Annotated in this window: 50 protein-coding genes and 5 tRNA genes (2 of these 55 only partly in view); 43 read left to right on the top strand and 12 right to left on the bottom strand. The window is 63.8% G+C overall.

The annotated features are described in order from the left end of the window. The 3 genes from kdsA to G513_RS0103115 all read left to right on the top strand — a co-directional run. A protein-coding gene (gene kdsA, locus G513_RS0103105) for a 3-deoxy-8-phosphooctulonate synthase (RefSeq protein WP_022975369.1) crosses the window boundary here: on the top strand, positions 1–497 show its 3' portion. Its footprint begins 340 nt before the window's first position; the window shows 497 of its 837 coding nt (coding positions 341–837); its start codon lies beyond the left edge, outside the window; the stop codon is at positions 495–497. Positions 498–671: 174 nt separating this feature from the next. Further along, the gene (gene eno / locus G513_RS0103110) at positions 672–1,961 is read left to right on the top strand and encodes a phosphopyruvate hydratase (protein WP_022975370.1); all 1,290 of its coding nucleotides are present in this window, start codon (positions 672–674) and stop codon (positions 1,959–1,961) included. Further along, positions 1,958–2,260 (top strand): septum formation initiator family protein, encoded by a 303-nt coding sequence (locus G513_RS0103115; RefSeq protein WP_022975371.1) that lies wholly within the window; start codon positions 1,958–1,960, stop codon positions 2,258–2,260. Before eno ends, G513_RS0103115 begins: the two co-directional genes overlap by 4 nt. A 23-nt stretch (positions 2,261–2,283) precedes the next feature. On the opposite strand, the gene G513_RS0103120 is transcribed toward G513_RS0103115, so the two are convergent. From G513_RS0103120 to G513_RS0103140, 5 genes are all read right to left on the bottom strand, one after another. Next, on the bottom strand, positions 2,284–2,685 hold the full coding sequence (locus G513_RS0103120; RefSeq protein WP_028475075.1) for a hypothetical protein: 402 nt from the start codon (positions 2,683–2,685) through the stop codon (positions 2,284–2,286). Continuing rightward, positions 2,682–3,335 (bottom strand): pentapeptide repeat-containing protein, encoded by a 654-nt coding sequence (locus G513_RS0103125; RefSeq protein ID WP_022975373.1) that lies wholly within the window; start codon positions 3,333–3,335, stop codon positions 2,682–2,684. The genes G513_RS0103120 and G513_RS0103125 overlap by 4 nt, the downstream gene beginning before the upstream one ends. A gap of 154 nt (positions 3,336–3,489) precedes the next feature. Continuing rightward, complete coding sequence (locus tag G513_RS0103130) at positions 3,490–5,388, bottom strand: methanol/ethanol family PQQ-dependent dehydrogenase (protein ID WP_022975374.1); 1,899 nt, start codon at positions 5,386–5,388, stop codon at positions 3,490–3,492. Between the two features lie 111 nt (positions 5,389–5,499). Further along, entirely contained in the window at positions 5,500–6,243 is a 744-nt protein-coding gene (locus G513_RS0103135; protein WP_051144316.1) for a response regulator transcription factor, read from the bottom strand. Further along, on the bottom strand, positions 6,240–7,850 hold the full coding sequence (locus G513_RS0103140) for a sensor histidine kinase (RefSeq protein WP_084711318.1): 1,611 nt from the start codon (positions 7,848–7,850) through the stop codon (positions 6,240–6,242). Before G513_RS0103140 ends, G513_RS0103135 begins: the two co-directional genes overlap by 4 nt. A gap of 362 nt (positions 7,851–8,212) precedes the next feature. On the opposite strand from G513_RS0103140, the gene G513_RS0103145 reads away from it, so the two are divergent. The 8 genes from G513_RS0103145 to G513_RS0103180 all read left to right on the top strand — a co-directional run bounded on the left by G513_RS0103145 (position 8,213) and on the right by G513_RS0103180 (position 16,271). After that, the gene (locus tag G513_RS0103145; RefSeq protein ID WP_022975377.1) at positions 8,213–8,923 is read left to right on the top strand and encodes a hypothetical protein; all 711 of its coding nucleotides are present in this window, start codon (positions 8,213–8,215) and stop codon (positions 8,921–8,923) included. 35 nt (positions 8,924–8,958) lie between these two features. After that, positions 8,959–9,954 (top strand): tRNA (adenosine(37)-N6)-dimethylallyltransferase MiaA, encoded by a 996-nt coding sequence (gene miaA / locus G513_RS21115; protein WP_022975378.1) that lies wholly within the window; start codon positions 8,959–8,961, stop codon positions 9,952–9,954. Positions 9,955–10,067: 113 nt separating this feature from the next. Further along, positions 10,068–10,319, top strand: coding sequence for an RNA chaperone Hfq (gene hfq / locus G513_RS0103155; protein ID WP_022975379.1), 252 nt, complete (start codon positions 10,068–10,070; stop codon positions 10,317–10,319). 74 nt (positions 10,320–10,393) lie between these two features. Beyond that, positions 10,394–11,656, top strand: coding sequence for a ribosome rescue GTPase HflX (gene hflX / locus G513_RS0103160; RefSeq protein ID WP_028475077.1), 1,263 nt, complete (start codon positions 10,394–10,396; stop codon positions 11,654–11,656). Between the two features lie 94 nt (positions 11,657–11,750). Then, positions 11,751–12,902 carry an FtsH protease activity modulator HflK gene (hflK, locus tag G513_RS0103165; RefSeq protein WP_022975381.1) on the top strand — a complete coding sequence of 384 codons (1,152 nt, stop codon included), beginning with the start codon at positions 11,751–11,753 and terminating at the stop codon, positions 12,900–12,902. 22 nt (positions 12,903–12,924) lie between these two features. Next, on the top strand, positions 12,925–13,794 hold the full coding sequence (hflC, locus tag G513_RS0103170; protein ID WP_022975382.1) for a protease modulator HflC: 870 nt from the start codon (positions 12,925–12,927) through the stop codon (positions 13,792–13,794). Between the two features lie 120 nt (positions 13,795–13,914). After that, positions 13,915–14,889 carry an ATP phosphoribosyltransferase regulatory subunit gene (locus tag G513_RS21120; RefSeq protein ID WP_022975383.1) on the top strand — a complete coding sequence of 325 codons (975 nt, stop codon included), beginning with the start codon at positions 13,915–13,917 and terminating at the stop codon, positions 14,887–14,889. 89 nt (positions 14,890–14,978) lie between these two features. Next, complete coding sequence (locus tag G513_RS0103180; RefSeq protein WP_022975384.1) at positions 14,979–16,271, top strand: adenylosuccinate synthase; 1,293 nt, start codon at positions 14,979–14,981, stop codon at positions 16,269–16,271. 168 nt (positions 16,272–16,439) lie between these two features. Here the strand turns inward: G513_RS0103180 and G513_RS0103185 are convergent. After that, positions 16,440–16,524 (bottom strand) — tRNA-Leu (locus tag G513_RS0103185). 39 nt (positions 16,525–16,563) lie between these two features. Between G513_RS0103185 and rnr the strand changes: the two genes are divergently transcribed. The 10 genes from rnr to alr all read left to right on the top strand — a co-directional run bounded on the left by rnr (position 16,564) and on the right by alr (position 28,129). Further along, on the top strand, positions 16,564–19,041 hold the full coding sequence (rnr, locus tag G513_RS21125) for a ribonuclease R (RefSeq protein ID WP_022975385.1): 2,478 nt from the start codon (positions 16,564–16,566) through the stop codon (positions 19,039–19,041). Then, the gene (locus G513_RS0103195; protein WP_022975386.1) at positions 19,038–19,685 is read left to right on the top strand and encodes an OmpA family protein; all 648 of its coding nucleotides are present in this window, start codon (positions 19,038–19,040) and stop codon (positions 19,683–19,685) included. The genes rnr and G513_RS0103195 overlap by 4 nt, the downstream gene beginning before the upstream one ends. 19 nt (positions 19,686–19,704) lie before the next feature. Continuing rightward, a complete protein-coding gene (locus G513_RS21130; RefSeq protein ID WP_022975387.1) occupies positions 19,705–22,371 on the top strand; it encodes a DUF2339 domain-containing protein in 2,667 nt (888 codons plus the stop codon). 40 nt (positions 22,372–22,411) lie between these two features. Next, positions 22,412–23,176, top strand: coding sequence for a 23S rRNA (guanosine(2251)-2'-O)-methyltransferase RlmB (rlmB, locus tag G513_RS0103205; RefSeq protein WP_022975388.1), 765 nt, complete (start codon positions 22,412–22,414; stop codon positions 23,174–23,176). Next, positions 23,176–24,129: an SEL1-like repeat protein gene (locus G513_RS0103210; protein WP_022975389.1), complete on the top strand. Its 954-nt coding sequence runs from the start codon at positions 23,176–23,178 to the stop codon at positions 24,127–24,129. Before rlmB ends, G513_RS0103210 begins: the two co-directional genes overlap by 1 nt. A gap of 196 nt (positions 24,130–24,325) precedes the next feature. Continuing rightward, positions 24,326–24,745: a 30S ribosomal protein S6 gene (gene rpsF, locus G513_RS0103215; protein ID WP_028475078.1), complete on the top strand. Its 420-nt coding sequence runs from the start codon at positions 24,326–24,328 to the stop codon at positions 24,743–24,745. A gap of 3 nt (positions 24,746–24,748) precedes the next feature. Next, positions 24,749–24,976 (top strand): 30S ribosomal protein S18, encoded by a 228-nt coding sequence (gene rpsR, locus G513_RS0103220; RefSeq protein ID WP_022976074.1) that lies wholly within the window; start codon positions 24,749–24,751, stop codon positions 24,974–24,976. Between the two features lie 12 nt (positions 24,977–24,988). Beyond that, positions 24,989–25,441: a 50S ribosomal protein L9 gene (rplI, locus tag G513_RS0103225; RefSeq protein WP_022975390.1), complete on the top strand. Its 453-nt coding sequence runs from the start codon at positions 24,989–24,991 to the stop codon at positions 25,439–25,441. Between the two features lie 206 nt (positions 25,442–25,647). After that, positions 25,648–26,997: a replicative DNA helicase gene (dnaB, locus tag G513_RS0103230; RefSeq protein ID WP_028475079.1), complete on the top strand. Its 1,350-nt coding sequence runs from the start codon at positions 25,648–25,650 to the stop codon at positions 26,995–26,997. Between the two features lie 49 nt (positions 26,998–27,046). Further along, positions 27,047–28,129 carry an alanine racemase gene (gene alr / locus G513_RS0103235; protein ID WP_022975392.1) on the top strand — a complete coding sequence of 361 codons (1,083 nt, stop codon included), beginning with the start codon at positions 27,047–27,049 and terminating at the stop codon, positions 28,127–28,129. A gap of 21 nt (positions 28,130–28,150) precedes the next feature. Here the strand turns inward: alr and panE are convergent, their stop codons facing one another. Continuing rightward, positions 28,151–29,104 carry a 2-dehydropantoate 2-reductase gene (gene panE / locus G513_RS0103240; RefSeq protein ID WP_022975393.1) on the bottom strand — a complete coding sequence of 318 codons (954 nt, stop codon included), beginning with the start codon at positions 29,102–29,104 and terminating at the stop codon, positions 28,151–28,153. Between the two features lie 292 nt (positions 29,105–29,396). Between panE and imuA the strand changes: the two genes are divergently transcribed. The 5 genes from imuA (at position 29,397) to G513_RS0103265 (ending at position 35,703) form a co-directional block, all read left to right on the top strand. Further along, a complete protein-coding gene (imuA, locus tag G513_RS0103245) occupies positions 29,397–30,032 on the top strand; it encodes a translesion DNA synthesis-associated protein ImuA (protein ID WP_022975394.1) in 636 nt (211 codons plus the stop codon). Beyond that, positions 29,969–31,489 carry a Y-family DNA polymerase gene (locus tag G513_RS0103250; protein ID WP_022975395.1) on the top strand — a complete coding sequence of 507 codons (1,521 nt, stop codon included), beginning with the start codon at positions 29,969–29,971 and terminating at the stop codon, positions 31,487–31,489. Before imuA ends, G513_RS0103250 begins: the two co-directional genes overlap by 64 nt. Before the next feature lie 26 nt (positions 31,490–31,515). Then, positions 31,516–34,593 (top strand): error-prone DNA polymerase, encoded by a 3,078-nt coding sequence (locus G513_RS0103255; protein ID WP_022975396.1) that lies wholly within the window; start codon positions 31,516–31,518, stop codon positions 34,591–34,593. A gap of 181 nt (positions 34,594–34,774) precedes the next feature. Then, positions 34,775–35,398: a transcriptional repressor LexA gene (gene lexA, locus G513_RS0103260; RefSeq protein ID WP_028475081.1), complete on the top strand. Its 624-nt coding sequence runs from the start codon at positions 34,775–34,777 to the stop codon at positions 35,396–35,398. After that, entirely contained in the window at positions 35,395–35,703 is a 309-nt protein-coding gene (locus tag G513_RS0103265) for a hypothetical protein (protein WP_022975397.1), read from the top strand. Before lexA ends, G513_RS0103265 begins: the two co-directional genes overlap by 4 nt. A 256-nt stretch (positions 35,704–35,959) precedes the next feature. Here the strand turns inward: G513_RS0103265 and G513_RS0103270 are convergent, their stop codons facing one another. From G513_RS0103270 to G513_RS0103280, 3 genes are all read right to left on the bottom strand, one after another. After that, complete coding sequence (locus G513_RS0103270; RefSeq protein ID WP_028475082.1) at positions 35,960–37,531, bottom strand: long-chain-fatty-acid--CoA ligase; 1,572 nt, start codon at positions 37,529–37,531, stop codon at positions 35,960–35,962. A 293-nt stretch (positions 37,532–37,824) separates the two neighbouring features. Continuing rightward, positions 37,825–37,900, bottom strand: a tRNA-Glu gene (locus tag G513_RS0103275). A 32-nt stretch (positions 37,901–37,932) separates the two neighbouring features. After that, a tRNA-Ala gene (locus tag G513_RS0103280) sits at positions 37,933–38,008 on the bottom strand. A gap of 183 nt (positions 38,009–38,191) precedes the next feature. Here G513_RS0103280 and efp point away from each other — a divergent pair. From efp to G513_RS0103320, 8 genes are all read left to right on the top strand, one after another. Beyond that, entirely contained in the window at positions 38,192–38,761 is a 570-nt protein-coding gene (gene efp, locus G513_RS0103285; RefSeq protein ID WP_022975399.1) for an elongation factor P, read from the top strand. Between the two features lie 68 nt (positions 38,762–38,829). Further along, positions 38,830–39,846, top strand: coding sequence for a recombinase RecA (gene recA, locus G513_RS0103290; protein ID WP_022975400.1), 1,017 nt, complete (start codon positions 38,830–38,832; stop codon positions 39,844–39,846). A gap of 4 nt (positions 39,847–39,850) precedes the next feature. Further along, positions 39,851–40,348, top strand: coding sequence for a regulatory protein RecX (locus G513_RS0103295; RefSeq protein WP_028475083.1), 498 nt, complete (start codon positions 39,851–39,853; stop codon positions 40,346–40,348). A 124-nt stretch (positions 40,349–40,472) separates the two neighbouring features. Next, entirely contained in the window at positions 40,473–43,097 is a 2,625-nt protein-coding gene (gene alaS / locus G513_RS0103300; RefSeq protein WP_022975402.1) for an alanine--tRNA ligase, read from the top strand. A 104-nt stretch (positions 43,098–43,201) separates the two neighbouring features. After that, positions 43,202–44,434, top strand: coding sequence for an aspartate kinase (locus G513_RS0103305; RefSeq protein ID WP_022975403.1), 1,233 nt, complete (start codon positions 43,202–43,204; stop codon positions 44,432–44,434). 238 nt (positions 44,435–44,672) lie between these two features. Further along, complete coding sequence (csrA, locus tag G513_RS0103310) at positions 44,673–44,864, top strand: carbon storage regulator CsrA (protein WP_022975404.1); 192 nt, start codon at positions 44,673–44,675, stop codon at positions 44,862–44,864. 111 nt (positions 44,865–44,975) lie between these two features. Then, positions 44,976–45,070, top strand: a tRNA-Ser gene (locus tag G513_RS0103315). A gap of 26 nt (positions 45,071–45,096) precedes the next feature. Next, positions 45,097–45,173, top strand: a tRNA-Arg gene (locus G513_RS0103320). A gap of 142 nt (positions 45,174–45,315) precedes the next feature. Here G513_RS0103320 and ettA read toward each other — a convergent pair. After that, complete coding sequence (gene ettA, locus G513_RS0103325; protein ID WP_022975405.1) at positions 45,316–46,980, bottom strand: energy-dependent translational throttle protein EttA; 1,665 nt, start codon at positions 46,978–46,980, stop codon at positions 45,316–45,318. A 402-nt stretch (positions 46,981–47,382) separates the two neighbouring features. On the opposite strand from ettA, the gene G513_RS0103335 reads away from it, so the two are divergent. The 9 genes from G513_RS0103335 to G513_RS21150 all read left to right on the top strand — a co-directional run bounded on the left by G513_RS0103335 (position 47,383) and on the right by G513_RS21150 (position 57,447). After that, the gene (locus G513_RS0103335) at positions 47,383–48,627 is read left to right on the top strand and encodes a threonine ammonia-lyase (protein ID WP_022975407.1); all 1,245 of its coding nucleotides are present in this window, start codon (positions 47,383–47,385) and stop codon (positions 48,625–48,627) included. Between the two features lie 42 nt (positions 48,628–48,669). Then, positions 48,670–49,176: a DUF1993 domain-containing protein gene (locus G513_RS0103340; RefSeq protein WP_022975408.1), complete on the top strand. Its 507-nt coding sequence runs from the start codon at positions 48,670–48,672 to the stop codon at positions 49,174–49,176. A gap of 58 nt (positions 49,177–49,234) precedes the next feature. Beyond that, on the top strand, positions 49,235–50,554 hold the full coding sequence (locus G513_RS21135) for a lipopolysaccharide biosynthesis protein (protein ID WP_033417107.1): 1,320 nt from the start codon (positions 49,235–49,237) through the stop codon (positions 50,552–50,554). A gap of 101 nt (positions 50,555–50,655) precedes the next feature. Continuing rightward, positions 50,656–52,395: a fatty acyl-AMP ligase gene (locus tag G513_RS0103355; RefSeq protein ID WP_022975411.1), complete on the top strand. Its 1,740-nt coding sequence runs from the start codon at positions 50,656–50,658 to the stop codon at positions 52,393–52,395. After that, entirely contained in the window at positions 52,392–53,360 is a 969-nt protein-coding gene (locus G513_RS0103360) for an NAD-dependent epimerase/dehydratase family protein (RefSeq protein WP_022975412.1), read from the top strand. The genes G513_RS0103355 and G513_RS0103360 overlap by 4 nt, the downstream gene beginning before the upstream one ends. Before the next feature lie 178 nt (positions 53,361–53,538). Next, positions 53,539–53,778, top strand: a complete 240-nt coding sequence (locus G513_RS0103365; RefSeq protein ID WP_245563056.1) for an acyl carrier protein — start codon at positions 53,539–53,541, stop codon at positions 53,776–53,778. Positions 53,779–53,782: 4 nt separating this feature from the next. Further along, positions 53,783–55,072 carry a serine palmitoyltransferase gene (gene spt, locus G513_RS21140; protein ID WP_022975414.1) on the top strand — a complete coding sequence of 430 codons (1,290 nt, stop codon included), beginning with the start codon at positions 53,783–53,785 and terminating at the stop codon, positions 55,070–55,072. A 116-nt stretch (positions 55,073–55,188) separates the two neighbouring features. Beyond that, entirely contained in the window at positions 55,189–56,418 is a 1,230-nt protein-coding gene (locus tag G513_RS21145; protein ID WP_022975415.1) for a CDP-glycerol glycerophosphotransferase family protein, read from the top strand. 48 nt (positions 56,419–56,466) lie between these two features. Then, on the top strand, positions 56,467–57,447 hold the full coding sequence (locus tag G513_RS21150) for a fatty acid desaturase (RefSeq protein WP_022975416.1): 981 nt from the start codon (positions 56,467–56,469) through the stop codon (positions 57,445–57,447). Between the two features lie 4 nt (positions 57,448–57,451). Here G513_RS21150 and G513_RS0103385 read toward each other — a convergent pair whose 3' ends face one another. Then, positions 57,452–57,671: the end of a glycosyltransferase gene (locus G513_RS0103385; protein WP_022975417.1), read on the bottom strand. The gene runs 884 nt beyond the window's last position; 220 of the gene's 1,104 nt are visible here — the last part of the coding sequence; its start codon lies beyond the right edge, outside the window; it ends in the stop codon at positions 57,452–57,454.

Raw genomic sequence — 57,671 nt, forward strand, 5'->3', positions numbered from 1 at the left:
GCCGGCAGACCAATTTCATGCAGAACGCGGCGAAGACCGGCCGGCCGATCAACGTCAAGAAAGGCCAGTTCATGTCGCCCTGGGAAATGGGCAACGTCATCGACAAGATGACCGACGTGGCACCGCACCAGTTCCTGTTGTGCGAGCGCGGCTTCTCGTTCGGCTACAACAATCTGGTCGCCGACATGCGTGGCCTGTCGATCATGCGCAAGTTCGCGCCGGTGGTTTTCGATGCCACCCACACCGTGCAGTTGCCGGGCGGGCAGGGCACGGCTTCCGGCGGCATGCGCGAAATGATTCCGGTGCTGGCGCGCGCTGCAGTCGGCGCCGGTGTCTCCGGTGTGTTCATGGAAACCCATCCGAAGCCGGATGAAGCGCTGTGCGATGGCCCGAACTCGCTGCCGCTGTCGGAGATGGCCGATCTGCTGGAAACGCTGGTCGAGCTCGATCGTCTGGTCAAGCGCAAGCCGTTGCTGGAGTCACGCCTGAGCAGCTGAGCAGACTGGCCGAAGCAGACGAAAGCCGGGCTCGATGCCCGGCTTTTTGCTTTGTCCGGCCCAGTCTGTGACCGTTCTGTCGGTGGCTTGTCCCAATGATCGGCCCGTTCGTGGCGGTCCGCCGACGCGCGACGTAGAATTCGGCAAACCGCAACCACTCAAGAGGAATACTGGATGTCCGAGATTGTCCGCGTGCTGGCCCGGGAAATCATTGACTCACGCGGCAATCCGACGGTGGAGGCCGAGGTTTTTCTCGAGACCGGCTTCTCCGGACGTGCGGCATCCCCGAGTGGTGCTTCGACCGGCAGCCGCGAAGCCGTCGAACTTCGTGACGGTGACAAGAAGCGCTACTTCGGCAAGGGCGTGCTGAAAGCGGTCAAGAACGCCGAGACCGAAATCGCCAAGTGCGTGAAGGGTCGCGATGCCCAGGATCAGGCCGGTCTCGATGCCGCGCTGATCGCGCTCGATGGCACCGAGAACAAGTCTCGCCTTGGCGCCAACGCGATTCTCGCCGTGTCGCTGGCGGCTGCTCATGCCGCTGCTGCGGAGAACGATCAGCCGCTGTATCGCCACCTCGGCGGTCTGCAGGCCGACACCTTGCCGGTGCCGATGATGAACGTCATCAACGGCGGCGCGCATGCCGACAACAACATCGACATCCAGGAATTCATGATCCTGCCAGTCGGCGCCACCAGCTTCTCCGAAGCGCTGCGCACCGGTGCCGAGATCTTCCACACGCTGAAGAAAGTGCTGCACAGCCGCAAGCTGAATACGGCCGTTGGTGACGAAGGCGGCTTCGCGCCGAACCTCGAATCGAACGAAGCCGCGCTCGCGGTGCTGATGGAAGCGATCTCGATGGCCGGCTACAAGCCGGGTGTCGATGTGTTCCTCGGCCTCGACGTCGCCTCCAGCGAGTTCTTCAAGAAGGGCAAGTACCACCTGGAAAGCGAGGGCAAGCAGTTCACCGCCGACCAGTTCACCGACTACCTCGCCGGTTTGTGCGATCGCTATCCGATCATCTCGGTCGAAGACGGCTGTGCCGAAGGCGACTGGAAGGGCTGGGGCCTGCTGACCGAGAAGCTCGGCGCCAAGGTTCAGCTGGTCGGCGACGATCTGTTCGTCACCAACACCAAGATCCTCGCCGAAGGCATCCTGCGCGGCGTCGGTAACTCGATCCTGATCAAGCCGAACCAGATCGGCACGCTCAGCGAAACGCTGGCGGCGATCCGCATGGCGACCGAAGCGGATTATTCGGCCGTCGTCTCGCATCGCTCGGGTGAAACCGAGGACGCCACCATTGCCGACATCGCCGTCGGTACGGCCGCCACCCAGATCAAGACCGGCTCGCTGTGCCGTTCCGATCGCATGGCCAAGTACAACCAGCTGCTGCGCATCGAGCGTCAGCTCGGCTCGCGTGCCCGTTACCCGGGTGCGGGCGCGTTTCCCGTGATCGTCGGCGGATGACGCGCGGCATCGCCATCGTTGTTCTGGGACTGATGCTGGCGGGTCTGCAGTATCGGTTCTGGATTGGCGACGGCGGTGTCTATGAAACCGGCAAGCAGCGCGCCGCCGTGGCAGCGCGCGAAGCCGACAATGGTCGCCTGCGGCTGCGCAATGCAGCGCTGGAAGCGGAGGTCGAAGACCTTCGCGCCGGTGGTGCAGCGATCGAAACCCATGCCCGCGAAACCCTGGGCATGGTCCGTCGCGAAGAAACCTTTTTCCTGGTCGTCAACGCCGATCTGGCTTTAGCCGCGCGGCACTGATTCGGCTTGAGCGCTGCCTGCGCTCAAGGCGGATCGATCCAGATGCGCCAGGTTTCGCTGCCGTTGACCTGCAGCGAGTAGGTGCCGGCCTTGTCGATCCGATAGCTGTCCTCGCCGCCGCCCGGCAGCGTGATGTTTTGCAGGACAGCACCCTCGGCATCACGCAGGTACATGACGAAGATCGCGCCATCGCTCTGGTAGCGCAGACGCTGCGGACCGGTGGTGACGAAGGCTTCGGTAGTGGCGCCGTGGCGGCCTGCGAAGCGCGGTGGCGAGTGGCGAAACGCGAGCACATCGAAGCAGGCCAGCCGTTGCTCGCGATCACTCAAGCTTCGACATTGCTGCAACTCTTCCGGGATATCGATGGTGCTCGCTGCAGCACTAACGCTCACCATGAACGCTAGCGCGAATGCGCGGACCTTCACGGCGCGGGTTTCGCCTGACCTTCTTCCCAGGCCTTGGTGCCGGTCTGCCAGCTTTGCGGGCAGCCGCTGCAGCCTTCCATGAGGGCGTCCTGGAAGATCGCGAAGCGGATCAGCGCACCGTCCATCACGGCGTTGCTGAGGTTGGCCTCGTAGAACTTGGTTTCCTGCAGATCGGCGTTGACGAGCTTGGCGCCGTCGAAGTTCGCGCCCTTGACCATCGCCTTTTCCAGGGTCGCGGCGGTCAGGTCGGCCTTGCTCAGATCGGCCTTGGCCATGCGCACGAAGCGCAGATCGGCCCCGCGCAGGCTGGCACCGCGCAGTTTCACGCCGCCCATGAAGGCGATTTCGAGACGGGCGCCGTCGAGGTCGGCACCATCGAGCTTCGCGCCATTGAGATTGGCATGACGCAGGTCGGCGCGGGCGAGATTGGCGCCGCTCAGATTCGCGCCTTCGAGGTTGGCATGGCGCAGATCGGCATGACGCAGGTCGACGCCGGGGCAGTCGCTTTTCGGGGCGATCAGGCAGCCGTTGATGATCCAGGGATCAGGGCGTTCGATGCTGTTGACGATGATATCGACGGCACCGGCCGGCACAGCGATCGCGGTGGCCAGCAGCAGGCCAGCGCGGCGTACGGAAACGGGGAAGTTCATGGCGGAATTCCGGACAAAAGCAACGGCGGAAAAAAGTCAGCCGGCAAGCCGCGTTGCGGATTGCCGGCCGAATCTAGAGAAGGTCACAACCTTGCCTAGAGGAGCTGTTGCAGCCGCTGCGGTTCAAAGCCCGCAGCGGTCTGCTTGGAAATACTCAGTTCGCGGTGGCGACGGCTTTCGCGTTCTCCGCATCGGCCACGGCCTGCGGCAGCTCGAAGACCCAGAACGAGCCGCCCTGCGAGACCGGCTTGGTCAGGTCGGCCATGTCGCCTCCCCAAAGCGGCACTGCGCCGCCGTAACCGGAGGCCACGCCGAGGTACTGCTTGCCGCCGTCTTCCCAGGTGATCGGGCAGGACACCACGCCGGAGCCGGTCTGGAACTTCCACAGTTCCTTGCCGCTCTTGGCGTCGAAAGCCTTGAAGTAGCCGTCGCTGGTACCGGTGAACACCAGATTGCCCTTGGTCGCCAGGGTGCCGGACCACAGCGGCAGCGGTTCCTTCGCTTCCCAGACGATCTGGCCGGTCTTCGGGTCCATCGCCCGCAGCACGCCGACATGGTCTTCAAACTTGCGCTTGATGCGGAAGCCCTGGCCCAGATATGCCGCACCTTTCTTGTAGGTGATGTTCTCGGTCCAGTAGTCCTCGCTCCAGTCGTTGGAGCCGATGTAGAACAGGCCGGTTTCCGGGCTGTACGACATCGGATTCCAGTTCTTGCCGCCAAGGAAGTTCGGCGTGACCTGGATGGTCTTGCCCTTGTCCTGGCCTTCTTCCGGTTGCGGCGGACGCTGGCCTGGATTCTCGATCGGCCGGCCGGTCTTCAGATCGAAGCCCTTGGCCCAGGAGATGTCCGGCACGAACGGGTAGGCGCCGAGCAGGGAGGTCGGCCTGTTGATCTTGCCGCCGCGCTCGGTGAGCTTGTCGGTATCGGTGACGAAGAAGAAGCCGTTGCGATCGGCGTGGGCGCCGGCACGGATCTTCTTGCCGTCCTTTTCGAGGTCGAACAGGATGATTTCGTTGTTGCCGGAGAAGTCCCAGGCATCGTTCGGCGTGTGCTGGAAAAAGCCCACCGGCTCGCCATTCGACGGGTCGATGTAGACCTGGCCAGAGGTGTACAGCGAATCGCCCGGCGTGCGCTTCCAGGTGTTCCACGGCGCCGGGTTGCCGGTGCCGATGATGATGGTGTTGGTCTTGATGTCGAACGCCGCCGACTGCCAGGGCGCGCCGCCACCGTGATGCCAGGCTTCGACCTTGGTCTTGCCATCCTTCTCGTTCGGCCAGCTCGGTGCTTTCGGGTCGCCCGTATAGCTGGAGTCGGCGCCATTCAGACGGCCGCGATGACCTTCCACCAGCGGCCGCATCCACACTTCCTCGCCGGTCTCCGGATCGCGTGCGTACAGGCGGCCGACGACGCCGAACTCATCGCCCGAGGAGCCGTGGATCAGTAGCATCTTGCCGCTCTTCTGATCCTTGATGATGGTCGGCGCGCCGGTCATCGTGTAGCCGGCGGTGTGGTCTTCGAACTTCTCGAACCAGACCACCTTGCCGGTCTTGGCATTGAGCGCCACCAGGCCGGCATCGAGGGTGCCCATGTAGACCTTGTCGCCGAAGATCGCGGCGCCGCGGTTGACCACGTCGCAGCAGGGGCGGATGTCGTCCGGCAGGCGATGCGAGTAGGCCCAGAGACGTTTACCGGTCTTGGCATCGAGCGCGAACATCCGCGAGTACGAGCCGGTGATGTAGATGACGCCGTCATGAAGCAGCGCCTGGCTTTCCTGGCCACGCTGCTTTTCGTCACCGAACGAGAACGACCATTTCGGCACCATCGCCGCAACGTTCGCGGCGTTGATCTTTTCGGCCGGGCTGTAGCGCTGGGCCTTCACGCCGAAACCGTACATCAGCACGTTGTCGGTTGTGGCCTGGTCGTTCTGGATGTCGTCCCAGGTCACCGCCTTGTCGGCTAGCGCGGGACCAGCAGCGGCCATTGCGATCAGGCTTGCTGCCGAAGCTGCAGTGACCCGCCGCCAGAGGCGTCGGGCCTTGATGTTGTCCGTCATGTCGCTCCTCCTGAAATTTTTATCGTGGCGCCGCAAGGCTTGTCGCCATCGGGCACGGTGACTGTAGGAAGCGCGATCTGAGCTTGTCCTGAGATTGGTCTGAGAGGCTTCTCAGGCTTCGGGCGCAGCGTCGTGATCTTGTCCGCTGCTGGGGGCAAGGCCGATCCGGCAGCCCTGGCCGCGAACGGTGACGATCTCGGTCTCGCTGCCATGCGCTTTCAGCTTGCGGCGCAGATAACCGAGATAGACGTCGACGGTGTTGGTGGTGAGCTCGGCGTTGTTGCCCCAGGCGCCGTAGAGAATCCGTTCGCGGCTGACCACTTCGCCGGCGTGACGGGCGAGATAGAGCAGCAGCTCGAACTCGCGGCGGGTCAGGCTCAGCACCCGGCCGGCGCAGGTCACTTCGCGGGCGCGGACATCGATGGCCAGATCGGCGACCACGCGATGACTGCGCTCCGGGCCCGCCGAACCGCGCCGCGCCAGCACCTTGACTCGCGCCAGCAGCTCATCGAACGCGAACGGCTTGCTGAGGTAGTCGTCGGCGCCGTTGCGGAAGCCGTCGAGCTTCTCGTCGAGCGAGTCGCGCGCGGTCAGCATCAGGATCGGAATCATCTGGCCGGCGTCGCGCAGATAGCGGGCCAGCGAGCAGCCATCGCCGTCGGGCAGCATCAGATCGAGGATCAGCACCGCGTAATCGGCCCCGGCCAGTTGCCGCGGCACGTCGCCGATGCCGCGCAGCCATTGCACGCTGAAGCCCTCGGCGGCCAGGCCGCGAGTGACGAAGCGGCCGATGCCCGGATCGTCCTCGACCAGCAGCACGCTGTTGTTGAGGCTCGAACCCATCCCGGTACTCATGCTGAAAACTCCATGCGGACGATCAGTCCGCCGTCGTAGGCGTTGCGCGCGGAGATCAGGCCGCCGTGCTGTTCCATCACCCAGCGGGCCACGGCGAGGCCGAGGCCGGCGCCGCCGCGTTCGCGGCCGTCATGGGTCTGGTAGTAGGGATCGAAGACCTTGGCCAGCATCTCCGTCGAGATGCCCGGTCCCTGGTCGGCGATCTCGATGGCGTGGCCGGCGGCGCTGCTGTCGAGCCGCGCGATGACCCGGCCGTCCGGCGGCGAGAACTTCACCGCGTTGTCGATCAGCGCCAGGATCGCCTGACGGATCCAGCTGGCGTCGCCGTCGACGATTACCGGCAGGCGCCCGGTTTCCGCTTCGAGGATGACGCTGCTGGAGCGCGCGTAGGCTTCGGCGACGGTGGTCGCTTCGCGCAGGCAATCGCGCAAGCTCATTCGTTCGCGTTCGATCTGCACTCGGCCATCCTCCGAGCGAGCCAGGCCGATCAGATCGTTGAGCCGCCGGCGCAGGTAGCCGCTGGTGGCATGGATGTGCTGCAGCGCCGTTCGATACAGCTCGGGATCGTCATCACGGCCGCGCAGCGCCACTTCGGCTTCGCCCATCAGCACCGTCACCGGCGTGCGCAGTTCGTGGCTGATCTTCGAGAAGAACAGCCGCCTGCTGGCATCAATGGCGCGCAGCCGCTCGCTGGATTCCTCGAGCTGCCGGGTGCGCTCGCGCACCGTCTGTTCGAGTTCCTCGTTGACCCGGGTCAGCCGCTCCTGCTGCTCGGCCAGCTTCTGCGCCATGGCATTGCACTGGCTGGCGAGATCGGCAATCTCCAGCGGCTTCGGCACGTCGATGCGATGGTTCAGGTCGCCGGCCGCGAAGCGCTGCACGCCGTCGTGCAGCTTGCGCACCGGGCGCATGATCAGCGCGTGGATCATCACCATCGACAGCACCGCGCCCAGGGCTGCGATCAGGCCCGCCAGCGGCGTGCCCCAGGTCAGCCGCTGACGCAGGCGCTGCATGTCGGCCAGGGTCTGTTCGACTTCCTCGGCTTCATCGGCGGACACCGCGCGCACCAGGCGATCGATGCGCGCCGTATCGGCTCGCACCGTGTCCTCGAAGAAGGCTCGCACCGCGGCGGCTGGATCGCTGCGCCGGCTGGCGTTGGCCGGCTGGTCGAGATGCCGACGCAATTGCGCGAACATCGTGCGCATCGCTTCGGCGTTGCGAATCTCGCGAACCCGATCATCACGGGTGGCGCCGTGGCGATCGAACTCTTCGTCGATCAGCACCAGCAGCCGGCGGAACAGCACTTCGACTGCCGCGCGGTCCGGCTCCGGCAGTTCGTTCGCGGTGCCGGGGCTGGCGAGGGCTTCCATCTCGGCCAGCAGCAGGCGACCGAACTCTGCTTCCAGACGATTGATGATCGCCAGTTGCTCATAGGAATTGCGCGCATCGCCGAGATGATCGCTGGCGCGCTGCACGCTCAGCGTGGCGAGTGCGGCCATCAGCCAGACCAGGGCGATCGCGCCGAGTGCGGCAACGGCCAGCACCGCACGCACCGAAACCCGGGATCGACCCGGCGGGAGCATCGAAATAGAGACTGCAGGCGACATGGCAACTCCAACGTGGCCGGGGTCTGGCCCCGCGGCGCTGTCGAGCTGTCTCGGTCACACGGCTGAGCGGCCAGCCAGGGCAGGCGATGGTTATAGGAGGTCGCCGAAGGCGGCGGTATGGGCAAAGGTCCCGGGGCGGCGAAAGCCGCGTGGTGCAGGAACTGCAGCAAGCGAAAGCAGGATCGGCTTTGCCGGCGCGGTCAGCAGTGGACGACGGAAAACCGTTCCGATTCGAATCGGTTTGAACTCCGATGCAATTCCGTGAGGACTGCGCCTTCATCGCCCAGCAGGATCAAGCCGCAGCCAGGATCGCGATCGCCGCGCTTCAGCTTCCATCAACCTCAAGAACAACAGGAATCGCCATGAACAAGATCGTTCCCGTCGCGCTTGCCAGCCTCCTCGCACTTTCGTCGTTCGGAACTCAGGCGCTGCCGTTCCTGCCCGATGTCGCGGTCGGCGTCACCGGTGGCACCGCCGGCCTGGGCGGCCAGATCACCACCTCGATCCTGCCGTTCCTGAACGTCCGCGCCCAGGTGCAGGGCCTGAGCTTTTCGCATTCCTTCAACGAGGATGGCATCGACTACAACGGCAAGCTCAAGCTGTTCACGGCCGGCGCTTTCCTCGATGTCTATCCATTCACCAAGGGCCCCAGGCTGTCGGCGGGTCTGGTCGGCAATGGCAACAAGCTCAAGCTGAAGGCGAGCTGCCCGGATACCTGCGACGTCGGCGATCTGCAGATCACCGGCGACCAGGCCCAGGTCAACGGCAATCTCGGCTTCAAGAACTTCTCGCCGTATCTTGGCCTCGGCTTCACCAATCCGATGGGGGGCTTGCCGTTCTACATCGGCTTCGATGCCGGCGTGCTGTTTCACGGTCGCCCGAAACCGAGCCTGCGCATCTCCGGCGTCGCCGACGTGACCGATGCCGACGGCACCACGCGGACCAATGTCGATCTTTCCACCGACGCCGCCGTGCAGAACGCGCTGAGCGACGAGACGGTGAACCTTGCCGACGACGTCAAGGACTTCAAGTTCTATCCGGTGGTGCAGATCAATCTCGGCTGGCGCTTCTGAAGCTACGGCATCACGCGGCGGCTAAACTCCGCCGCGTGATCGAGCCTGCCGAACCCTCAGAAGCCGCTGACCGCCTGCCGGTCGTCGCCATCAGCGGCCCGACGGCGGCCGGCAAGAGTGGACTGGCGATGGCGCTCTGCCAGGCGCTGCCGGAGGGTGGCGAGATCGTCAGTGTCGATTCGGCGCAGATCTATCGCGGCATGGACATTGGTAGCGCCAAGCCCGATCTCGAGGCCCAGGCGCTGGTCCGTCATCACCTGATCGACATCCTCGATCCTGCCGAGCCTTATTCGGCCGCGCGTTTCGCCGACGATGCCAAAGCGGCCGTTGCCGATATTCGCCAGCGTGGCCGGATTCCGGTGCTGGTCGGCGGCACCTTGCTCTATCACCGGGCCTTGTTCGAAGGCCTGAATGATCTGCCGCCGGCCGATGCGGCACTGCGTCTGGAACTGGAGTCCGAGCGTCTGCGCATCGGCGTCGACGCTCAGCACGCACGGCTCGCCGAAGTCGATCCGGCGACTGCGACGCGTCTGCATCCGAACGACAGCCAGCGGGTGCAGCGAGCGCTGGAGATCCACGCGCTCAGCGGTCGTCCGGCCTCGGCCTGGCACGCCGAGCCCACTGCCGGCGCCGGAGTGCCGGGCCCGGTTTTACGCTTCGCGGTGATGCCGCCGGAGAAGGCACAGTTCGATGCGCGCATCGCTGCGCGCTTCCAGCAGATGATCGATGCCGGCTTCGTCGATGAGGTGGCGCGTCTGCGGGCACGCGGCGACCTGCATCTCGATCTGCCGTCGATGCGAGCGGTGGGCTATCGGCAGATATGGAGTCATCTCGACGGCGACTACAGCCTCGCCGAAGCCGTGAAACGTGGCGTGATCGCGACCCGGCAATTCGCCAAGCGGCAGATGACCTGGCTGCGCAGCGATCGCAGCTGGACCCGACTCGAGATTGACGAAGGTAAACAGGAACCTGTGGCGCTGGCCGGGGTCTTGAATGCGGTCGGATCGAGCCAAACACTGGGGAAGCGCTGAGTTGCCTTGGCTTCTGGAGTGATCCGGGGTATCGAGTCAAGGTTCAGTGTTAAACTTTCGATTAATGGCGTGTTGCCGGGCGCCGTCCAAAAAATTCAAAAAAGGTAGCTGACATGTCAAAAGGACAGACTCTGCAGGAGCCATTTCTCAATGAACTGCGCAAGGAGCGGATTCCGGTTTCGATTTATCTCGTCAACGGCATCAAGCTTCAGGGTCAGATCGAATCCTTCGATCAGTTCGTGGTGCTGCTGAAGAACACGGTCAGCCAGATGGTCTACAAGCACGCGATCTCGACGATCGTGCCGGCGCGCTCGGTGCGCCTCCCCAACGGTGACGGCGACGACACCCAACCGGCCGGCGTTTGACCAACAATCCACCGCCGTACGCGACTGCCGACCAGACGGCGGCAGGCGCGCAAGCCAAGCCCCAGAAAACCGTTCTGGTTCATCTGGAGTTTTCGGGCACCGACTTTGATGCCGACCGTGCCGAGTTCATCGAACTCGCGCGTTCGGCTGGCCTCGATGTTGTCGGGGTCATTGGCGGCAAGCGTGATCGTCCCGATGCCGGCACCTACGCCGGCAGTGGCAAGGTCGACGAGATCGCGGTGACGGCGAAGGTGGCCGGTGCCGAGCTGATCATCTTCAATCACGATCTCTCCCCGAGCCAGGAGCGCAATCTGGAAAAGCGCTTCGAGTGCCGGGTGATCAATCGTGCCGGTTTGATCCTCGACATCTTCGCCCGTCGTGCCCGTTCGCATGAAGGCAAGCTGCAGGTGGAACTGGCGCGCCTGAATCACATGGCGACGCGCCTGGTGCGTGGCTGGTCTCATCTTGAACGCCAGAAGGGCGGTATCGGCCTGCGTGGCGGTCCCGGTGAAACTCAGCTGGAAATCGATCGCCGCCTGCTGCGTGGCCGCATGGACACGCTGAAGAAGCAGCTCGAAACGGTGAAGAGCCGCCGCGCCCAGAATCGCCAGGGCCGCGCGAAGTCGGAGATTCCGACGGTCTCGCTGGTCGGCTACACCAATGCCGGCAAATCGACCTTGTTCAACGTGCTGACCGGCGACGCCGCGTTCGCCTCGAACCAGCTGTTCGCGACACTCGACACGACGATGCGCAAGGTCGCGTTGCCGAGTGGCGAGACCGCGGTGCTGGCTGATACCGTCGGTTTCATCCGCGACCTGCCGCATGACCTGATCGCCGCGTTCCGCGCCACGCTCGAAGAATCGCGCGAAGCCGAACTGCTGGTGCATGTCATCGACGCTGGCGATTCCGAGCGCGGGGCACGTATCGAGCAGGTCGAAGCCGTGCTGGCCGAGATCGGTGCCGACGAAGTGCCGCGCCTGCAGGTGTTCAACAAGATCGATCTGCGCGAAGGCGAGGAAGCGCGCATCGAATGCGATGCCGAGGGCATTCCGCAGCGCGTGTTCCTGTCGGCACGCAGTGGTGAAGGCATCGATCTGCTGCGTACCGCGATCGCCGCGCGGCTGTATCCGGATCTCGGTGACGAAGCGATCGTGCTGCCGGTGAATGCAGCGAAACTTCGCGCCCAGTTGTTCCAGCTTCATTGCGTGCAGTCGGAAACCATCGACAAGGAAGGCAGTTCGCATCTCATCGTCCGTCTGCCGTACTCGCGTCTGCAGCGTCTGTGTCGGGAAGCCGGTATCGAGCTGCCGCCACGCCAAGACCCGGCTGTGCACTAAAATCCCGGTATCGATCGTCGTTTCGACCGACACCTTCCTATCAAATGGCGGGCGGCCTCCAGGGCCACTACCCGCCTCACTGGAGCTTCACCTGATGGCTTGGAATGAGCCGGGACCCGGCGGTCGCGATCCGTGGAATTCGAATTCCGGCGGCAAGCGCGGCAACGAAGGCCCCCCAGATCTGGACGCGCTGCTGAAGCGCATCAAGGCCAAGTGGTTCGGCCGTGGCGGCGCCGGCCGTACGCCGGGCAGTGGCACGCCGACCCAGATGCCGCCAGGCGCTGCCGGCATCGTCGTGGTGCTGGTGCTGCTGTTCGTGGCCTACCAGAGCTTCTACACGGTGGAAGAGCAGGAGCGCGCGGTGATCACCCGCTTCGGCGCCTATGCCGGCACCACCGAGCCGGGTCCGCACTGGGCCTACTGGCCGTTCGAGCGGGTCGAGAAACTGCCTTTCACGCAGGTTCGCCAGGTCACCGACCGGGCGACGATGCTGACCCAGGACGAGAACATCGTCGATCTCGAACTGTCGGTGCAGTACCGCGTGTCCTCGGCCGAGGAATACCTGTTCAACGTCGCTTCGCCGGACAAGACCCTGCAGCAGGCGACCAAGGCCGCCTCGCGTGAAGTGGTTGGCCGGTCGACGATGGACTTCATCCTCACCGATGGCCGCCAGGCCGTGGCTGATCAGATCAAGCTCGGTCTGCAGGAGCGCCTGAACGATTACAAGGCCGGCCTGCTGGTCACCGAAGTGAACCTGCAGCAGGCGCAGCCGCCCGAGCAGGTGCAGGCTGCCTTCGCAGATGCGATCAAAGCGCGCGAAGACAAGGAACGCGTGCAGAACGAAGCCGAGGCCTACGCCAACGATCGCCTGCCCCGTGCCCGCGGTGAAGCGGCTCGGCGGATCGCCGAAGCGACCGCCTACCGCGATCAGACCGTGGCCCGGGCTCAGGGTGACGCGGCCCGTTTCTCGGCCCTGGTCGAGGAGTATCAGAAGGCGCCGCAGATCACCCGCAAGCGCATGTACTTCGATGCCATGTCCGAGGTCTATGCCGGCAGCAGCAAGGTGCTGATCGACATCGACAAGGGCAATCCGGCGTTCTATCTGCCGCTGGAACAGTTGCTGAAGAACGCCCAGAAGAACGCCGACTCGCAGCCTTCCGACTTCAACGCCAGCTCGTCGTCGCGCAATTCGCCGACCCGCAATACCGCCGACGACGCCGCGCGCTCGCGCGACCGCGCGCGCTGATAAAGCCAGGACAACGATCCCCATGAGCAACCGGCAATCACTGATTCTGGCGGGCATCTTCGCCGCCATGCTGCTGCTGCTGAACAGCATCTACATCGTCGATCAGCGCGAAAAGGCACTGCTGTTCAAGTTCGGCGAAGTGCAGGGCGCGGACTATCAGCCCGGCCTGCATTTCAAGCTGCCGATGATCGAATCGGTCAAGAAGTTCGACAGCCGCGTGCTGACGCTGGACAACCAGACCGAAACCTTCCTGACCGTCGAGAAGAAGAACGTCGAGGTCGATTTCTACGTCAAGTGGCGCATCGCCGACATCATCAACTACTACCGCGCAACCGGTGGTCAGGATCTGGTCGCCGAAAACCGTCTGGCGACGATCATCAACCCGGGCCTGCGCGCCGAGTTCGGTAGCCGCACGATCCAGCAGGCGATCTCCGGCGAGCGCGGCGAGATCATGGCTGCGCTGGAAAAGACTGCTTCGTCGCGCGTCAAGGAACTGGGCATCGAGCTGATCGATGTACGCATCAAGAGCATCAACCTGCCGCGCGCGGTCAGCGATTCGGTTTACGAGCGCATGCGCGCCGAACGCACCCGGGTGGCTTCCGATCTGCGGGCCCGCGGGTTCGAAGAATCCGAGAAGATCAAGGCGGAAGCTGATCGCAGCGCGCTGACCACGATCGCCGATGCCTATCGCGAAGCTGAAAAGCTGCGGGGCGAGGGCGATGCCAAGACCGCGGAGATTTCGGCCAAGGCCTATGGTTCGGATCAGGAGTTCTACGCGTTCTACCGCGCGCTGAACGCCTATCGCGATGCCTTCCGAGATCAGAAGGACGTCATGGTCATCGAGCCGAAGGGCGAGTTCTTCAAGTACCTGAAGCAGAGCGAAGGCAAGTGATTGCCGGCTGCTGCCACGTCTGCCTTCGTGTGTGATGGCGGCAGTCCCTGCAATTGATTCACGGGAGCGCCCGATGGCCCCGAGGACGCTCTCTCAACTTTTTCTTGGCGTGACCCTGTCGTGACCAGACTCTGGATGTTGCCGGACGGCGTCGAAGAAGCGCTGCCCAATACTGCGTGGCGGGTCGAAAGCCTGCGCCGTGCGCTGCTCGACCATTACCGCTCGCAGTCCTACGAGCTGATCCTGCCGCCGCTGATCGAGCATCTCGACACCCTGCTCAGCGGCGCCGGCAGCGATCTGGAAGATCAGACCTTCAAGCTCACCGATCCGGTCGGCGGCCGTCTGCTTGGCCTGCGTGCCGATATGACGCCGCAGGCGACCAGGATCGCCGCGCGTCACTTCGCCGATGTGCCCGTGGTGCGCCTCTGCTACCTCGGCACCGTGCTGCGCACGCGGCCGGACAGCCTTGGCGGTTCGCGCGCGCCGCGCCAGGTGGGCTGCGAAGTGTTCGGCGAAGCGAGGCTGTCCGCCGATCTCGAAATCCTCCGGCTGATGCTCGATACCCTGCGTCTCGCTGGCATCGGCGACGCCCACATCGATCTCGGCCACGTCGGCATCTATCGCGCGCTGGCGGCGCGTCTGAAGCTCGACGAAGACGACGAGACCGCCGTGTTCGACATCCTGCAGCGCAAGTCCCAGCCGGACCTGCGCGATTTCGCCGCGGCCCGGCAGCTGCCGGTCAAGGCGGCCAGCGGTTTGTCGGCATTGATGGAGTTGAACGGCGATGTCAGCGTGCTGCAACGCGCGCGGCAGACACTTGATGTCAGCGATCCACAGATCGCCGATGCCTTGTCGGCGCTGGAACAGGCGGCGGCGCATCTTGCGGCACTCGACAATGCCTCACCGCTGCACATCGATCTCGCCGAACTGCGTGGCTATCGCTACCAGACCGGCCTGGTGTTCGCCGCCTTCGTACCGGGCCACGGCCGCGAAGTGGCCCGTGGTGGCCGCTTCGACGACATCGGCGCGGCACGGCCGGCGACCGGTTTCTCGGCCGACGTCAACGAGCTGCTGCGGCTTGGCAACAGCATCTAGCTGCAACAGACAAGGGTCCCGATTGCGGCGCGCATTCGATGGATCAGCAATACCTACCGCGTCCTGGATTCACAGCGTGAGATTTTGAGATGGGTAAATCAGTCGTCGTTATCGGCGCCCAATGGGGTGACGAAGGCAAGGGCAAGATCGTCGATCTGCTGACCGACAAGGTGCAGGCGGTGGTCCGTTTCCAGGGTGGCCACAATGCGGGCCATACGCTGGTGATCAACGGCGTGAAGACTGCGCTGAACCTGATCCCGAGCGGCATCATGCGGCCCGGCGTCGCCTGCCTGATCGGCAACGGCGTGGTGCTGTCGCTGCCGGATCTGATCAAGGAAATCGAGAAGCTCGAGGCGATCAACTGCGAAGTGCGCAGCCGCCTGAAGATCTCCGAAGCCGCACCGCTGGTGCTGCCTGTGCACGCCAAGCTTGACCAGGCGCGCGAGCGCGCCCGTGGCGAAGCGAAGATCGGCACCACTGGCAAGGGCATCGGCCCGGCTTACGAGGACAAGGTTGCGCGGCGCGCGATCCGGGTCAGCGATCTGTTCCACCGCGAAGTGCTGGCGGCCAAGCTCGGTGAGCTGCTGGCGTACCACAACTTCGTGCTGGTCAATTACTACAAGGAAACGCCGGTCGATTTCCAGACCACGCTCGATGATCTGCTGCGCTACGCCGAGATCATCCGGCCGATGGTTGCCGACGTCACCGAACTGCTGCGCCTGCAGCTGGCGAAGGGCGACAACGTGCTGTTCGAAGGCGCGCAGGGTGCGCTGCTCGACATCGATCACGGCACCTATCCGTACGTCACCTCGTCGAACACCACGGCGGGCGGTGCGGCGACCGGTTCCGGCGTCGGCCCGCGCAACCTCGATTACGTGCTCGGCATCGTCAAGGCCTATGCCACACGCGTCGGCTCGGGCCCGTTCCCGACCGAACTCGATGACGAGATCGGCCAGCTGATCCGCGAGAAGGGCAAAGAATTCGGCACCGTCACCGGTCGCCCGCGTCGCTGCGGCTGGTTCGATGCGGTGGCAGCCCGCCGCTCGATCTTCAACAACAGCGTCAGCGGCCTGTGCGTGACCAAGCTCGACGTGCTCGACGGCATGGAAACGGTGCGCATCTGCACCGGCTACACCGCCAACGGCAAGGCGATCGAAACGCTGCCGATCGGCGCCGAAGGCTTCATCGATGTGAAGCCGGTCTACGAAGACCTGCCGGGCTGGTCTGAGACGACCTACGGCATCACCAGCTACGACGCGCTGCCGGCCAACGCGCGGGCCTATCTGAAGCGCATGGAAGAAGTATCAGGCGCCGAAGTCGCGATCATCTCGACCGGCCCCGACCGCGATCACACGATCGTGTTGCGTAACCCCTTCGGATGAAGCAATGGCGCGTGGTCAGTGACGAGGGGTCAGTGAGAATCTTCGCTGACCCGTTGCTGTCGCTGACCACCGACCACCATCCACCAACTATTGAGGTTCAAAACGAAGTGACAAAACAAAAAGGCCACCGCGAGGGTGGCCTTGAGATGAAACGACAGCTTTATAAGATGGTGCCGAAGAGAGGACTCGAACCTCCACGGTTTTACCCGCTAGTACCTGAAACTAGTGCGTCTACCAATTCCGCCACCTCGGCTCAGGGCGCGCAGATTAATCAGACCCGGGGGGTCTGTCAATGAAGAAATCGAAAAATAATAATGGCCGTCGCGAACTTGCCGATGACAAGACGCCCGAGCTGCCGAAGAAGGCCAAGGCTGGAGGTTTCAGCTGGGGCCGCAAGACGGCCGACAAGGCGGACTGGAAAACGGCGGATGCCGAGTTCGCAGCCGAGTCCACTCGCTACGCCAGCCCGCTGCCGAGCCGCAATCACATCCTGAAGACGCTGGTCGAATCCGCTGAGCCGATGACGCTCGACGAACTGATCGCCCACTTCGGCCTGAAGAAGCTCAACGAGCAGGAAGCGTTCACCAAGCGTCTGGTGGCGATGGCCCGCGAAGGCCAGCTCACGGCTGCCGATCGCCGCGGTGCCTATCGCGCCGTGCTGACCGAAGACGGTCAGACCATCGAAGCGGCGCCGCGCTCCGGCATCCTCGTCGACGGCAAGGTGCTCGCCCATCGCGATGGCTATGGCTTCGTCCAGCCTGATGGCAGCGCCCACGGCGACAAGTCCGGCGACGTGTTCCTGTCGCCGCGCCAGATGAATTCCTTGATGAATGGCGACCGGGTGCGGGTGCGCGTCACCGGCACCGATGCCCGTGGTCGCCGCGAAGGCTCGCTGGTCGATGTGCTCGAACGCGGCACTTCGCAGGTCGTCGGCCGTCTGCATGCCTCGAGCATCGGCGGTGGCGGCATCTTCACGGTGATCCCGAGCAACCCGAAGCATCCGGAACTGGTCGTGCCGTCCACCGAACTGGGCGGCGCCAAGCCGGGCCAGATGGTGGTGGCCGAGCTGACCGCACCTCCGGGCGATCGGACCATGCCGGTCGGCCGCATCGTCGAGATTCTTGGCGACCACATGGCGCCGGGAATGGAGATCGCCGCAGCGATCCGCGCCCACAAGCTGCCGTTCGAATGGCCGCAGGGCGTCGAAGCGGAAGCCGAAGCCTATGGTCCGGTGGTCACACCGGCGCAGTGGGGCGATCGCGAAGACCTGCGCGAACTCGGCCTGATGACCATCGATGGCGCCGATGCCCGCGACTTCGATGACGCGGTCTATGCCGAAGCGGTCAAGGGCTGGCGCGGCGGCGGCTGGAAGCTGTGGGTGGCGATCGCCGACGTTTCGTCCTACGTCACCGTGGGCTCCGCACTCGATGCCGAAGCGACCGAACGCGGCACCTCGGTGTACTTCCCGAACAACGTCATCCCGATGTTGCCGGAGGCGCTGTCCAACGGCCTGTGCTCGCTGAATCCGAAGGTCGATCGCCTGTGCATGGTCTGCGAGATGCGCGTCGCCAAGGACGGCGAAGTCTCGAAGTCCAAGTTCTATCCGGCGGTGATGCGCTCGAAGGCGCGCCTGATCTATGACGATGTCGCCGCGATGCTGGCCGACCCGGAATGCGAGCAGGCGAAGGCGCAGCCGGAACTGCTGGCACCGCTGAACACCTTGCGGGAAGTGTTTGAAGCGCTGTTCGCGGCGCGCGAGGCGCGTGGTGCGATCGACTTCGAAGGCACGGAAACCAAGATCGTCTTCGGCGAAGGCCGCAAGATCGAAAAGATCGTGCCGGTGCAGCGCAACGTCGCCCATCGCCTGATCGAGGAATGCATGATCGCGGCGAACGTGCAGGGCGCGCTGCTGGTCGACAAGCACAAGATGCCGTCGCTGTTCCGCGTTCATGCGCCGCCGGATGGCGACAAGGTGGCGATCCTGCGCGAGTTCCTTGCCGGCCGCGCATTGCGGCTCGGCGGTGGTGATTCGCCGGTCGCCAAGGACTACGCAACCCTGCTCGCCAGCGTCAAGGGCCGCGAGGATGCCAGCCTGATCCAGACGGTGATGCTGCGGTCGCTGATGCAGGCTCGTTACCAGCCGGCCAACGACGGTCACTTCGGCCTGGCGCTGACCCACTACGCGCACTTCACCAGCCCGATCCGCCGCTATCCCGATCTGCTGCTGCACCGGGCGATCAAGCACGTGATCGCCAAGGGCAAGCCGAAGACCTTCACCTATTCGGTGCAGCAGATGGAAGCGCTGGGCGCGCATTGCTCGATGGCCGAGCGCCGTGCCGACGACGCCACCCGCGACGTCAACACCTGGCTGAAGTGCGAGTTCATGCGTCACCGGGTCGGCGAAGACTTCGACGGCATCGTCGCCAGCGTCGCGCCGTTCGGCCTGTTCGTCGAACTGACCGGCCTGTACATCGAAGGCATGCTTCACGTGTCGCAACTGAAGGGCGATTTCTACGAGTTCGAAGCCAAGCATCAGCGCCTGGTCGGCAGCCGCTCGAAGACCGTCTATGCGCTCGGCCAGAAGATCCGCGTCAAGGTGGTTCGGGTCAGCCTCGACGAACGCAAGATCGATCTCGAGATCGTCGAGCAGGGCGGCAAGTCCGGTGGCCAGAAGGATGGCGGCGGACATGACGGCGGCCGCGACAATGGTCGTGGCGGTGACAAGGACGGTGGCCGCAACGGCGGTGGCCGCGGGAGAAAGCGTCGGTGAGCAGCACGCTCGTTCGCGCGAGCCTCGCAGCGTTGCTGCTGGGGCTCGCGGCCTGCGCGGGCTCGCCACCCGAGACTGCGCCGATCGTGCCTGCGCAAGATGGCGCGCCGGTGCCCCTGGCAGGCGCCGATTCACCGTCAGAGGCTTACGCCGTGGCCGGTGCATTGCCACCGGCGCAGCTGGCTGCAGTGCTGACGACGTTCAATGCCGAACTGAAAGCGAAGCTCGGTACTTCGTCCGGCAGCTGGCGGTTGCTGCCTGAGCGTGAGCGGGCCACGCGTATCGTGTTCGACGCCGATCGTGCCTTCGAAACCGGCAGTGCGCAGTTGCGGCCGGAACTGCTGCTGCCGTTGTCCGAACTCGCCAAGGCGGCACGTGGTGGCAATGCGAACGCGGGGCCCTGGGTCATTCACGTGATCGGCCACGCCGAACGCGCAGAAGACGCAAGCCTGAGCGAACGTCGCGCCACGGCGATTGCCTCCTATCTCGCCGAACAGGATGTGCCCGGTGGCCGCCTGCGCGCGGAAACGCGCAGCGAAAAGAACGGTGCGGGTCATCGCATCGAGCTGGTGTTCGCGGCGATCGTCCAGGGCCGCGAGTCGCGTGCCTGGATGCCGCCGGAGGCAGTCGCCGCCAGCCGCTGATCGCGGCTACCCTGCGAGCGTGAACCTGCCCAACGCATCGTCGCGCTCGACTCTCGCCATCGTCTGGGTGCTGCTGTTCGGTGCCATCGCCGCCTATGTGCTCGACAACATCGGCGGCTTCTGGCTCGGTGCGTTCAGTGGCTATCTGTTCGGCCGATTGCGCGAGGTGCAGCAGGAGCTGCGTGAGCTGAGTGCGAGAGTTGCGACGGGGGTTGTTTCATCGGCCACCCCAGCGGCAGAGGCCGAACCGCTCGTGGAGGCAGCGCCTTTGCGTCGCGAATCGCCGGGCTGGAGCGAGACATCATCGGCTTTGCCGACGGCAGTACCGTCTACGCCACCGTCAGCGTCGGCACCCGCAGCACCATCGGTTTTCGATCGCCTGATCGAAAGAATTTCCGACTGGGCCCGAGGCGGCAATCCGCTGGCCCGGCTCGGCGTGCTGATCACCTTCGTCGGCGCGGTCTATCTGATTCGCTATGCGGCGGAAACCGGTTATCTGCCGGTCGAGCTGCGGCTCGCGGGGCTGTCGCTGGCGGCGCTGGCGATGGTGGCTGTCGGCTGGCGTCTGCAGGAGCGGGTCGCTGGCTACGCGCTGACCCTGCAGGGCGGCGGTCTGGCGCTGCTGTATCTGACCGTGCTCGCCGCGCTGCGGCTCTATCACTTGCTGGCGCCGACGCCGGCGTTCGCGCTGCTGGTGCTGGTCGCGGCCAGTTCGGCACTGCTGGCGGTGCGTCAGAACGCGCTGCCGCTGGCGGTCATCGGTTTCGCCGGAGGCTTCGCGGCACCCTTGTTGCTTGGGGGTGATGGCAGCCACATCAGCCTGTTCGGCTATTACACGGTGCTCAATCTCGGCGTCTTCGCGATCGCCGCGTTCCGGGGCTGGAATGGCCTGAACCTGCTCGGCTTCGTGTTCACTTTCGTGATCACGTCCTTGTGGCGAGTCACGACCTATCGCGCCGAATGGTTTGCCAGCGTCGAGTTCTTCCTGCTGCTGTTCTTCGTGCTCTACGTGTTGGTCACCGTGCTGTCGGCGCGCAGCGAGCGTCGCGCGGGCCTGGTCTCCGGCACGCTGACTTTCGGCCTGCCGGCGGTGGTGCTGTCGCTGCAGGCGAGCCTGGTTGCCGACATCGAGCAAGGCTTGGCCGTCAGTGCTGCCGGCTTCGGCCTGTTCTATCTGATCACTGCAGCCGCGCTGTTCAGCGCGCGGCGCGATTACTGGCGCATCACCGCGCAGGCCTTCATCGCGATCGGCGTGGTGCTGCTGAGCCTGGCGGTGCCGCTGTATTTCGACGAGCAGGCCACCTCGGCCACCTGGGCGCTGGAAGGTGCCGGCGCGGTCTGGCTCGGGTTACGCCAACAGCAGTTCCGTGCGCGGGCCTTCGGTGTGATCGTGCAATTGCTGGCGGGTGGATCGCTGGTGATCGGCATCGTTGACGGCCCGGCCAGCAGCGGCTGGTTAGAGATTGGTGTGCCGGGCGCAGCTTTGCTGGCGTTTTCGGGCATCGCCAGCGGCCATTGGCTCCGCCTGTCCCGCAGTGCATCGCGCATCGAACAGCGAGTCGCCGATCTTGCGGCGGTCTGGGCGCTGGGCTGGTGGCTGTATGCGTTGTTCGTGCAGGTCGACCACTCGGCCGGAAAATACTTCATCGGCCTGGCGCTGGCGGGCGGCGCGCTGACGGCTGCGGCGCTCGCCCTGCTGGCCCAGCGTCTGGTCTGGCCATGGCTCGCGCGCTTGTCGCAGCTGAGCTTCCTGCTATTTGCCGGCGTCGGCCTGATCGCCGCGCTCGTCGAACGGCCGTCGGGGCAGGGCGGTGTGTTCGGCTGGTTCGCCTTGCTGACCACGCATTACGTCCTGCTCTGGCGCAGCGAGCGCCATGCGCCGGCGACGCCGGTGCCGCTGCAGGAGTGGCCGTCGCACATCGTTCCGGCGCTGCTGAAGACCTGGCTCGCCAGCCTCGAACTGGCCTGGCATCTACGCAGCCAGTTCGACGGCGACTGGCCGGTGCTGGCCTGGGGCCTGGTGCCGGCGTTCGCGCTGGGCCTGTTCACGATGTTCGCGGCGCGCTGGCCGGTGGCGCGTGATCGCCGTTTGTATGCGCTCGGCGTGTCGCTGCCGCTGGCGATCTGGCTGCTCGGCTGGGTGCTGGTGACGAGCCTCGAAAGCCGCGGCAGCGCCGCACCGCTGATCACGCTGCCGCTGCTCGATCCGCTCGATCTCAGCGTGCTGGTGATTGCCGCCGCGCTGTTGCTGTTCTGGCGTCAGCGCCGTGTCGAGGACTGGCAGTGGCTGGCAAGGCTGAGCCAGCCCTGGCTGATGCCGGCGGCTGTGGCGACTACCGCCTTCGTCTGGCTGAACGGTGCCATTGCACGCGGCCTGCATTACAGCCTCGGTACGCCGCTGGGCTTTCAGGGCATGCTCGATTCGGCCTTGCTGCAGGCCACCTGGTCGGTGGTCTGGAGCGTGCTCGGCTTCGGTGCGATGTGGCTTGCGGCCCGGCGCATCCATCGCGGCCTGTGGCTGGCTGGCGCGGCGCTGATGGTGATCGTTGCGATCAAGCTGTTCGCCGTCGATACCGCTGGCACCGGTACGCTGGCGAGGATCGCTGCGTTCCTGTCGGTCGGCGTGATCCTGCTGGCGGCGGGTTACTTCGCGCCGTTGCCAGCGGCAACAACCGAGCGCAGCTAATACACTGCGCGCCGTTCAGGCATCCAACCGGCAGCAGACCATGGCAGAGACTTACATCGGCGGCTTCCACGCCGTCATCGCGGCGATCGAAGACGGCGAAAGCAAGCCGCGTGAAATCCTGCTTGCCGAAACCCGCCGTGATGCGCGCGCCGAAAAGCTGCTGGAGCTGGCCGCCAAGCGCAACATCACGGTCCGCAAGGTTGCTCGCGATGTGCTCGATATCCGCGCGCCGGGTCTGCGTCATCAGGGCGTGCTGGCGGCGATCAATGCTGCCGATCTCGGTGGCGAAGAACTGATCGATCTGCCGGCGACGCCGGAGCGCCTGATCCTGGCGCTCGATGGCGTGCAGGACCCGCACAACCTAGGCGCCTGCCTGCGCACCTCGGAAGCCACCGGCGTCGATGCCGTGATCATCCCGAAGGATCGCGCCGTCGGCGTCACGCCGGCCGTGCGTTCGGCCGCCGCCGGTTCCGCCGAGCGGGTACCGGTGGTGCCGGTGACCAATCTGGTCCGCAAGCTGGAGCAGTTGAAGCAGCTTGGCTACTGGGTCGTCGGCCTGGCTGGCGAGGGCGATGAATCGCTGTTCGATGTCGATCTGACCGGGCCGCTGGTGCTGGTCATGGGCGGCGAGTCCGAAGGTCTGCGCCGGCTGACCCGCGAGTGCTGCGACAGAGTGGTGCGCATTCCGATGAAGGGCGAGCGAATCGAAAGTCTCAACGTGTCGGTGGCCGCAGCGGTCTGCCTGTACGAGGCTTATCGCCAGCGCAATCACAAGCCGGCCAAGGCTGCCGCGCGGAAGAAGTGATGGGGCGCTCGCGCCTGCTGCTGTCGGTGCTCGCGGTGCTGATCATCGTGCTGCTGGCGCAATGGTGGCGAGGGCAGGACCAAGTGCCTGAAACGGCGCCGGATGCAGTGATCAGCGAGTCGCCGCCGGTTACCGTCGAAGCGTTACCGGCGCCGTCAGCCGCATCGTCGGTCGCCCGGCAGACGGTGGAGCGTGCGGTTGTCGATTCCGGCATCACCATCCGCCTGATCCGTCGCGCCAGGCTGGCGCCACCCCCAGGCCGGCTTGCCGATGGCTACGCGAAGCTGCTGCCCGAAGCGCAGAGCGGCAATCGTCTGTCCCAGTACCGGCTCGGCAGCCTGCTGTTCGAGTGCCGCGAAGTTCCGGCCGATAGTGCTGCGCTGGAGCAGGAAGTCGAGGCCTTCTATCAGACCCGTCGGCACGGCCGCTGGACCGTCGATGCGCCGAAGGCCGAGGAAGCCACGCTGCGCCACCTGTATGCCGAATGCGACGGCATTCCGGCCGAGGCGCGCGTTGGTTTTCGCGACTGGATCAAGCAGGCCGCCGATGCCGGCATCATCGAAGCCCAGCTGAATCTGCCGTTGAAGCTGCCGCCGGATGACTACTGCCAGTTCCTGGCCGAATGCGCGGCCGATCAGCGCGCCCGGCAGGAAGCGTTGCAGGCGGAAGCGATCGATTACACGACGCGGGCGCGCGAAGCCGGATCGGTGGCGGCGCTGTGGACGTTCGCCGCTTGGTACGCCGGTGGTGAGGTGCTGCCGCAGAACGACATCGAGGCCTATGCGCACTTCCGGGCGCTCGATCAGGTCAATGCCGCGAGCCAGCAGCCGCAGCGTTTCGGCAAGTTGCTGGCCGGCATGAAGAAGAAGCTGCGCGCGGTCGACATCGACGCCGGCGAGACGAGGGCGCGCGAGCTGCTGTCGAATCCGAACTGCTGCGTGATCACGCCCTGAATTGGATCCGAGTGGGCGGCGGCTTGCCCGGAACGGCCTGAAAACGTACACTCCGCGACCTTTCCGGGCAGACCGTTGCTGATCTGACCGGAAAACCTTGTCCCACCGCCCGTTGCGCCCAGAGATATCGACGGGTCATTTGCGGGGGACTGCCCGGGCTGGCTTCGCTGCCAGCCTGCATCCACAAGGAGCATCCATGCGTCATTACGAAGTTGTTGTCATGGTCCATCCGGACCAGAGCGATCAGGTTCCGGCCATGATCGAACGCTACAAGAACATGGTCGAGTCCGACGGAGGCGCTGTGCACCGCATGGAAGACTGGGGCCGCCGCCAGCTCGCCTATCCGGTCGCCAAGCTGCACAAGGCGCACTACGTTCTGATGAACGTCGAGTGCTCCGACGCCGTGCTGAAGGAGCTGGAAAGCGCCTTCCGCTTCAACGACGCCGTGATCCGCAAGCTGGTCATCCGCATGGACAAGGCTGAGACCGAGCAGTCGCCGCTGTTCAAGGTTCCGGAAGAAGACAAGAAGCCGGAATACAAGCGCAATGCCGAGGGCGAGGCCGCTGCTGCCGACGCCGCCGATGCCGCTGCCACCACGACCGAAGAGGCCGTCTAAGCCATGTCACGTTTTTTCCGCAAGAAGAAGAGCTGCAAGTTCACTGCCGAAGGCACCATCCGGATCGACTACAAGGATCTGGCGACGCTGAAGCAGTACGTCTCCGAGAACGGCAAGATCGTGCCGAGCCGCATCACCGGCACCAAGGCGCGCTACCAGCGCCAGCTCGGTTCGGCGATCAAGAACGCGCGTTACCTCGCGCTGCTGCCGTACACCGACGCCCACGAGTAAGGAGAAGAATCCATGGAACTGATCCTGCTCGAAAAAGTGACCAACCTCGGCGACCTCGGTGATGTCGTCAAGGTCAAGTCCGGCTACGGCCGCAACTACCTGCTGCCGTCCGGCAAGGCGCTCACCGCCACCGCCGGCAACAAGGAAGTGTTCGAAGTCCGCAAGGCCGAACTGATGAAGAAGCATGCCGAGACGCTGGCCGCCGCGAAGCTGCGTGCAGCGGCACTCGCCGGCAAGCACGTCACCATCAAGGCGCTGGCGGCTGACGAAGGCAAGCTGTACGGCTCGGTTGGCCCGGCGGAAATCGCCCGTGCCACCACCGGTACTGCGTACGTGCTCGAAAAGAGCGAGATCGATCTGCCGGAAGGCCCGATCCGCGTCATCGGCACCTACACCGTCGCCGTGCGCCTGCACGCCGAAGTCGAAACCACGCTGATCGTGGTGATCGAAGAAACCAAGGGCTAAAGCCTTTCGTTTCGTGGCAACGATCGGCCCGCCTCGCGCGGGCCGATTCGTTTCTGGCGCTTGCGGCCAGTCATGCACAAACTGTCCACAGCTTGTTCCGTGGCGGCCGCAAGTTCGAACGCGCAAGCTTGATGATCCACCGAGAACCGACCATGGCCACGCCTTTCCCGAACGCATCTCCTGGCAGCGCCCAGCCTGGCGCGCGGCTGGCCGCCAGTCCCAAGCATCCCCCTTACTCGCTGGAAGCCGAGCAGTCGGTGCTCGGCGGCCTGCTGCTGAACAATCGCGCCTGGTACGAGTTGGTCGATCAGGTTGCCGAAGAAGATTTCTACACTCAGGACCACCGGCAGATCTTCAAGGCGATCGGCGAACTGCTGAACGCCGGCCGGCCCTGCGATTTCGTCACCCTGTCCGAACATCTGCGCCATCAGGGCAAGCTCGAGGACGCCGGCGGCATCAGCTATCTCGGCACCCTGGCCGCCGATACGCCATCGGCCGCCAACATCAAGGCCTATGCCGAGATCGTTCGCGAACGCTCGGTGCTGCGCTCGCTGATCGCCGCCGGCCAGGACATCGCCGAACTCGGCTATCAGCCCGAGGGCCGCACGCCCGGCATGCTGATCGACGTCGCCGAAAAGCAGGTCTTCGCGATCCGCGCGCGTGGCTCCAAGGCGGCCAGCCAGGCCAAGGACATGCCGATGCTGATGGATGCGATCGAGGATCGTCTCGAGCGTCTGCGCAATAATCCGTCCAGCCTCGCCGGCACGCCGACTGGTTTCACCGAACTCGACAAGCTGACCCAGGGCATGCACCCGGGCGATCTGATCATCGTCGGCGGCCGTCCCGGCATGGGCAAGACCAGCTTCGCGATGAACATCGCCGAACACGTGGCGATCGAGAACAAGCTGGCGACGGCGGTGTTCTCGATGGAAATGTCCGCCGAACAATTGGCGCTGCGCGTGCTGTCGTCATTCGGTCGCATCGACCAGCAGGCACTGCGCAGTGGCCAGATGGAAGACCACGACTGGAGCCGTCTGGTCTCGGCCAGCGGCCTGCTCCGCGAAGCGCCGCTGTTCATCGACGAAACCGGTTCGTTGTCGCCGCAGGAACTGGCCGGCCGTGCGCGGCGCATGGCCGCCAAGCATCCGCTGTCGCTGATCGTGGTCGATTACATCCAGCTGATGCAGGTGCCCTCGAACCGCGAGAACCGCACCAACGAGATCTCGGAAATCTCCCGCTCGCTGAAGGCGCTGGCCAAGGAACTGAAGGTGCCGATCATCGCGCTGTCGCAGCTGTCGCGCAGCCTCGAAGCGCGTCAGGACAAGCGGCCGATCATGTCCGATCTTCGCGAATCCGGCTCGATCGAACAGGACGCCGACATGGTGCTGTTCGTCTACCGCGACGATTACCACAACAAGGAATCGCCGAATCAGGGCACCGCCGAAATCATCATCGCCAAACAGCGTTCCGGCCCCACCGGCAAGGTCAAGACCGCGTTCCTCGGCAAGTACACGCGCTTCGACAATCTGGCGCCGGAGTACATGTACGGCGGTTGATGCGGTCGCTGCTCGGGCAATCAACAAGAGCAACTGGAAACTGCTGCACATGCCTCTCCCTCGTGTCACTGCAACGGTCGATCTGTCGGCCGTTCGCCACAACCTGCAACGTGTGCGCGAGTTCGCGCCGCAATCGAAAGTGATGGCAGCGATCAAGGCCGATGCCTATGGCCACGGCGCCGTGCCGGTGGCGCGTGCGTTGGCCGAGGCCGGCGTCGACGCCTTTGCCGTCGCCTGCCTCGAAGAAGCCGTCACTCTGCGCGATGCCGGCATCGCTACCCGCATCGCCTTGCTTGAAGGCGTGCTGTCCGCCGAAGAAGCCGAGGAAGCGGCGCGGCTGGATCTGGAGATCGTCATCCACGATCGCTGGCAGCTGGAACTGCTGGCTTCGCTGCTGCCGACGACCGCGCTCCGCGTCTGGTTCAAGCTCGACAGCGGCATGCACCGGCTCGGTTTCCCGCTCGCCGAAGCTCCGGCACTGCAGGCTGCGCTGCTGGCCCGGCCGAACTGGCGCCTGCAAGGCTGGATCACCCATCTGGCCTGTGCCGATGACCGCGACAGCGCGATGACCTCTGCCCAGATCGCCGCGTTCGACGCCGCGATGGCGGACATTCCCGGAGCCCGCTCGATCGCCAATTCCGCGGGCCTGATCGCCTGGCCGCAGGCGCGGGTCGACTGGGTGCGCCCGGGCCTGATGCTCTACGGCGCCAGCCCGATGCCGGGAACGGTCGGCAGCGATCTGGACCTGAAACCGGCGATGACCGTCGCCAGTCGCTTGATTGCCGTTCACGAAGTGCCGGCCGGCGATTCCGTGGGTTACGGCGCCACGTTCATCTGCCCGGAAGCGATGCGCGTCGGCGTCGTCGCGGTCGGCTATGCCGATGGCGTGCACCGCATCCTGCCGACCGGCGCACCAGTGCTGATCCACGAGCAGCGCGTGCCGATCATCGGCCGGGTGTCGATGGACATGATTACCGTCGATCTGCGCAGCCTGCCGCGGGCCGCGGTCGGTGATGCCGTGACCCTGTGGGGCCCAGGCCTGCCGGCCGAGGAAGTCGCGACCTGGGCCGGCACCTTGTCTTACGAGTTGTTCTGCGGTCTGACCAACCGCGTGCACTACCGCTACGTCTGAGCAGCCGGCAGGCCGGATCGCTCAGGCCTTCTGACGCGCCGGCTTCTTCAGCGTCGCCTCGTGGATCTTCAGGCTGGCGTGCGCTGCCCGCAGCAGCGGCGCTGCGATGCCATGTTTCGCGCCGCGTGCGATCAGGTCACCGAGAATGTGATCGGCCTCGACCTTGCCGCCCTGTTCGAGGTCGCGAAGCATCGAGGCCTTCGCACGCGAACCGGGTTCGGTCAGGATCGTCCGCGTGCCGTCGAGCACATGCTGACGCGGCGCGTAGCCGTGGGCAGCGGCGATTGCCGCGCATTCGTCGATGGTGTCGAGCATCAGGGCCCGGCCTTCCGGCGCCACGACGATCTGGCCGACATTGGCGTGCATCAGACAGGTCATGCCGGCGAGGCTGGCCAGCATCACCCACTTCTCCCAGACCGCCTGCTGGATGCTGAAGCTGGCGCGGCCATCGAACTTGCAGCCCTGCATCAGCGCTTCGATCGCTTCGATGCGCGACGTGCGGCGATCATCGATCTCACCGAAACGCAGTGCGTGCATTTCCGACATGTGCTCGATCGCGCCATCGCTGTCGAGCCGCACGGCAATCGAACACAACCCGCGCAGCACCTGGTCGGCGCCGAAACGCTCATCGAGCAATTCGAAATGGCGCAGGCCGTTGAGTAGCGGCAGGATCGCCGTTTCCGGGCCGACAGCCGGCGCGATCGCGGTCATCGCCGCTTCGAGGTCATAGGCCTTGCAGGCGAGGATCACCAGATCGAAGGTTTCGTGAATGTGGCCGCTGATCAGCACCCGCGGTTTCAGACGCAGATCGCCCTGCGGGCTGCGCACCAGCAGACCGTTGCCGCGCAATTGGGCGGCGCGGTGTTCGCGGACCAGGAAGCTGACATCGCGTCCCGCTTCCAGCATCCGGCCACCGAAATAACCACCGGTGGCGCCGGCGCCGAGCATCAGCACTTTCATGTTCTTGAGGGTCATTCCTGAGAGGGGTTCTGGGCGTTGCGTCAGTGATGACGAATTCAAAATCTTGTTCAGCAGGATGATCGCTCAATGTGACCGTCTTCGTCTGCGCCACGCGGTTCACGAGCGATTCCCGGGCGATCAGCGAGACGCCGAACGGCAGGTGCGGATTCGTCTCGGAAACTGTATAAATATACATATACAGTCGTCTTCGGCAGATTCCGATGTTCTCCCATCCAGAAATTTCATTCATTGAAATCAATTATTTGAATGCTTTCCTGCAGGCGCCTGGCGTTTGCCGGAGCGTTTCATGACAGCTCCGGCGCCATCCTTGAGCGAGGTGCTGGCGCGGCCCGATGTCTGGCGCGGCGGCGACTTCGCCCGGATCACCGCCGAACCCAGCGGCCATGCCGAACTGGATCGCCGGCTGCCTGGCGGCGGCTGGCCGGTGGGCGCGCTGACCGAGCTGTTTCCGGAAACCCAGGGCATCGGCGAGATGCAGTTGGTGCTGCCCTGGATCGCCCGGCTGACCCAGGCCGGCGGCCGCGTGGCGATGGTCGATCCGCCGCATCTGCCGTTCGCACCGGCCCTCGCCCAGGCCGGCATCGTGTTGAGCCGTCTGTTGCTGGTGCGGCCACAGTCCAAGGATGGTGGCTTGTGGGCGACCGAGCAGATTCTCCGCGCCGGTTCCTGCGGCGCAGTACTGGCCTGGCCGGGGCGGCTCGGCGCGGTCGAGCTGAAACGCTTTCAGCTCGCCGCCGAAACCGGCAAGACCACCGCCTTGCTGTTCCGCGAGCCGCGCGCGGCGGCCGAGTTTTCGCCCGCCGCGTTGAGACTGAAGCTCACTGCGCGGCCGGGCGGGGTGCGGGTCGACATCTTCAAATGCCGCGGTGGCACGCCGGCGGCGGTGGATGTGCTGCTGCCGGCACTGGCGACGAACGGCTGATCGCCATGCTCTGGCTTTGCCTGCATCTGCCGCAGTTTTCGCTGGAAGCGCTCGGTGACGCATCTGCCTCTCAGGTCGTCACCGGGCGTCGGGGCGCCCGCCGCTGGGTGCTCGCGGGAGCCGCTGATCGCGTCATGCCGGGCACCGATTGGGGCACCGTGCAGACGCTGCATCCGGACATCCGCGCCCTCGAACGCAAGCCGCGCTCGGAGCGCGAAGCCATGCAGGCGCTGGCCGCCTGGGCCTATCGCTACGGTTCCGAACTGGTCTGGGAAATCACCGAAAGCGAACTGGATTACGGCTTGCCTTGCGCGCTGCTCTGGGTCGATATCGGTACCAGCCTCAAGTTGTTCGGCGGGCTGGATGCGCTGCTGGCCGATTTCGATGCCGGCTTTGCCGACAGCGGCCATGTCGGCCAGCGCGGTCTTGCGCCGACGCTGGAAGCGGCTGCGCTGCTGGCTCGGCTCGGCTTGTCGCAGCCGGTCTGCGATGCCGCCGAACTGCCGGCCGCGCTCGATGGCCTGCCGCTGGCCGCGCTGCCGCTGGAACCGAAGATCCAGAGCGCGCTGAAAGCCGTCGGCCTGAGCGGCATCGGCGAACTGCTCAAGCTGCCGGCCGCACCACTGGCCAAGCGCCATGGTCCTGCGTTCACCGTGTATCTCGACCGCCTGCTGGGCCGCCGTCCGGACGTACGGCCGCGCTTCCGGCTGCCGCCGAAGTATCAGCGGCGTTTCGATCTGATGAGCGAGGTCGAACACATCGAAGGCCTGCTGTTCCCCCTGCAACGGATGACCCGCGAACTCGGCCATTTCCTGAAGGCCCGCGACACCGGTCTGCAAGCCTTCCGGCTGACGCTGAACCACGGCCGCGCCAGTGGCGGAAAATTGCAGCCCGAGACCGTGCTCGACCTGCGTCTGGCCAGCCCGGCGCGTGACGCCGATCGCCTGCTGCGCGTGCTGCGCGAACGCTTGAGCCGCACGCCGTTGCCGGTACCGGTGCGCAGCCTGAAGCTGACGGCCGAGCATTTCATCGAGCCGCCGACCGGGCAGGGTGACCTGTTCGAAAGTCGCGCCGGCGATGACGAAGCCTGGAGCCAGCTGGTCGAAAAGCTGATCGCCCGGCTCGGTGCCGAAGCGGTGACTGCGCTTGGTCTGATCGCCGATCATCGACCCGAGCGCAGCTGGCGCCTGCGGGCCTGCGATGCGCCGCCGCCGTCCCCCGCAGCTGCAACCAGCCTGGCCGAACTGCCACCACGCCCGATCTGGCTGATCGACCCGCCGAAGCCGCTATCGGCAGCACCCGCTCGAATCACCGGCTTCGAACGTCTCGAAGGCGGCTGGTGGGACGGCGACGACGTGATGCGCGATTACTACCGGTCCGAAGCGCAGGGCAGCGGCCTGTGGGTGTTCCAGGATCGGCAGACCCAAGCCTGGTTCCTGCAGGGCATCTGGGCCTGATTGGGCCTGATCGGACAAGTCGCGCGATGGACTACGCCGAACTGCATTGCGTCTCGCACTACAGCTTTCTGCGCGGCGCTTCGTCGCCGGATCAGTTATTCGAAGCGGCAAAGGCACAGGGCTACGAAGCGTTGGCGATCACCGACGAATGCTCGATGGCCGGCATCGTGCGCGCCCATGTCGCGGCCGAGAAGCATGAGGTCAAGCTGATCGTCGGCAGCGAGTTCCAGCTCGATGACGGCCTGCGCTTCGTGCTGCTTGCGCCTTGCCATCGCGCCTACAGCGAAATCTGCCGGCTGATCACCACCGGTCGCCGCGCAGCGGACAAGGGCGACTACTTCCTGACCCGCGATGATCTGCACGATCTCGATCAGGTGCTCGCGCTGTGGTTGCCGCCGGATGACGACGCCATCGCCGAAGCACAAGGCGCGTTCATCGCCACGACTTTCGGCGCGCGCGCCTGGATCGCTGTCGAGCTGCATCGCCATGGCGATGACCGCGCGCAGCTGAATCGCTTGCTGAGCCTCGGTCGTCATCTCGGTTTGCGCTGCACGGCGGCGGGCGATGTCCACATGCATGTCCGTGAAGCGCGTGCGCTGCAGGACACGATGACCGCGATCCGCCACAGCCTGGCGCTGGAAGACTGCGGCGCGCGGTTGTTCCCGAACGGCGAGCGGCATCTGCGGCCGATTGCCGAACTGCAGCAGCTGTATTCAGACTTCTTGCTAGCCGAAGCTGCCGCGATCGCCGAGCGCTGCAGTTTCTCGATGGCCGGATTGAATTACGAATACCCGCACGAACTGGTGCCGGACGGCCACACGCGCAGCGGTTGGTTGCGTGTGCTGACCGAACAGGGCCTGCGTAATCGCTGGCCAGAAGGTGAGCCGGTCTCGGTGCGCAAGACCATCGAGATGGAACTGGAACTGATCATCGAGCTTCGCTACGAAGCCTTTTTCCTGACCGTGCACGACATCGTCCGCTGGGCGCGCGCGCAAGTTCCGGAAATCCTTTGCCAGGGCCGTGGATCGGCGGCGAACTCGGCAGTCTGTTACGCGCTCGGCATCACTTCGGTGAATCCCGCCGAGCAGCGCCTACTGTTCGGCCGTTTCCTGTCGAGGGAGCGCAACGAGCCGCCGGACATCGATGTCGATTTCGAGCATCAGCGCCGCGAACTGGTGATGCAGTACATCTACAACAAGTACGGTCGTGAACGCGCCGCGCTGGCGGCGACGGTGATCCGCTATCGCCGCAAGTCGGCGATTCGCGATTGTGGCCGCGCACTCGGCATCGGCGCCGACGAGATCGATCGGCTCGCCAATTCGCTGGCTTGGTGGGACGAACCCGAAACCTTGCCGGATCGCCTGCGCGAGCAGGGTTTCGATCCCGCAACACCGGTAGTCGCGCGCTGGCTGATGCTGGTGAAAGCGCTGGTCGGCACGCCGCGTCATCTGTCGCAGCACGTCGGCGGCTTCGTCATTTCCGAGCATCCGCTGCACGAGCTGGTGCCGGTCGAGAATGCGGCGATGCCGGATCGCACGATCATCCAGTGGGAGAAGGATGACCTCGAAGCGCTGGGCTTGCTGAAGGTCGATTGTCTGGCGCTCGGCATGCTCAGCGCGATCCGGCGAATGTTCGAATTCATCGAGCGGCAGACTGGCGTGCAGCATTCGATCGCCAGCATTCCGCGTGATGACCTGCCGACCTACGAGATGATCCAGGCGGCCGATACCGTCGGCGTGTTCCAGATCGAATCGCGGGCGCAGATGAGCATGCTGCCGCGTTTGCGGCCCAAGGATTTCTACGATCTGGTGATCCAGATCGCGATCGTCCGGCCGGGGCCGATCCAGGGCGGCATGGTTCATCCCTACTTGAAGCGGCGGAATGACTTGGAGCCGGCTATCTATCCGAGCGAGGCATTGAAGAACGTACTCAGCCGCACGCTGGGTGTGCCGCTGTTCCAGGAGCAGGTCATCGAGATCGCGGTGGTTGCCGCCGATTTTTCTCAGGGCGAAGCCGATCAGCTGCGCCGCTCGATGGCCGCCTGGGGCAAGGACGGCAGCTTGATGCCGTTGCGTCAGCGTCTGCTCGACGGCATGAAGAAGAACAGCTACGAAGAAGCCTTCGCCGAACAGATCTTCGAGATGATCAAGGGCTTCGGCAGCTACGGTTTTCCGGAGTCGCACTCGGCCAGCTTTGCGCTGCTTGCTTATGTTTCGTCCTGGATCAAGTGCCATCATCCGGCGGCGTTCTTCGCCGGGCTGATCAACAGTCAGCCGATGGGTTTCTACGGGCCGGCGCAGCTGATCCGCGAAGCGAAGCGGGCAGGGGTGGAAGTGCGGCCGGTCGATGTCAGAAACAGTGACTGGGACTGCACGGTCCCCAAGGCAGGCGATGGCAAGCCGGCGATTCGGCTCGGCCTGCGTCTGGTCGATGGTCTGAACGAAGAGGTAGCGAAAAGCATCATGGCTGCGCGCCGGCAATCCCCCTTCATCGATATCGAGGATCTGGTGCGCCGTGCCCCGCTTGATGCTGCCAATCGTCGCTTGCTGGCCAGGGCCGATGCGCTGCGCAGCTTGGGTGGCCATCGTCACGCCGTGCACTGGCAGGTGCAGGGCATCGAAGACCTGCCCGCGATGCTGGCGGGTCATGCGTCGCCGGAAAGCGATGTCGAGTTGCGAACGCCGCACGAAGCGGAAGAGGTGCTGGCCGACTACCAGAGCACCGGCCTGACTTTGCGGCGTCATCCTCTGGCGTTGCTGCGGCCCAGGTTGGCGATGCTCGGCATTCATACTTCAGCCGATCTGGCCACGCTCGCGCACCGGCAGAGCGTGCGAATCGCCGGCCTGGTGCTGAATCGTCAGCGACCGCAGACCGCCAAGGGCGTGATGTTCATGACTCTGGAAGACGAGACCGGCTGCCACAACCTGGTGGTCTGGAAGAAGAGCTTCGATGCGCAGCGTGCCGTGGTGCTCGGTAGTCGCCTGCTGATCGTCTCTGGCGAACTGCAGAAGGTCGATGGCGTCACGCATGTTGTCGCCAGGCGCTTCCGCGATGTCAGCGACTGGATCGCCGACATGCCAATCCCATCGCGCAACTTCCACTGATGGCGCGTTGAGCGCGTAGCAAAACGGTCGCCCACAAAAAAGCGCCGGCGAACGGCGCTGATGCGAATTTGTAAAGCGCCGACGAACGGCGCTGATGCGAATTTGTAAAGCGCCGACGAACGGCGCTTTACAGGCTCAGGCAATGACTTGTATAAATATACATATCAAGGACGCCTCAGCAATGACTGATCTTACTGCAAGACAGACCCAGGTACTCGACTTCATTCGCAAGCACATCGCTGATAACGGCGGCGCGCCAACCCGCGCTGAAATCGCCGCCGCTTTCGGACTGCGTTCGGCCAATTCCGCTGAACAGTATCTGCGCACTCTGGCCGAAAAGGGCCATCTTGAAGTGACCGGTCAGGCGCGTGGCATTCGCCTCGCGGCCCAGCATCGTGAACGCCGGGTCGAGATGCTGAAGGTTCCGGTCGTCGGTCGCGTTGCAGCGGGCCTGCCGATCCTCGCGGTCGAAAATCTTGACGATCATCGTGATCTGGCTGCGAATTTGTTCGAGCCGGCGCCTGATTTCCTGTTGCGCATCAAAGGCCACTCGATGCGCGATGCCGGCATTCTCGATGGCGATCTGCTCGCCGTGAAGCGCGCTCAGAACGCGATGAACGGCCAGATCGTTGTCGCTCGCATCGGTGATGAAGCAACGGTCAAGCGCTTCCGGCGTGAGGGCCACATCGTTAGCCTGATTCCTGAAAACACCGACCCGGCTTACCAGCCCATCGTCCTCGACCTGCGCGAGCAGGAACTGGTGATCGAAGGACTGGCCCTGGGCGTCATTGGAGTACGTCGATGAATCTGCAACAGCAACGCGAAGAAGCCCGCCGACGTCGTCTGGTCAACCGCAATGTCGCTCAGCATCGCCAGCTGTACTTCGACGAGGCTCGCCGTGGCGTGGTCAGCGGCGCCGGCACGGTTCGCCGCAATAGCCCACGTTTGGTGTTGTCAGCCGCTCAGAGCGATCCAGTCGTTGACAGTCCGGCGATCACCATTGCACTGAAGCTCGGCATCGTCACGCTGATGGCTGGCCTGCTGATACAGCACAAGGGCGTACTGCTGCAGGCCGTGTTGTCGTTGCTACCGTCCGGCTTGATCGGCTGAGCCCGGCCATGCTGACGCAAAACGGGCAGACCGCTCGCAGCAGTCAGCAGGACTCCGGCCTCGCGCTAACGGCGCGGCCGGTCTCCGATTACAGCTCCTGCTGGTCAGCGCTACCGGATCTGCTTCGGGCAAGAGTCGAACCCTTGCTCCAAGCAAGGTGCGGCGTGGAGTCGCACAGCAGAAGACGTTCGATTTCCATTGGTTCAGGCGCATGCCGGGCCTGATCAAAACGGTGCCCGGCAACGGTTCGGAATCGCTACTGCGTCGCGATCGCCGCGCGCTTGCCGCGCAGCACGAATTTCTGGATCTTGCCGGTCGCGGTCTTCGGCAGTTCAGCGACGACATGAAACGAAGTCGGCACCTTGAAGTGGGCAAGGCTCGCGCGACAGAACGTCTTGAGTTCGCCGTCGGCAAGGCTGTGGCCCGAGCGCAGCACGACGAAAGCTTCTGGAGATTCGCCCCATTTCTCGTGCGGCATGCCGACCACCGCTACTTCGATGATCGCCGGATGCCGCAGCAAGGTGCCCTCGACCTCGATCGACGAAATGTTTTCGCCACCGGAAATGATCACGTCCTTCAGGCGATCGCGAATCTCGATATAGCCGTCCGGGTGAACAACCGCCGCATCGCCGGTACGGAACCAGCCGCCCTTCAGCGCTTTCGCGCTCGCTTCCGGGTCGTTGTAGTAGCCGCGCATCACCGTGTTGCCGCGCGCCACGATCTCGCCGAGCGTTGTGCCATCAGCCGGCACCGGTTGATCCTGATCGTCGAACACGGCGGTTTCGCCGGAAGTCACCAGTTCCACGCCCTGGCGCGCCTTGATCAGGGCGCGCTGTTCAGCGCTCAGCTCATCGTGAGCCGGAAGCGGCTCGCAGATGGTGATGAATGGCGAGGTTTCGGTCAGCCCGTAAGCCTGGGTGATGGTCCAGCCCAGTTCGCCTTCGACTCGCTCGATCGTCGCAGGCGCCGGTGGTGCACCCGCTGTGATCACGCGAACACCCGGCCGCACAGCGCGACGCTGCGCCTCCGGTCCATTGGCAATACCGATCAGCACGGTGGGCGCTGCGCACAGCAGGCTCACGGCTTCACGATTGATGTGGTCGTAGATCGCCAGTGGCTCGACCTTGCGCAGGCAGACATGAGTGGCGCCCACTGCAGTGACGGTCCAGATGAAGGTCCAGCCATTGGCGTGGAACATCGGCAGCGTCCACAGATAGCGATCGGACGGCGTCATGTGCATGTGCACCAGCACACCGACCGAATTCATCCAGGCGTTACGGTGGGTGATCATCACGCCCTTCGGGCGCGACGTGGTTCCGCTGGTGTAGTTCACGGACAGCAGATCGGTTTCGGCAACCTCTGTCCGGTGGAAATCCGGGGACGCCTGTTCCACCAGGGTTTCGTACGCGAGCCAACCGTCATGCGAGCCTTCGAATGCGATGTAGTGCTCGACGTTCGGCAGTTGTGTGCGAATGCTGTCGATGGCATCGAAGTAGTCCGGGTGTGCGCAGACAATTTTCGAGCCGCTGTGGTTGATCAGGTACACGAAATCATCGGCGGTCAGCCGATAGTTGATCGGCACGATCACACCGCCGAACTGCGGGATCGAGTAGTACGTCTCGAGATTGGTGTGGGTATTCGGCGAGATCAGCGCAACGCGGTCACCTTTGACCACGCCCAGCGTCTGGAAAGCGGACGAAGCACGATCGCAGCGATCAAGAAACTGCCGATAGGTGTAGCGACGATCGCCATCGACCACAGCTTCGCGGTCGGGATAGAGCTTGCGGGCACGGCGGGCAAATTCCAGCGGGCTCAGCGGGGTCTCCACGGGCGACACTCCTCGGTTGTAGTTTTGGCGACGATCGATCACGAAACGTTGAAGTTTCGCTTGCCGAAGGGTAGCGGGAGTGTTGCGCGATGGGTATTGGGACAAGCCCGAAAAGCACAATCGGAAGCGCTTGAATCCGGGAACAACGAACATCAACCAAATAGGTTAGCTCGTGTGATGTCCAGCAATGCACATGCAAATGCTGGCCGAAGCAATGATCGTCATGACGTCGACGATTCAGCCAGATATCAAGTTTTGGATTTGAAACTATGTCAGGCAGCTATGGCCCGACATGGCGTCCCTACGGGGATTCGAACCCCGGTTCTCACCGTGAAAGGGTGGTGTCCTAGGCCTCTAGACGATAGGGACAACGAGGCGGTGTCGCGAGTGAATCAGAAACTTGGTGGAGCCAGCCGGGATCGAACCGGCGACCTCTTGCATGCCATGCAAGCGCTCTCCCAGCTGAGCTATGGCCCCGTACAGCGGAGCGAAAGTATAGGGCCTACCGAGGTGGGGACTCAAGTACTTTCGCGAGGAAATTTGCAGGCATGTCCGGGGAACCGGCGATCTATTAGACTGCGAGACGTTTTTCAGCCTGCAGAACCGCGCTGGACTCGCTCTGCGCACTCCTACCAACAGATCAACGAAGACGACATTCCCATGGCATCGGTCAGCACCAACGAAATGAAATCGGGCGTCAAGGTTCTCATTGACGGCGAACCGTACGCGATTCTCGACAATGAATACCGCAAGCCCGGCAAGGGCCAGGCGACGAACAGCATCAAGATCCGTGCATTGAAAACCGGCCGCGTGCTCGAGCGCACGCTGAAATCCGGCGATACCTGGGAACTGGCGGACGTCGAACAGACGGAAATGCAGTACCTCTACAACGACGGCGAGTTCTGGACCTTCATGGATCCGGTCAGCTTCGAACAGATTCAAGCCAATGACGCCGCGATGACCGAGGCCAAGGTCTGGCTGAAGGGCGAAGAGGTCTGCACCGTGCTGCTGTGGAACGGCGTGCCGTTGAGCGTAGCCGCGCCGAACACCGTGATCCTGAAGATCATTGAAACCGATCCAGGTCTACGCGGCGATACCTCGGGCGGCGGCGGCAAGCCGGCGAAACTCGAAACCGGCGCCATGGTTCGCGTCCCGCTGTTCGTGCAGCAGGATGAGTTGGTCAAGGTTGATACACGCACTGGCGAATACCTCGCCCGTGCAGGCAAGTAGGCCAAGCAGGATTAAAGACACCGAAGACGATGGCAAAACCTAGCGCAGCAGCGACCGGAACCCAGACCATGGACGACAATCGCAAGAAGGCATTGGAAGCCGCTCTCAGCCAGATCGAGAAGCAGTTTGGCAAGGGTGCGGTCATGCGCATGGGGGCGGACGATCCGGCCCGCGATGTCGAAGTGGTGTCGACCGGTTCGCTGGCGCTGGACGTTGCCTTGGGCATTGGCGGCTTACCGCGCGGCCGCGTCGTCGAAATCTACGGTCCGGAGTCTTCGGGCAAGACCACGCTGTGTCTGCAGGTGGTTGCCGAGATCCAGAAGCACGGCGGCACCGCTGCCTATATCGACGCCGAAAATGCACTCGATCCGCAGTACGCGGAGCGCTTGGGCGTGGTAGTCGGCGACATGCTCATCTCGCAGCCGGATACCGGCGAGCAGGGTCTGGAAATCGCTGACATGCTGGTGCGCTCGAACAGCGTCGACTGCATCGTCGTCGACTCGGTTGCGGCACTGGTGCCGAAGGCTGAAATCGAAGGCGAGATGGGTGACAGCCACGTCGGCCTGCAGGCCCGTCTGATGTCGCAGGCGCTGCGCAAGCTGACGTCCAACATCAAGCGCTCGAACACACTGGTCATCTTCATCAACCAGATCCGCATGAAGATCGGCGTGATGTACGGCTCGCCGGAAACCACCACTGGCGGCAACGCGCTGAAGTTCTACGCCTCGGTACGCCTGGATATCCGCCGCACTGGCGCGATCAAGAAGGGCGAGGAAGTGGTCGGCAACGAGACGCGCGTCAAAGTCGTCAAGAACAAGATGGCGCCGCCGTTCCGCGAAGCGCATTTCGAGATTCTGTACAACGAAGGCATCTCGAAACTGGGCGAGTTGATCGACCTCGGCGTCGAACATGGCTTCGTCGAGAAATCAGGTGCCTGGTACGCCTACAAGGGCGAGAAGATCGGCCAGGGCAAGGACAACTCGCGCAACTATCTCAAGGAACATCCCGAGATTGCCGATGCCATCGAAGTGTCGCTGCGAGCCAAGCTGTTGCCGGTGAAGACGCGCACGCCGGTAGCCGAGTAATTCCGTGGCAGGGCGCGGGCGCAAGCCGCCTGTGCCATTGGCTCCCGAAGCGGCGCGTGAGCGTGCGCTTCGGGCGCTGAGCCGACGCGAGCACAGCGCTCGTGAACTCACTACCAAGCTGGCGCATGACGGCCTGGATCGAACCGTGGCCAGCGAAGTGGTTGGCGAACTCGGCGAATCCGGTTGGCAAAGCGATGAGCGTTACGCAGGCTTGCTCAGTCGCTCACGCATTGCCCAAGGCTATGGCCCCTTGCGGATTCGTGCCGAGCTATCTGCCCGTGGTGTTGCTGACGCCCTGATCGTCGCCGCACTCGAGGAAGCCGATCCAGACTGGCTCGAGATCATCGGACGCATCTATCAGCGTCGCTACCGCGCAGCGCCGGTGGATGCCAAGGATTCCGCTGGTCGATATCGTTTCCTCGCCAGCCGTGGTTTCACGTCGGCGCAGATCCGCTCGGTGATGCGGGATGCCATCGATGCCGAGGATGAGCCCGAAGAATGAGCCTGATCGCGCTCGAACTCGCGTTGAAGCACGCTGGAAAACCCGCGCAAAACCTAGCGGCTACAGGGTCTTGCGCGCTACCATGCGCGACTTTTTTCGCCCGGGCCGCCTGGCCCAGCACGATATGAACAGCAACGAACTGCGCGCACGCTTCCTCGAATACTTCCGTCGGCAAGGCCATGCGGTGGTGCCGTCGTCGTCGCTGGTGCCGAGCAACGATCCGACCCTGCTGTTCACCAACTCCGGCATGGTGCAGTTCAAGGACGTGTTCACTGGCCAGGACAAGCGACCGTACACCCGCGCCACGTCGAGCCAGCGCTGCGTGCGCGCTGGCGGCAAGCACAACGATCTCGAGAACGTCGGCTACACGGCTCGGCATCACACCTTCTTCGAGATGCTCGGCAATTTCTCGTTCGGCGACTACTTCAAGCCAGATGCGATTCGCTTCGCCTGGGAGTTCATCACCGGCGCCGAATGGCTGGCGATCGACAAGAGCCGCCTGCTGGTCACCGTCTATCACAGCGATGACGAGGCCTATGACATCTGGCATCGCCAGATGGGTATTCCGGCCGAGCGCATCGTCCGCATCGGCGACAACAAGGGCGCACCTTACGCTTCGGACAACTTCTGGGCGATGGGCGATACCGGTCCCTGCGGGCCGTGCACGGAAATCTTCTACGACCACGATCCCGATGGCTCGAAGGGCATCTACGGTGGTCCTCCAGGTTCGCCGGAAGAAGATGGCGACCGCTGGATCGAAATCTGGAACGTCGTGTTCATGCAGTTCGAGCGCTCGAAGAGCGGCGAGCTGAGCAAGCTGCCGGCACCGAGCGTCGATACCGGCATGGGCCTGGAGCGCATCAGCGCGCTGATGCAGGGCACCAACGACAACTACCAGATCGATACCTTCAAGATTCTGGTCAACGCGATCGCCAAGCTGTCGAACACGGCGCCCTACGCCAGCGCATCGCAGAAAGTGGTGGCCGACCACATTCGTTCGGCTGCCTTCCTGATCATCGACGGCGTCACGCCATCGAACGAAGGACGCGGCTACGTGCTGCGCCGGGTCATGCGCCGCGCGATCCGTCATGGCTACAAGCTGGGACTGAGCGAGGCTTTCTTCTGGAAGCTGGTCGCGCCACTGGCCGAGGCGATGGGCGAGGCTTATCCGGAACTCGTCGAGCAGCGTGCTCGCATCGAACAGGTGATCCGCAGTGAAGAAGACAGCTTCGCGACCACGCTCGACAAGGGCATGAAGCTGCTTGAGGACGCGATCGGCACCCTCAAGAGCGACGTGATCCCGGGCGAAGTGGTGTTCAAGCTCTACGACACCTACGGCTTCCCGTTCGATCTCACCGCTGACATCGCCCGCGAGCGCAACCTGAAGCTCGACGAAGCCGGCTACGACCGCGAGATGGAAGCGCAGCGCACGCGTGCGCGCGCTGCCAGCAAGTTCACCGCCGGCGAAGGGCTCAAGTACGAAGGTCCGGCGACGATTTTCCTCGGTTACGAGCAGACGGCCATCAACGATGCGAAGGTCGTTGGCCTCTATCGCGGTAGCGTCGCGGTCGAGGCTCTGGCAGCTGGCGACGAAGGCGCGGTGGTGCTCGATCGCACGCCGTTCTATGCCGAAAGCGGTGGTCAGGGTGGTGACGCCGGCACCGTCGGCGACTTCGTGGTTGCTGATACCCAGAAGATCAAGGGCGGCGCGTTTGCCCATGTCGGCAAGCTCGAAACTGGCGCCTTGAAGCTCGGTGATACGGTCATGGCAACGGTGGCGATCAGCCAGCGCCGCGCGACGATGCGCAATCATTCCGTCACCCACCTGATGCACAAGGCGCTGCGCGATGTGCTCGGCGGTCATGTGCAGCAGAAGGGTTCGCTGGTCGATGCCGACAAGACCCGCTTCGACTTCGCCCACACCGGCCCGATGACGGCAACGGAGTTGGCCGAAGTCGAGCGTCTGGTCAATGCCGAAATCCTCGCCAACGTCGCGACGCAGGCACGCGTGCTACCGATCGAAGAAGCGAAGAAGACCGGCGCGATGATGCTGTTCGGCGAAAAGTACGGCGACGAAGTGCGCGTGCTCGACATCGGCAGTTCACGCGAGCTTTGCGGCGGTACCCATGTCAGCCGCACCGGCGACATCGGCCTGTTCAAGATCGTCTCCGAAGGCGGCGTGGCCGCTGGTGTGCGTCGTGTCGAAGCAGTGACTGGTGATAACGCGCTCGCGTTCGTCAATGACTTGCAGGCGCGCCTGAGCGGTGCGGCGGCGATGCTGAAGTCTTCGCCCGCTGAACTCGGTGCGCGCATCACGGCAATGCTCGACGCGCAGAAGCAACTCGAAAAGGAACTCGCTCAGCTCAAGGGCAAGCTGGCCGCCAGCGCGGGGGATGAACTCGCCGGACAGGCCAAGCTGGTCAACGGCGTGAAAGTGCTGGTGACGGCGGTGGACGGCGTCGACAGCGGCGAGTTGCGCAACCTGCTCGATCAGCTGAAGAACAAGCTGGGTTCGGGAGTCGTGCTGCTCGGTGTCGTCGGTGGCGACAAGGTCAACCTGATCGCTGGCGTGACGGCGGATCTGACTGCCAGGCTCAAGGCTGGCGAACTGCTGGCGTTTGTCGCGGCGCAAGTCGGCGGCAAGGGCGGTGGTCGTCCGGACATGGCGCAGGGCGGCGGTACGCAGCCGGAGAATCTGCCGGCGGCCCTGACTTCCGCACAGCAATGGATCGAGCAGAAACTGGGCTGAATCCGTTTGCAGCAGCAAGTTGCCCGTTTCCAGAGAAGCAGGCGGCTTGTCGGTAAGGACATGCTTCTCTGGAAACCAACAATCGGAAACTGGAAACCGCTTCAATGGCTTTGCTAGTGCAGAAGTACGGCGGCACTTCGATGGGCTCGGTCGAGCGCATCGAACATGTCGCCTCGAAGGTCGCCGCCGCTCGGGCGCGTGGTAATCAGGTGGTGGTCGTGGTGTCGGCGATGTCCGGCGAAACCGATCGCCTGATCAAGCTCGCGAAAGCGATCAATCCCCGGCCGCTGGCGCGCGAACTCGATCAGATGATTGCGACCGGCGAACAGGTGACGATCGCGATGCTGGCGATCGCCCTCGACAAGATGGGCGTGGCGGCGCGTTCGTACACCGGCGCGCAGGTGTCGATCCGCACCGACAAGGCCTACAACAAGGCACGCATCCAGCACATCGACACCGAACGGCTGATGGCCGATTGCAATGCCGGCATCGTGCCGGTGGTCGCCGGTTTCCAGGGAGTCGACTGCGACGGCAACATCACCACGCTCGGCCGCGGCGGTTCGGATACCACGGGTGTCGCGCTCGCTGCCGCGCTGAAAGCCGATGAATGCCAGATCTACACGGATGTGGACGGCGTTTACACGACCGATCCACGAGTCGAGCCGAAGGCCCGGCGCCTGAGCAAGATCACCTTCGAGGAAATGCTCGAACTCGCGAGTCTCGGCTCGAAGGTGCTGCAGATCCGCTCGGTCGAATTTGCGGGCAAATACAAGGTACCGCTGCGCGTGCTGTCGACCTTCGTCGATGGCCCGGGCACGCTGATCACGCTGGACGAAAACGTTGGGGGAAGCAAAGTGGAAGATCCGTTGATTGCCGGCATCGCCTTCAGCCGGGATGAAGCACAGCTGACCGTTGCCGGTGTGCCGGATCGTCCGGGCATCGCTGCCGCGATCCTGGGGCCGATCGGTGACGCGAACATCGAAATCGACATGATCGTGCAGAACGTCGGCGCCGATGGCATGACCGATTTCACCTTCACGGTGTCACGCGGCGAGCTGGAACGGGCTGCGGAAGTGTCGAAGAAAGTGGCTGAATCACTGGGCGCCAAGGGCATCCGTACTGCGACCGATATCTGCAAGGTCTCGCTGGTCGGCGTCGGCATGCGCTCGCACGCCGGCATCGCGGCGAAAATGTTCAAGACGCTGGCCGCGGAGAGCATCAACATCCGGATGATCTCGACTTCGGAAATCAAGATTTCTGTCGTCGTCGAAGACAAATATCTTGAGCTTGCCGTGCGTTCGCTGCACAAGGCTTTCGATCTCGAACAAGCGGCCTGAAGCGCGCGACGCCTTTGCGTGGCTGGAGGGTCCAGTTCAAATCCGGCGTCTCACGGGTGTTGATGGCGACACCCGTGAGTGTTGCGGCCTTCTGTCGGAAACATGAATTTTCCGTTTACTCGCTGAGGCTTTGCCAACCTGACAGCGTTATCATTCGCGCAGACAGAGACCCGATCTAACGGGTCCGGGCTCGGTGAGCGTTTCACGCCACTGCAGGATCAGGGAATGGAGAGCAGTGATGCTGATTTTGACGCGCAGGGTCGGGGAGACTCTGGTCATCGGCGACGATGTGACGGTCACCGTGCTGGGTATCAAAGGCAACCAGGTGCGGATCGGCGTGAAGGCGCCGAAGGATGTTTCGGTCCATCGCGAAGAAATCTTCGAGCGGATTCGAGTCGAGCGCGGGGAAGATACGACGATCCCGAGCTGAGCCCCGGCTTCAATATTCTCTGGGGATTTCGACGACAAATTGCTTTACGGTTAAGGCCGTCACCGCTATAATATTTGAGTGATATCGCAGTGTTGCTCTCTGCAGCATTCAGGAGAGATGGCCGAGTGGACGAAGGCGCTCCCCTGCTAAGGGAGTATAGGGTCTTAAAAACCTTATCGAGGGTTCGAATCCCTCTCTCTCCGCCATCGAGCAAGCATCTGTACCAGTCAATGCGCCCGTAGCTCAGTTGGATAGAGCACTTGGCTACGAACTAAGGGGTCGGAGGTTCGAATCCTTCCGGGCGCACCAGCAGTAGCGAACAAACCCGACGGGTAACCGCCGGGTTTTTTTGTGCGTGTTGTTTCCGGAAACTAGCCATAAAAAAAGCCCGCCGCGGATCGTTTCGATTCGCGGCGGGCTTGGTTTTGAAGCAAGCCGAAGCGGGGAAGACTCAGGCCAGCTTTTTGTGCCGCGAACGGCGATTGACGCCCGGTTCCGAACCGGTGCGACGCCGGAAATCAGCTTCGTACTCGCCGTAATTGCCTTCCAGGAAGACGATTTCGCCGGAATCCTCGAATGCCAGGATATGCGTGGCGACACGATCGAGGAACCAGCGATCATGCGAGATGACCAGCGCGCAGCCGGCGAAATTCAGCACCGCTTCTTCGAGTGCACGCAGGGTTTCGACGTCGAGATCATTGGTCGGTTCGTCGAGCAGCAGCACGTTGCCGCCGGTCAGCAGCATCTTGGCCAGATGGACGCGATTGCGTTCGCCGCCAGACAGATCCTTCAGCCGCTTGCCCTGTGCCTCGCCCTTGAAGTTGAAGCGGCCTATGTAGGCGCGTGACGGCATCTCGAACGAGCCTGCGCGGATGATGTCCTGGCCCTGGCTGATCTCCTCGAACACGGTCTTGTCGCCTTCGAGCGCATCGCGGCTCTGGTCGACGTAGGCGAACTTGACTGTTTCGCCGATGCGGATCGAACCGCCGTCCGGCTTTTCCTGACCGAGCAGCATCCGGAACAGGGTGGTCTTGCCGCGGCCGTTGGCGCCGATGATGCCGACGATCGCGCCCTTCGGCACCGTGAAATTCAGGCCCTGATACAGCCAGCGATCACCGTACTTCTTGCCGACGTCCTGAACCTCGAGAACCATGTCGCCAAGACGCGGGCCGGGCGGGATGTACAGCTCCTGGGTTTCGGCACGAGCCTGGAATTCCTGCGAGGCCAGCTCTTCGTAAGCCTTGATGCGCGCCTTCGATTTCGACTGCCGGCCCTTCGGGTTCTTGCGTACCCATTCGAGTTCTTCGGAGAGCGCCTTCTGGCGCGCGTCTTCGGATTTCTCTTCGGCCTTCAGGCGATTGGTCTTCTGCTCCAGCCAGCTCGAATAATTGCCCTGCCACGGAATGCCGTGGCCGCGATCGAGTTCGAGAATCCAGCCGGCGACGTTGTCGAGAAAGTAGCGGTCATGGGTGACGGCGATGATCGTGCCCGGGAAATCCTTGAGGAATTTCTCCAGCCAGGCGACCGATTCGGCGTCCAGATGGTTGGTCGGTTCGTCGAGCAGGATCATGTCCGGCTTGCTGAGCAGCAAGCGGCACAGCGCCACGCGACGGCGTTCACCACCGGACAGCTTGGTGACGTCGGCATCCCACGGCGGCAGGTTCAGCGCCTCGGCAGCCTTGTCCATGATCACATTGAGGTTGTGACCATCAAGGGCTTCGAGCTTGCCTTCGAGTTCCTGCTGCTTCGCCGACAGCTTGTCGAAGTCCGCGTTCTCATCGGCATACGCCGCGTAGACCGCGTCGAGCTGCGCCTGCGTGTCGGTGATTTCCGACAGCGCTTCCTCGACGTTGCCGCGCACGTCCTTGGCCGGATCGAGCTGGGGTTCCTGCGGCAGATAGCCGACTTTCAGGCCCGGCATCGGTCGCGCTTCGCCGGAGAATTCCTTGTCGACGCCGGCCATGATCTTCAGCAGGGTCGATTTGCCCGAGCCGTTGTAGCCGAGCACGCCGATCTTCGCGCCAGGGAAAAAGCTCAACGAGATGTTGCGCAGGATTTCCCGCTTCGGCGGAACGGTCTTGCCGACCCGGTTCATCGTGTAGACGTATTGGCTCATGACGGTCTGCGTAGGGTCTGTTAATAGTTGCTGTGGTCGTTGCGTTGCAGGTCAAAAAGCCGCCGGGCGAGGCGCGAACCGCAGACCATAGCCTACCTATGGTCAAGGTTCGCAACGACGTCCCGGCGGTCCAGAGACTTTACTTGGGGCCGCAACCCTTCGGGGCGGGGCCGTTTTTCCGCATTGCTGCCTTGCTCGTCGCGCCAATGGAATAACCATTGGCCGCTCCTCTCAAGTTGCACTGCGGAAAAACGACCTCCGCCGCAGCGACCACAGCAACTGTTAACAGACCCCGGAATTCAGGGCGCGGATTATCAGCGACTGGCGGGGAAACTGTCATGCGCGGAGCCTGGATCAGTTGCCTACCTATAATCGGCCACTGTCTTTAGAGCTGCGACGACCATGAGTGAGCCCCTCGCGATCACTGCCGATGATGTCCGTGACGCGGCCCGCGTCATCGCCGGGCAAGTGCTGCGCACGCCTTGCGCGCCTTCGCTAGTGCTGTCGAAGCTGACCGGCGCCGAAGTCTGGCTGAAGTTCGAGAACTTCCAGTTCACTGCCTCGTTCAAGGAGCGCGGCGCAATCAACAAGCTTGCGCGACTGACGCAAGCAGAACGCGACGCCGGAGTCGCCGCGATGTCCGCCGGCAACCATGCTCAGGCGGTCGCCCATCACGCCACGCGGCTGGGCATCCGCAGCGTCATTGTGATGCCGGTGAATACGCCGTTCACCAAGGTCCGCAATACCCGTGACCTCGGTGGTGAAGTGATTCTGCACGGCGAAACACTGGCGGATGCTTTCGATTACATGCAGCGCGAACTGGTCGAGCAGGGCGGCATGACCCTGGTGCATCCCTATGACGACCCCTTTGTGATGGCCGGGCAGGGCACCATCGCGCTGGAAATGCTCGCCGACGTGCCCGATCTCGATACTTTGGTGATCCCGATCGGCGGTGGCGGCCTGTTCTCCGGCAACGCGATCGCGGCTCACGATCTGAACCCGAAGCTGCGTGTCGTCGGCGTCGAGTCCGCCGGTTATTGCTCGGCTTATGCGTCGATACAAGGCGATCCGTCGCTGGTCAGAGGCGGCCCGACGATCGCCGAAGGCATTGCCGTGAAAGGCATCGGCAAGAGAACCCTGCCGATCATCCGCGCCCATGCCGATGAACTGGTCCGGGTCGACGAACCGTCGATCGAGCGCGCCGTTGGTCTGCTCGCCAATGTCGAGAAGGTGGTGGCCGAAGGCGCTGGCGCGACCGGCCTCGCCGCGCTGCTGTCCGATCCGGCGCGCTACGCCGGCCGCAAAGTTGGTCTGATCGTCTGCGGCGGCAATATCGATCCGCGTCTGCTGGCTTCGGTGCTGCTGCGTCAGCTGGTGCACGAATCGCGGCTGGTCAGCCTGTCGATCGAGATCGAGGACAGCCCCGGTTTTCTGGCGCGTGTCGCCGGTTGTGTCGGCACCGCCGGCGGCAACATCGTGCAGGTTCATCACGAGCGTCTGTCGGCCGGCAGCCATGCCAAACGCACGACCCTGGAAATGCTCGTCGAGGCCCAGGATGTGGCGCATACCAACCAGATCATCGCCGCGCTCGCCGAGGCCGGGCATGTGGTGCGTCGCGTACACGGAGGTTACGGCGAGTTCGAGTAAGCTTGCGCGCTCGAAATCCCTCCTCACTCCAGGACACAGCCCATGACCCTCTCGATGTATCAGGCCTCAGTGCCCGTGTTTCTGAGGGCCCTGGACAACCTCGGCAATGTGCTGGCCGCCGGCGCTGCGCATGCCGAGGCGCGCAAGATCGATCCCTTGGTGCTGCTCGGCTCGCGTCTGTACCCGGACATGTTTCCGTTCTCGCGTCAGGTGCAGATCGCCTGCGACATGGTCAAGGGTGGCGCTGCCCGCCTGGCGGGTATTGATCCGCCGCCGAAAGCCGATACCGAGAAGACCTTCGCCGAACTGATCGAGCGCACCGAATGGACGTCGGCGTTCCTGCGCGGCTTTGAAGCGGCTCAGATCGATGGCAGCGAAGATCGCCCGATCGTCATGAAGACGCCGTTCGGTGAGCTGAACTTCACGGGCCAGAGCTACCTGACCGGTTTCGTGCTGCCGAACCTGTATTTCCACTCGGCGACCGCCTACAACATCCTGCGTCACTCGGGTGTCGAGCTGAGCAAGTCCCACTTCATCGGCAAGCCCTGAAACAGGGCTGCATCGTCGTTCTTGCGCCGGGAATCTGCCGCTGAATATTCCGCCCCCGCTGCCTGAACCGCGCGGCCCGTTTCGTCAGGTCCTCGGCAACGCCGGCATTCTGCTCGGCGGCAAGGCCCTGAATGGCGCGCTGAGCCTGGGCGCCACGGCGCTGGCTGCGCGTACGCTGGGCGTCGAGATGTTCGGCGTGCTGATCCTGGTGCACGCCTATGTGCAGTCGATCGGCGAGATCGCGAAATTCCAGTCCTGGCAGGCGCTGCTGCAATACGGCACGGCGCCGTTCGAGGCCGGGCGTCTTGGCGAATTCCAGCGGGTGCTGCGCTTCAGCCTGCTGCTCGATGGCCTGAGCGGCATCGGTGGCGTGGTGATCGCGCTGCTTGGTGTACAGCTGATCGGCAGCTCCCTGGGCTGGCCGGCGGCAATCTCGCCGGAGGTCAGTACCTATTCGCTGGTCATCGTGTTCATGGTCAGCGCCACTCCGACCGGGGCGCTGCGTCTGCTCAATCGCTTCGACCTGCTGGCCTGGCAAAGCTCGATCGATTCCTGGGTGCGCGTGATCGGCGCCGGCATCGCCTGGTCCCTGGGCGCCGGGCTCGACGTGTTTCTGGCGATCTGGTTCCTGGGCCAGGTGGTTGCCTTTGTCTTTCTGTTCGCCGCGGCGCACAGCACGCTCAAGGCGCGCGGTGCGCTCGAAGGTTTCAAGCTGTATGCGAAAGGTTCGTTGACCGACGGTTTCCCGGGAATCTGGTCGTTTGTCTGGTCGACCAATCTGAACTCGACCTTGGCGCTGGCCTTCACGCATATCGGCACCTTGATGGTCGGCGCGCTGCTCGGTGCTCGCGATGCCGCGCTGTTCCGCGTCGCCAAGCAGTTGGGCGATGCCGTTGCCAAGCCGGCCAAGCTGATCGTGCCAGCGCTGTATCCGGAACTGGCACGGCTGGCAGCGGCGCGCGACCACACGATGCTGAAATACCTGGTCCGCCAGCTGGCGCTGACCGCCGGTGGCGCCGCGTCGGTACTGCTGATCATCGCGGCCTTGATCCGCGAACCGGCGCTGAGGCTGCTGGTCGGCGAGGAATTCGTCGCTGCGAAGGATGTGCTGCTGTGGCTGCTCGGGGCTTCCGTCGTCAGCCTATGGGCCTTGCCGCTGGAGCCGCTGCTGATGTCGACGGGCAGCGCCGGCGCTGCATTCCGCATGCGCCTGGCGGTGACCCTGGCGTATTTGCCGCTGCTGTACTGGGCGACGATTCATGGCGGCCTGATCGGTGCCGGTGTGGCGGCGGTGATCGGTGCCGCGCTGATGCTCGGCGGTCAGCTATGGCTGGTACTGAGGTGGTACCGCCGGACAGAACTACCCAGAGGTGACTGACCGCTGGCGTCGGTTGGTACACTTACTGCTGTGACAGGTAGTACCCGAAACGCACAGCGCGCACAGCGTCCTTCCTTCCCGAACTCCCTAGAACTCCAATAATGCTGCAGCCCACTCCGACGGCGAGCGGACTTCCCGAATACCGCCCAGCTGGCTTCGAAACCCTGCCTCAGGCCCTGGATTACGCGGCTCAAGGCGCGACCGGGATCAATATCTATTCCGGCAAAGGCATCCTGCTCGAAGCCTTGAGCTACCGGGAACTGCGCGAGCAGAGCCTGGTGCTGGCCCGCAAGCTGCTGGCTCGCGGTCTCAAGCCAGGGCAGCGCGTGGCCCTGATCGGCGAGTCCGATGGCGATTTTGCCCGTGCCTTCTTTGCCTGCGAATACGCCGGTCTGGTACCGACGACCTTGCCGCTGCCGGCTGCCTTCGGTGGCCGCGCGGCCTATGTCGCGCATATCCGCCGGATGATCGAGATTGCCGACGCCTCGGCCGCGTTTGCGCCGGCGGCGCTGGTCGAGTGGCTGGCAGAAGCGGTCGATGGTCTCAACCTCGTGGTGTCCGGCATCCTGGACCAGTTGAAGGATGATCCGGACGACGGACGCGAGTTGCCGGTGGTTGGCGCGGAAGACCTTTGCTATCTGCAGTTTTCGTCCGGCAGCACGCGCTTTCCGCTCGGCGTTGCGGTGACTCAGCGCGCACTGATCGCCAACGTCTACGGCATTGCCTGCCACGGCCTAGGCATCGGCCCGACCGACCGCTGCAGTTCCTGGCTGCCGCTGTATCACGACATGGGACTGATCGGCTTCCTGCTGACGCCGCTGGCCTGCCAGATCTCGGTCGACATGTTCGCCACGCGTGATTTCGCCCGCCGGCCGCTGCTCTGGCTGGAACTGATCACCCGCAACGGCGGCACGCTGTCGTACAGCCCGTCGTTCGGCTACGAACTGGCGGCACGGCGCGCGGAAACCGCGTCTTCGGAAGGTCTGGACTTGTCGTGCTGGCGCGGTGCCGGCATCGGTGGCGACATGGTGCGCCCGGAGCCGCTGGCGAAGTTTGCCGAACAATTCGCGGTGCGCGGCTTCAAGGCCTCGGCATTCGTGCCGAGCTACGGCATGGCTGAAACGGCGCTGGCGCTGAGCTTTGCGCCGGCCGGGCAGGGCATCCGTTTCGATACCCTCGACAGCGAGAAGCTGGAACGCGAAAACCTTGCTGTGCCGGCCGCTGCCGGCACCGAGCGCCGTCGCGATTTCGTGCTCTGCGGCCCGGCGCTGCCGGATCATGCGTTCGAAGTGCGCGGCGAGTCCGGCAAGCTGCTGACGACCGGTCAGGTCGGCCGCATCTATGCTCGTGGCCCGAGCATGATGCAGGGCTATTACGGTCAGCTGGAGGCCACCGAGGCGGTGCTGGCGGCCGATGGCTGGCTCGATACCGGCGATCTCGGTTATTTCCGTGATGGCCAGATCGTCATCACCGGCCGCGCCAAGGACCTGATCATCGTCAACGGCCGCAACATCTGGCCGCAGGATCTGGAATGGACGGTGGAGCGCGAAGTCTCCGTGCTGCGCAGTGGCGATGTCGCGGCGGTGTCGGTCGATGATGGTGGTTCGGAGCGGATCGTGGTGCTGGTCGAGTTCCGTACCGCCGATGACGAAACGCGCGACAACCTGAAGAAGGAAGTGGCCGGCGTGCTGCGCATGCGTCACGGCGTCGAGACCGATGTCGTGACCGTTCCGCCGCGCACGCTGCCACGTACTTCATCCGGCAAGCTCAGCCGTTCGAAGGCGAAAACGATGTATCTGCAGGGCAGCTTCGTCGCTGCGGCGCCGGTATCCTCGAGTTGACCAGCGGTACCGCCCGCGATTCGTTCACGGTGGCAGTGACGGGGGCGACCGGATTTCTCGGTCGCCACGTGGTTGCCGCCCTTGCGGCCCGCGGCTGCAAGCTGCGCATGCTGGCGCGTCGCGAACCGGTCGATGCCAGCTGGGGCGATGCGACGCCCGATATCGTGCTCGGTGCTCTGGACGACCCCGCTGCGCTGCGTCGTCTGGTGACGGGCGCCGATGCCGTGCTGCATCTGGCCGGTGCCATCAAGGCGTATAGCGATGAAGCGTTCATGCAGGTCAATCGCGACGGCACACAGGCATTGGCGGAGGCGATGATCGAAGCCGCACCTGCAGCTCATCTGGTCCACGTTTCCAGCCTCGCGGCGCGGCATCCGGAGTTGTCCGGCTACGCGGCAAGCAAGCGGGCCAGCGAAGAGGCTGCATTCTCGGTGCTGGGTGCGGAAAAGGTCAGCGTGATTCGCCCGCCGGCGATCTACGGTCCTGGCGATCGCGAAACGATGGTGTTCTTCGAACTGGCGTCACGCCGCTTCATTCCTCTGCCGGGCAAGCCTGCGGCACGTATTTCGCTGGTCCATGTGGCTGACGCAGCAGCCTTATTGGCCGTGCGGGCGATGAGAGAACCAAGCGGAAAAGTGCAGTCAATCGCCGATGCCTGTCCTGACGGTTATGGCTGGAAGCAGATTCTCGGTGCGGCGGCCGAGGCGGTCGGCAATCGAGCGCCGGCCTACTTTCAACTGCCGGCCGGCCTGTTGCGCGGTGTTGGCGGCAGCGTCGGAGCGTTCGCCAAACTGATCGGCAGATCGGACATCATCAGCGCCGGCAAGATTCGCGAATTGCTGCATGAAGACTGGGCAGTACCGGAAGCGGAGCTGTTGCGGGAGCCGGCCGCACCACCGCAACATTCCCTGCTGGCGGGTTTCGCCAGTACCGCGCAGTGGTATCGGCAGGCAGGCTGGCTTTAGAAGAACGAGGTTCGGGTAGGTTTGAAGTAGCTGAGCGGGCACGTGAACGCGCTATGACAAACTCGTTATCGTTGCTTTACAATCCGCCGATTCACGCGCTTGGCCACCGGTGGCTTACTCCGGGAAGCCGCGGTGAACGGGCGCCATCAATGAGGAACAACGGCTGATGACTGAGACTGTGCGCGACACGCAAGCGCAAATCATTGAAAGCTTGCGCAAGCTGCTGAAGAAGCCGGCGACGCTAGGCCCGACGACCAATATCGTCAAGGATCTTCAACTCGATTCGCTGGCCGTGATGGATTTCATCATGTCGCTGGAGGACCAGTTCGAGATCGTCATCCCGCTGGACCGCGTCGCAGAGGTGGAAACTCTCGGCGATCTGGCGCTGGTTGTTGATGAACTGCGCGGAAGGAAATGAAATAGTGAGCATACTTTCGAAGTTTGCCCCGCTACGGCAGACCTATGACCAACTGCGTTCGGTGGGTCAGAATCCTTTCGAAATGGTCTTTGAAGGCATGCTGTCCTCGACCGAGGGCATGTATCGCGGCCGGAAGACGATCCTGCTCGGTACCAACAATTATCTGGGCCTGACCTTCGACGAAGCCTGCATCGAAGAGTCAGTTGCGGCTGTTCGTGCCCATGGCACCGGTACTACCGGTTCGCGCATTGCCAACGGCAGCTATGGCACGCATCGCACGCTCGAAAAAAGTCTCGCGAAGTTTTTCAATCGCGAGCACTCGATGGTGTTCTCGACCGGCTACCAGGCCAATCTGGGCATGCTGTCGACGCTCGCCGGCAAGGGTGACTACCTGCTGCTCGATTCCGATAGCCACGCCAGCATCTATGACGGCGCCCGCCTCGGCCATGCCGAAGTGGTCCGCTTCCGTCATAACGATCCGGACGATCTGCACAAGCGCCTGAAGCGCCTGGCCAACGAGCCGGGTGAGAAGCTGGTGGTCGTCGAAGGCATCTACTCGATGCTCGGCGATGTAGCGCCATTGCGCGAATTCGCCGAAGTGAAGCGCGAAATGGGTGCCTGGCTGATGGTCGACGAAGCCCATTCGCTCGGCGTGCTCGGCGCCAACGGCCGCGGTCTGGCCGAAGAAGCCGATGTCGAGGCCGACTGCGACTTCATCGTCGGCACGTTCTCGAAGAGCCTGGGCAGCGTCGGCGGTTTCTGCGTCTCGAACGTCGAGGATTTCGACATCCTGCGCGTGGCCTGCCGTCCGTATATGTTCACCGCTTCACTGCCGCCGTCGGTAATGGCGTCGACGATCATGGCCCTGCGCCGCATGCAGGAAGAGCCGCAGCGTCGCAAGCGTCTGCATGAGAATGCCGAACGCCTGTACTACGGCCTGCGCAATCTCGGTTTTGCCGTGGGTCCGCAGTGCAGCCCGATCGTCTCCGTCGCCGTAGCCGATGCGCCGCTTGCCGTCGAGTTCTGGAATCGGCTGCTTGAAGGCGGTCTTTATCTGAACCTGGCGCTGCCGCCAGCCACGCCGACACCGGCGCCGCTGCTGCGCTCCAGCATCAGTGCCGTGCATACCCCGGCCCAGATCGATCGCGCCGTGCAGCTGTTCGAAGCGGTTGGCCGCCAGCTTGGCGTGCTGCCACCGCTGGTAAATACCGCTGCCCGCAAACGCGTTCCGACGCCGATCAGCGCGCCGCCGCTGGCAGAAGTGGCCATGCTGGCTTCTGGCGGCATTCGCTGAGCAGCCAGCCGAACCAGCAGCGATCACTGGCTCTGTAATGATTCCGTAAGCGTTTTGTCGCTACGTTAAAGGCCCGGGATTCCGGGCCTTTTTTGTTGCGGCATCGGAGGCCGAACATGATTGACAAAAAAGAAGACTCCTTCCCGAAAGGCGAAGTGAAGATCGGGTTCCTGTTCAATCACGATCATCTGCACCAGATCGCGCACAGCGCCCCAATCGCTTTTGAACTGGGCCGTGCACGCACCCGTCAGCCAGTGGTCCTGCTGGCCTCCGACCAGCGTCAGCTCGATTACCTGCAGCGTCTCGCCGGCGCCTATCCCGGCACGCGCGTCGAATACCGGCTGCTGAGCCTCGACGACGGTTTTCGCAGCATGGGCCGGCACCTGGATCGGTTTCTGCCGTTCACGCGGCTGATGACCTTGTGGCAGCACCGCAGTGCCTTCCGCGACCTGGACGTGCTCGTGGTGCCGGAGAAGACCAGTCTCATCCTGCGCTCGCGCTTCGGTCTCAAGCATCTGAAGTTCGTGCATACCCGGCACGGGGCCGGTGATCGCGAAGTCGGTTTCGATCGTGCCAGCGGTCAGTTCGATCTGGTGCTGATGTCCGGGCCGAAGATTCGCGATCGCCTGCGCGCGGCCGGCCTGCTGCACGAGGATGGTTATGCGATCACGGGCTATCCGAAATTCGATCTGCATGCCGGTGGCACGCGGCCGAAGCTGTTCGACAACGATCGCCCGACCGTGCTCTACAACCCGCATTGCTCGCCGAGCCTGTCGTCCTGGTACACCGAGGGCCTGCAGGTGCTCGAAGCGTTTCGCAAGTCGACGCGCTACAACCTGATCTTTGCCCCGCACGTGATGCTGTTCAAGAAGCAGTTTCAGGTATCGCTGCAGCACTGGCGCATTGATCGGCCAGGCGAAATTCCGCTGATCTATCGCGACTGCCCGCACATCCATATCGATCTCGGCAGTGAACGCAGTGTTGACATGAGTTACACCCGCGCTGCCGATCTGTACCTGGGCGATGCCTCGAGCCAGGTCTACGAGTTCCTGCACGAGCCGCGGCCTTGTCTGTTTCTCGATGCCCAGCGCAGCGATTGGCAGCAGGATCCGAACTACCGGCATTGGACGGCAGGTCCGGTGATTCACTCGGCACAAGGCATCGAAGCCGCCGTCGACGCGGCGTTTGCGAGTCACCCCGATTACCTCGGCACGCAGCTCGAACTGTTCCGCTACAGCTTCGATCTGGGTGATCGTCCGTCGGCGCAGCGCGGCAAGGACGCTATCCTCGCGTTCGCGGAACGGCTTATGCTTCGGCCCTGCGTGGACGACCGGCTCATCGCCTGAACGTCCTCTTCATCTTTTGTTGAGGTCGCAAGGCCCCGTGAGCTGCCCATGAGTCGTGATTTCATCTACGTCGACGAGCCGATTTCCCACGTGCATCGTCGTCGCGAGATTGCCGCGAAACATCCCGAAGTGCGGGCGCTGATGTCGCGCAATCCGCTGTCGGCGCTGTGGATCGTCGGCCTGGTTGGCGCTCAGTGGCTGGTGGCCACGCAGGCGGAGGGCTTCGAGGCCTGGGCGTTCATCGCTGTGGCCTTCCTGTTCGGCGCCGTCATCAACCACGCGCTGTACGTGATGATCCACGAGTGCACCCACGCGCTGGTGTTCAAATCGCAGACGCTGAATCGTTTGTTCGCGATCTTCTGCGATTTCGCGCTGGTGCTGCCGTCGGCGATGGGCTTCCGCAAGTTTCATCTGCATCACCACCGCTATCTGGGCCAGTACGACATGGACCCGGACATCATCAGCCACCGTGAAGCCAAACTGATCGGCAACTCTGCCTGGCGCAAGGCGGCCTGGGTGGCGCTGCTGCCGGTCTCGCAGGCGCTGCGGCCGATGAAGCTGAAAGCGTTGCGTGGCGTCTCCCTGTGGGATGGCTGGGTGATCGGCAACCTGATCGCCGTGCTGATCGTCGATGCGCTGATCTACGCATTCATCGGCCCGGCCGCGCTTGGCTATCTGGCGCTGTCGACCTTGTTCGCGCTCGGCCTGCATCCGCTCGGCGGGCGCTGGATCCAGGAGCATCACGTCACCGCCGAAGGGCAGGACACCTACTCGTACTACGGCCCGCTGAACAAAGTCTGCTTCAACATGGGTTACCACAACGAGCACCATGATTTCCCGGCCGTGCCGTGGAACAAGCTGCCGCAACTGCGGGCGATCGCGCCGGAGTCCTACAACGGCCTGAAGTCCTACGATTCCTGGGTCGGCGTGCTGCGCCACTTCATCTTCGATCGCTCGATGTCCGGCTACAGCCGCATGGTTCATCCATCGACGATGCCGGCTGGCGCCGCACCCGCCAGCGACGACTGAACGCTCAGCGCGGCCGCTGCGCCGCGACGATGGTCGCCATCTTGTCGAGCACCGCATAGCCGCTGCGATCGAATGCGGCGACGCCGAAGCGTTCGATGACCCGTTCCCGGCTCGCCAGCCCCATCTGCGCTGCGCGCGCTCGATCATCGGTCAGCGCCAGCAAGGCCTTGGCGAGCGCTGGTGGATCGCCCACCGGCACGACGAACCCGGTCTGACCGTCGACA

This window comes from Nevskia ramosa DSM 11499, from assembly GCF_000420645.1.
Taxonomy (GTDB): Bacteria; Pseudomonadota; Gammaproteobacteria; order Nevskiales; family Nevskiaceae; genus Nevskia; species Nevskia ramosa.

What these genes read in the sequence shown, in the direction of transcription:
- rpsF (WP_028475078.1), top strand. Translation starts at nt 24,326, where the DNA reads ATGCGTCATTACGAAGTTGTTGTCATGGTCCATCCGGACCAGAGCGAT.
- hfq (WP_022975379.1), top strand. Translation starts at nt 10,068, where the DNA reads ATGTCAAAAGGACAGACTCTGCAGGAGCCATTTCTCAATGAACTGCGC.
- G513_RS0103210 (WP_022975389.1), top strand. Translation starts at nt 23,176, where the DNA reads ATGGGGCGCTCGCGCCTGCTGCTGTCGGTGCTCGCGGTGCTGATCATC.
- eno (WP_022975370.1), top strand. Translation starts at nt 672, where the DNA reads ATGTCCGAGATTGTCCGCGTGCTGGCCCGGGAAATCATTGACTCACGC.
- rnr (WP_022975385.1), top strand. Translation starts at nt 16,564, where the DNA reads ATGAAGAAATCGAAAAATAATAATGGCCGTCGCGAACTTGCCGATGAC.
- G513_RS0103125 (WP_022975373.1), bottom strand. Translation starts at nt 3,335, where the DNA reads ATGAACTTCCCCGTTTCCGTACGCCGCGCTGGCCTGCTGCTGGCCACC.
- recA (WP_022975400.1), top strand. Translation starts at nt 38,830, where the DNA reads ATGGACGACAATCGCAAGAAGGCATTGGAAGCCGCTCTCAGCCAGATC.
- G513_RS0103335 (WP_022975407.1), top strand. Translation starts at nt 47,383, where the DNA reads ATGAGTGAGCCCCTCGCGATCACTGCCGATGATGTCCGTGACGCGGCC.
- hflK (WP_022975381.1), top strand. Translation starts at nt 11,751, where the DNA reads ATGGCTTGGAATGAGCCGGGACCCGGCGGTCGCGATCCGTGGAATTCG.
- lexA (WP_028475081.1), top strand. Translation starts at nt 34,775, where the DNA reads ATGACTGATCTTACTGCAAGACAGACCCAGGTACTCGACTTCATTCGC.
- rpsR (WP_022976074.1), top strand. Translation starts at nt 24,749, where the DNA reads ATGTCACGTTTTTTCCGCAAGAAGAAGAGCTGCAAGTTCACTGCCGAA.
- G513_RS0103265 (WP_022975397.1), top strand. Translation starts at nt 35,395, where the DNA reads ATGAATCTGCAACAGCAACGCGAAGAAGCCCGCCGACGTCGTCTGGTC.
- G513_RS0103340 (WP_022975408.1), top strand. Translation starts at nt 48,670, where the DNA reads ATGACCCTCTCGATGTATCAGGCCTCAGTGCCCGTGTTTCTGAGGGCC.
- G513_RS0103135 (WP_051144316.1), bottom strand. Translation starts at nt 6,243, where the DNA reads ATGAGTACCGGGATGGGTTCGAGCCTCAACAACAGCGTGCTGCTGGTC.
- G513_RS21150 (WP_022975416.1), top strand. Translation starts at nt 56,467, where the DNA reads ATGAGTCGTGATTTCATCTACGTCGACGAGCCGATTTCCCACGTGCAT.
- G513_RS0103250 (WP_022975395.1), top strand. Translation starts at nt 29,969, where the DNA reads ATGCCGCGGTGGCACGCCGGCGGCGGTGGATGTGCTGCTGCCGGCACT.
- rplI (WP_022975390.1), top strand. Translation starts at nt 24,989, where the DNA reads ATGGAACTGATCCTGCTCGAAAAAGTGACCAACCTCGGCGACCTCGGT.
- G513_RS21145 (WP_022975415.1), top strand. Translation starts at nt 55,189, where the DNA reads ATGATTGACAAAAAAGAAGACTCCTTCCCGAAAGGCGAAGTGAAGATC.
- imuA (WP_022975394.1), top strand. Translation starts at nt 29,397, where the DNA reads ATGACAGCTCCGGCGCCATCCTTGAGCGAGGTGCTGGCGCGGCCCGAT.
- csrA (WP_022975404.1), top strand. Translation starts at nt 44,673, where the DNA reads ATGCTGATTTTGACGCGCAGGGTCGGGGAGACTCTGGTCATCGGCGAC.
- G513_RS0103180 (WP_022975384.1), top strand. Translation starts at nt 14,979, where the DNA reads ATGGGTAAATCAGTCGTCGTTATCGGCGCCCAATGGGGTGACGAAGGC.
- G513_RS0103255 (WP_022975396.1), top strand. Translation starts at nt 31,516, where the DNA reads ATGGACTACGCCGAACTGCATTGCGTCTCGCACTACAGCTTTCTGCGC.
- hflC (WP_022975382.1), top strand. Translation starts at nt 12,925, where the DNA reads ATGAGCAACCGGCAATCACTGATTCTGGCGGGCATCTTCGCCGCCATG.
- ettA (WP_022975405.1), bottom strand. Translation starts at nt 46,980, where the DNA reads ATGAGCCAATACGTCTACACGATGAACCGGGTCGGCAAGACCGTTCCG.
- G513_RS0103355 (WP_022975411.1), top strand. Translation starts at nt 50,656, where the DNA reads ATGCTGCAGCCCACTCCGACGGCGAGCGGACTTCCCGAATACCGCCCA.
- efp (WP_022975399.1), top strand. Translation starts at nt 38,192, where the DNA reads ATGGCATCGGTCAGCACCAACGAAATGAAATCGGGCGTCAAGGTTCTC.
- G513_RS0103130 (WP_022975374.1), bottom strand. Translation starts at nt 5,388, where the DNA reads ATGACGGACAACATCAAGGCCCGACGCCTCTGGCGGCGGGTCACTGCA.
- G513_RS0103115 (WP_022975371.1), top strand. Translation starts at nt 1,958, where the DNA reads ATGACGCGCGGCATCGCCATCGTTGTTCTGGGACTGATGCTGGCGGGT.
- alr (WP_022975392.1), top strand. Translation starts at nt 27,047, where the DNA reads ATGCCTCTCCCTCGTGTCACTGCAACGGTCGATCTGTCGGCCGTTCGC.
- rlmB (WP_022975388.1), top strand. Translation starts at nt 22,412, where the DNA reads ATGGCAGAGACTTACATCGGCGGCTTCCACGCCGTCATCGCGGCGATC.
- G513_RS0103145 (WP_022975377.1), top strand. Translation starts at nt 8,213, where the DNA reads ATGAACAAGATCGTTCCCGTCGCGCTTGCCAGCCTCCTCGCACTTTCG.
- alaS (WP_022975402.1), top strand. Translation starts at nt 40,473, where the DNA reads ATGAACAGCAACGAACTGCGCGCACGCTTCCTCGAATACTTCCGTCGG.
- G513_RS0103140 (WP_084711318.1), bottom strand. Translation starts at nt 7,850, where the DNA reads ATGTCGCCTGCAGTCTCTATTTCGATGCTCCCGCCGGGTCGATCCCGG.
- panE (WP_022975393.1), bottom strand. Translation starts at nt 29,104, where the DNA reads ATGACCCTCAAGAACATGAAAGTGCTGATGCTCGGCGCCGGCGCCACC.
- G513_RS0103305 (WP_022975403.1), top strand. Translation starts at nt 43,202, where the DNA reads ATGGCTTTGCTAGTGCAGAAGTACGGCGGCACTTCGATGGGCTCGGTC.